At 45.1% G+C, this 56,876-nt stretch carries 47 protein-coding genes (1 of these 47 only partly in view); 29 read left to right on the top strand and 18 right to left on the bottom strand.

Translation table 11 applies throughout. The annotated features are described in order from the left end of the window. Window positions 1-161: 161 nt before the first annotated feature. The 7 genes from GXP65_RS09080 to GXP65_RS09050 form a co-directional block, all read right to left on the bottom strand. Window positions 162-554 carry a SulA-like leucine-rich domain-containing protein gene (locus GXP65_RS09080; protein ID WP_005533471.1) on the bottom strand — a complete coding sequence of 131 codons (393 nt, stop codon included), beginning with the start codon at window positions 552-554 and terminating at the stop codon, window positions 162-164. 491 nt (window positions 555-1,045) lie between these two features. Continuing rightward, window positions 1,046-1,333: a hypothetical protein gene (locus GXP65_RS09075; protein ID WP_005428049.1), complete on the bottom strand. Its 288-nt coding sequence runs from the start codon at window positions 1,331-1,333 to the stop codon at window positions 1,046-1,048. Between the two features lie 265 nt (window positions 1,334-1,598). Then, the gene (locus tag GXP65_RS09070; RefSeq protein ID WP_005428035.1) at window positions 1,599-1,784 is read right to left on the bottom strand and encodes a hypothetical protein; all 186 of its coding nucleotides are present in this window, start codon (window positions 1,782-1,784) and stop codon (window positions 1,599-1,601) included. Window positions 1,785-1,962: 178 nt separating this feature from the next. Next, window positions 1,963-2,943, bottom strand: a complete 981-nt coding sequence (locus tag GXP65_RS09065; RefSeq protein ID WP_162092624.1) for a J domain-containing protein — start codon at window positions 2,941-2,943, stop codon at window positions 1,963-1,965. A gap of 76 nt (window positions 2,944-3,019) precedes the next feature. Further along, window positions 3,020-3,688: an OmpA family protein gene (locus tag GXP65_RS09060; protein ID WP_005533475.1), complete on the bottom strand. Its 669-nt coding sequence runs from the start codon at window positions 3,686-3,688 to the stop codon at window positions 3,020-3,022. Window positions 3,689-3,844: 156 nt separating this feature from the next. Beyond that, window positions 3,845-4,540, bottom strand: a complete 696-nt coding sequence (locus GXP65_RS09055) for a DUF2786 domain-containing protein (protein ID WP_005428026.1) — start codon at window positions 4,538-4,540, stop codon at window positions 3,845-3,847. A 154-nt stretch (window positions 4,541-4,694) separates the two neighbouring features. Further along, a complete protein-coding gene (locus GXP65_RS09050) occupies window positions 4,695-5,378 on the bottom strand; it encodes a DUF3334 family protein (protein WP_005428030.1) in 684 nt (227 codons plus the stop codon). A 257-nt stretch (window positions 5,379-5,635) separates the two neighbouring features. On the opposite strand from GXP65_RS09050, the gene GXP65_RS09045 reads away from it, so the two are divergent. Together GXP65_RS09045 and GXP65_RS09040 are read left to right on the top strand one after the other, a co-directional pair. Then, window positions 5,636-8,671 (top strand): FAD-binding and (Fe-S)-binding domain-containing protein, encoded by a 3,036-nt coding sequence (locus tag GXP65_RS09045; RefSeq protein WP_162092623.1) that lies wholly within the window; start codon window positions 5,636-5,638, stop codon window positions 8,669-8,671. Window positions 8,672-8,763: 92 nt separating this feature from the next. Next, a complete protein-coding gene (locus GXP65_RS09040; protein ID WP_045368725.1) occupies window positions 8,764-9,225 on the top strand; it encodes an isoprenylcysteine carboxylmethyltransferase family protein in 462 nt (153 codons plus the stop codon). A gap of 161 nt (window positions 9,226-9,386) precedes the next feature. On the opposite strand, the gene GXP65_RS09035 is transcribed toward GXP65_RS09040, so the two are convergent. Next, a complete protein-coding gene (locus tag GXP65_RS09035; RefSeq protein WP_162092622.1) occupies window positions 9,387-10,112 on the bottom strand; it encodes a DUF3581 domain-containing protein in 726 nt (241 codons plus the stop codon). A gap of 923 nt (window positions 10,113-11,035) precedes the next feature. Between GXP65_RS09035 and GXP65_RS09030 the strand changes: the two genes are divergently transcribed. The 6 genes from GXP65_RS09030 to GXP65_RS09005 all read left to right on the top strand — a co-directional run bounded on the left by GXP65_RS09030 (window position 11,036) and on the right by GXP65_RS09005 (window position 20,053). Beyond that, the gene (locus GXP65_RS09030; RefSeq protein WP_162092621.1) at window positions 11,036-13,678 is read left to right on the top strand and encodes a hypothetical protein; all 2,643 of its coding nucleotides are present in this window, start codon (window positions 11,036-11,038) and stop codon (window positions 13,676-13,678) included. A 15-nt stretch (window positions 13,679-13,693) separates the two neighbouring features. Further along, window positions 13,694-14,443 (top strand): ADP-ribosyltransferase, encoded by a 750-nt coding sequence (locus GXP65_RS09025; protein ID WP_162092620.1) that lies wholly within the window; start codon window positions 13,694-13,696, stop codon window positions 14,441-14,443. Between the two features lie 14 nt (window positions 14,444-14,457). Beyond that, window positions 14,458-15,231 carry an ADP-ribosyltransferase gene (locus GXP65_RS09020; protein ID WP_162092619.1) on the top strand — a complete coding sequence of 258 codons (774 nt, stop codon included), beginning with the start codon at window positions 14,458-14,460 and terminating at the stop codon, window positions 15,229-15,231. Window positions 15,232-15,344: 113 nt separating this feature from the next. Continuing rightward, a complete protein-coding gene (locus GXP65_RS09015) occupies window positions 15,345-16,085 on the top strand; it encodes an ADP-ribosyltransferase (protein WP_162092618.1) in 741 nt (246 codons plus the stop codon). A gap of 58 nt (window positions 16,086-16,143) precedes the next feature. Continuing rightward, window positions 16,144-18,432, top strand: a complete 2,289-nt coding sequence (locus GXP65_RS09010; RefSeq protein WP_162092617.1) for a hypothetical protein — start codon at window positions 16,144-16,146, stop codon at window positions 18,430-18,432. Between the two features lie 4 nt (window positions 18,433-18,436). Next, window positions 18,437-20,053: a M91 family zinc metallopeptidase gene (locus GXP65_RS09005; protein WP_162092616.1), complete on the top strand. Its 1,617-nt coding sequence runs from the start codon at window positions 18,437-18,439 to the stop codon at window positions 20,051-20,053. A gap of 98 nt (window positions 20,054-20,151) precedes the next feature. On the opposite strand, the gene hutH is transcribed toward GXP65_RS09005, so the two are convergent. The 5 genes from hutH to hutC form a co-directional block, all read right to left on the bottom strand. Beyond that, window positions 20,152-21,687: a histidine ammonia-lyase gene (gene hutH, locus GXP65_RS09000; RefSeq protein WP_010448635.1), complete on the bottom strand. Its 1,536-nt coding sequence runs from the start codon at window positions 21,685-21,687 to the stop codon at window positions 20,152-20,154. 11 nt (window positions 21,688-21,698) lie between these two features. Further along, window positions 21,699-23,396: a urocanate hydratase gene (gene hutU / locus GXP65_RS08995; RefSeq protein WP_162092615.1), complete on the bottom strand. Its 1,698-nt coding sequence runs from the start codon at window positions 23,394-23,396 to the stop codon at window positions 21,699-21,701. 112 nt (window positions 23,397-23,508) lie between these two features. Beyond that, window positions 23,509-24,522, bottom strand: a complete 1,014-nt coding sequence (gene hutG, locus GXP65_RS08990; RefSeq protein ID WP_162092614.1) for a formimidoylglutamase — start codon at window positions 24,520-24,522, stop codon at window positions 23,509-23,511. A gap of 1 nt (window position 24,523) precedes the next feature. Then, window positions 24,524-25,774: an imidazolonepropionase gene (gene hutI / locus GXP65_RS08985; protein WP_162092613.1), complete on the bottom strand. Its 1,251-nt coding sequence runs from the start codon at window positions 25,772-25,774 to the stop codon at window positions 24,524-24,526. Window positions 25,775-25,894: 120 nt separating this feature from the next. After that, window positions 25,895-26,602, bottom strand: coding sequence for a histidine utilization repressor (gene hutC, locus GXP65_RS08980; protein WP_005428069.1), 708 nt, complete (start codon window positions 26,600-26,602; stop codon window positions 25,895-25,897). 193 nt (window positions 26,603-26,795) lie between these two features. Here hutC and GXP65_RS08975 point away from each other — a divergent pair, with 193 nt between their 5' ends. From GXP65_RS08975 to GXP65_RS08885, 19 genes are all read left to right on the top strand, one after another. Then, the gene (locus GXP65_RS08975; protein WP_038885000.1) at window positions 26,796-27,539 is read left to right on the top strand and encodes a sporulation protein; all 744 of its coding nucleotides are present in this window, start codon (window positions 26,796-26,798) and stop codon (window positions 27,537-27,539) included. A 299-nt stretch (window positions 27,540-27,838) separates the two neighbouring features. Then, window positions 27,839-29,767 carry a threonine--tRNA ligase gene (thrS, locus tag GXP65_RS08970; RefSeq protein ID WP_005428072.1) on the top strand — a complete coding sequence of 643 codons (1,929 nt, stop codon included), beginning with the start codon at window positions 27,839-27,841 and terminating at the stop codon, window positions 29,765-29,767. A 3-nt stretch (window positions 29,768-29,770) separates the two neighbouring features. Then, window positions 29,771-30,322 carry a translation initiation factor IF-3 gene (gene infC, locus GXP65_RS08965; protein WP_074050532.1) on the top strand — a complete coding sequence of 184 codons (552 nt, stop codon included), beginning with the start codon at window positions 29,771-29,773 and terminating at the stop codon, window positions 30,320-30,322. A 117-nt stretch (window positions 30,323-30,439) separates the two neighbouring features. After that, the gene (rpmI, locus tag GXP65_RS08960; RefSeq protein ID WP_005428085.1) at window positions 30,440-30,634 is read left to right on the top strand and encodes a 50S ribosomal protein L35; all 195 of its coding nucleotides are present in this window, start codon (window positions 30,440-30,442) and stop codon (window positions 30,632-30,634) included. 40 nt (window positions 30,635-30,674) lie between these two features. After that, window positions 30,675-31,028, top strand: a complete 354-nt coding sequence (gene rplT, locus GXP65_RS08955) for a 50S ribosomal protein L20 (protein WP_004727974.1) — start codon at window positions 30,675-30,677, stop codon at window positions 31,026-31,028. Window positions 31,029-31,249: 221 nt separating this feature from the next. Then, complete coding sequence (locus tag GXP65_RS08950; RefSeq protein ID WP_005428065.1) at window positions 31,250-31,795, top strand: GNAT family N-acetyltransferase; 546 nt, start codon at window positions 31,250-31,252, stop codon at window positions 31,793-31,795. Window positions 31,796-31,854: 59 nt separating this feature from the next. Continuing rightward, window positions 31,855-32,139 (top strand): MazG nucleotide pyrophosphohydrolase domain-containing protein, encoded by a 285-nt coding sequence (locus tag GXP65_RS08945; RefSeq protein ID WP_045368798.1) that lies wholly within the window; start codon window positions 31,855-31,857, stop codon window positions 32,137-32,139. A 16-nt stretch (window positions 32,140-32,155) separates the two neighbouring features. Beyond that, window positions 32,156-32,536: a RidA family protein gene (locus GXP65_RS08940; protein ID WP_050910971.1), complete on the top strand. Its 381-nt coding sequence runs from the start codon at window positions 32,156-32,158 to the stop codon at window positions 32,534-32,536. A 10-nt stretch (window positions 32,537-32,546) separates the two neighbouring features. After that, the gene (locus GXP65_RS08935) at window positions 32,547-32,936 is read left to right on the top strand and encodes a VOC family protein (RefSeq protein WP_050910970.1); all 390 of its coding nucleotides are present in this window, start codon (window positions 32,547-32,549) and stop codon (window positions 32,934-32,936) included. Between the two features lies 1 nt (window position 32,937). Further along, the gene (locus tag GXP65_RS08930) at window positions 32,938-33,252 is read left to right on the top strand and encodes a heavy metal-binding domain-containing protein (RefSeq protein WP_005443150.1); all 315 of its coding nucleotides are present in this window, start codon (window positions 32,938-32,940) and stop codon (window positions 33,250-33,252) included. Between the two features lie 553 nt (window positions 33,253-33,805). Further along, window positions 33,806-34,615, top strand: a complete 810-nt coding sequence (locus GXP65_RS08925) for a helix-turn-helix transcriptional regulator (protein ID WP_005428090.1) — start codon at window positions 33,806-33,808, stop codon at window positions 34,613-34,615. Between the two features lie 171 nt (window positions 34,616-34,786). Further along, complete coding sequence (locus GXP65_RS08920) at window positions 34,787-35,575, top strand: TetR/AcrR family transcriptional regulator (protein ID WP_050911026.1); 789 nt, start codon at window positions 34,787-34,789, stop codon at window positions 35,573-35,575. Window positions 35,576-35,774: 199 nt separating this feature from the next. Then, window positions 35,775-38,153: an MMPL family transporter gene (locus GXP65_RS08915; protein ID WP_162092612.1), complete on the top strand. Its 2,379-nt coding sequence runs from the start codon at window positions 35,775-35,777 to the stop codon at window positions 38,151-38,153. Between the two features lie 39 nt (window positions 38,154-38,192). After that, window positions 38,193-38,984 carry an outer membrane lipoprotein-sorting protein gene (locus GXP65_RS08910; protein WP_050920302.1) on the top strand — a complete coding sequence of 264 codons (792 nt, stop codon included), beginning with the start codon at window positions 38,193-38,195 and terminating at the stop codon, window positions 38,982-38,984. A 9-nt stretch (window positions 38,985-38,993) separates the two neighbouring features. Then, window positions 38,994-40,175 carry a hypothetical protein gene (locus GXP65_RS08905; RefSeq protein WP_162092611.1) on the top strand — a complete coding sequence of 394 codons (1,182 nt, stop codon included), beginning with the start codon at window positions 38,994-38,996 and terminating at the stop codon, window positions 40,173-40,175. 176 nt (window positions 40,176-40,351) lie between these two features. Further along, window positions 40,352-41,476: a GGDEF domain-containing protein gene (locus GXP65_RS08900; protein WP_162092610.1), complete on the top strand. Its 1,125-nt coding sequence runs from the start codon at window positions 40,352-40,354 to the stop codon at window positions 41,474-41,476. A 284-nt stretch (window positions 41,477-41,760) separates the two neighbouring features. Further along, window positions 41,761-42,744 carry a phenylalanine--tRNA ligase subunit alpha gene (pheS, locus tag GXP65_RS08895; RefSeq protein WP_005427963.1) on the top strand — a complete coding sequence of 328 codons (984 nt, stop codon included), beginning with the start codon at window positions 41,761-41,763 and terminating at the stop codon, window positions 42,742-42,744. A gap of 18 nt (window positions 42,745-42,762) precedes the next feature. After that, window positions 42,763-45,168: a phenylalanine--tRNA ligase subunit beta gene (gene pheT, locus GXP65_RS08890; protein ID WP_050911030.1), complete on the top strand. Its 2,406-nt coding sequence runs from the start codon at window positions 42,763-42,765 to the stop codon at window positions 45,166-45,168. 264 nt (window positions 45,169-45,432) lie between these two features. Continuing rightward, window positions 45,433-46,299 (top strand): isochorismatase family protein, encoded by an 867-nt coding sequence (locus tag GXP65_RS08885; protein WP_050911031.1) that lies wholly within the window; start codon window positions 45,433-45,435, stop codon window positions 46,297-46,299. An 81-nt stretch (window positions 46,300-46,380) separates the two neighbouring features. On the opposite strand, the gene GXP65_RS08880 is transcribed toward GXP65_RS08885, so the two are convergent. From GXP65_RS08880 to GXP65_RS08870, 3 genes are all read right to left on the bottom strand, one after another. Further along, complete coding sequence (locus GXP65_RS08880) at window positions 46,381-48,054, bottom strand: ABC transporter ATP-binding protein (RefSeq protein WP_162092609.1); 1,674 nt, start codon at window positions 48,052-48,054, stop codon at window positions 46,381-46,383. Continuing rightward, window positions 48,051-49,655, bottom strand: coding sequence for an ABC transporter ATP-binding protein (locus tag GXP65_RS08875; RefSeq protein WP_162092608.1), 1,605 nt, complete (start codon window positions 49,653-49,655; stop codon window positions 48,051-48,053). The genes GXP65_RS08880 and GXP65_RS08875 overlap by 4 nt, the downstream gene beginning before the upstream one ends. A 119-nt stretch (window positions 49,656-49,774) precedes the next feature. Next, window positions 49,775-50,935 carry a histidine decarboxylase gene (locus tag GXP65_RS08870; protein ID WP_050913423.1) on the bottom strand — a complete coding sequence of 387 codons (1,161 nt, stop codon included), beginning with the start codon at window positions 50,933-50,935 and terminating at the stop codon, window positions 49,775-49,777. Window positions 50,936-51,529: 594 nt separating this feature from the next. Between GXP65_RS08870 and GXP65_RS08865 the strand changes: the two genes are divergently transcribed. Both GXP65_RS08865 and angU read left to right on the top strand, forming a co-directional pair. Beyond that, window positions 51,530-54,406 carry a condensation domain-containing protein gene (locus tag GXP65_RS08865; protein ID WP_162092607.1) on the top strand — a complete coding sequence of 959 codons (2,877 nt, stop codon included), beginning with the start codon at window positions 51,530-51,532 and terminating at the stop codon, window positions 54,404-54,406. A gap of 116 nt (window positions 54,407-54,522) precedes the next feature. Beyond that, complete coding sequence (angU, locus tag GXP65_RS08860; protein ID WP_162092606.1) at window positions 54,523-55,848, top strand: anguibactin biosynthesis histamine N-monooxygenase AngU; 1,326 nt, start codon at window positions 54,523-54,525, stop codon at window positions 55,846-55,848. Window positions 55,849-55,947: 99 nt separating this feature from the next. Here angU and GXP65_RS08855 read toward each other — a convergent pair whose 3' ends face one another. Then, a complete protein-coding gene (locus GXP65_RS08855; protein WP_162092605.1) occupies window positions 55,948-56,712 on the bottom strand; it encodes an alpha/beta fold hydrolase in 765 nt (254 codons plus the stop codon). Between the two features lie 2 nt (window positions 56,713-56,714). Beyond that, window positions 56,715-56,876, bottom strand: partial view of an amino acid adenylation domain-containing protein gene (locus GXP65_RS08850; protein ID WP_162092604.1) — the 3' end only. It continues 2,967 nt past the right edge of the window; 162 of the gene's 3,129 nt are visible here — the last part of the coding sequence; its start codon lies off the right edge, out of view; it ends in the stop codon at window positions 56,715-56,717.

The following is a 56,876-nucleotide window of genomic DNA, read 5'->3' as shown; positions in this document are numbered from 1 at the left end:
AGGACGGGTAGAGCTTCAATAAAGGTGCTTTGGGAAGGATGGTTTAAACTACAAACCATCCTTGAAGGCTACGAGCTCGCAATGTCTCTTGAGCACTAGACTTGTGATCAAGAGACAGCCTTAAAAGGAGGCGAGATGCAGGATGGATAACGTCGATCTTGTTAGTGGTACTTGTTCACTCTGCCTTCGACGAAAAAGACTTCACACTGATAACGTTGAGCGATGTCGCGAAGCATTGATTGGTTCATTAATGCAATCTTGTTCGACGCGACGACGGCGCTGGCGTTACCAGACTGAATAGCTTTAATCACGATTTCCACTTCAGAAAGCTGTTGAGATGGCTTCATCTGAATGATGTTTTGACAGCGAATGTTGGAAGCAGCAAGTTGCTCAAAATCAGGACGAGGGCACTCAGCGGTAAACAGGACCCATTGTTGCTGTTGAGACAATACTGCCAACTTAGAAAGCAGTTGGTCAGACACATCCATAGGTTGTGTTGCTTGTGCCAATACGTTGTAACGAGAGTATGTATGAGATTGAGTTTGTAACTGCATCTTACTGTTCCTTTATACATGCTGTATGTGTATACAGTAGTTTGTTTTTGATGCCTGATCAACCGATTTTTATGAATTGAGTTGAAAAACGTTCTCTTAGTTATCATTTTATGTTTGTTAAGTTATTGAAATTAAATGGCTATTTTAATTTTTGACATGTTTGATAAAGGTGGGGAAATGTGAGATGGTCTGCATTTCGGTACAGTATATACAGGTGTTTACTACTGTATATACAGGTGTTTACTACTGTATATACAGTACTTCTGAGCTCTGTATACAGTGGTTTTTTCCAGGTTTATACAGTACTTTTTGAGACTCTCTACTGGGTTTTAAGAGTCCTTAAAGTTGTGAGGAAGATAAATATACAGCGGAAGTTTGAAGTGAAGCGGGCAGTAAGATGGCTGCTAACAGGGGACCTAATTCGATAAGTAGATAAAAAGCAGGCTGCGAATTCGCAGCCTGAAAATACAAGGATCGATGTTTAATAATGGTTAGAATTCGGTTTTTGCGCGTGCGACTTCTGTTTCAAACTGGCCAATGTTACCGGCTCTAACGAGCTGTACCATGGATTGAAACATGGCACGAATCTGTTCTATGTTGCCAGGGTTTGCTCGTGTACATAGACTGCCTAAATCAGAGCCTGCGATTCTCAGTAGACGCGCTCTATTAGGCCCTGACACTTTTCGCTTGATTGTGTTCTTCAAAACCATCAACTCACCGGTCGCAACGACTTCAGGCGGCTGGTTGGCAATGATTGCGGCTGCTTCATCTGTATACATGTGGTCACCAATGTTTTGTGTTTGAGCAAAAACTATACTCCAGAACCATCATTGGTTTGACCCGCTGACAGGGAATACCATCGTCTTCACTATGAAATAAGTGACATTGTTTTAGATAGGTTTGTTAATAGACATCGAAACACCGGAGAGTTAGGGAATATGAATACCCTCAAGACAATCTCGGCGAGATAAGTATTGAAGCGGGATCAAAAAAGCGCCTTGTAAAAAGGCGCCCTTGAAAATCAGTTCCGTTGATTTGCTCTTGTTAACTTGCTCTTTGCGCCATGCGTTCACGCATTTGCAATTCGCCTTGGTTGAATAGGCGAACATCGATTTTGGCGATGTCGTAGCAAGCTTTGCAAGAACTGTGGTACTTACCATCTACGTAATCATGACGAGTTACAAAGCTAGGTTTTTTACACCAGTCACAGGTGCCTTCTTCAGTGAACATTGATTTTCTCCCCACCTATATGAATTTTGAGTCGTTAGGTGTTATTTTTCGCCGAGTATTATGGCATACAAAAGATAGGCAGGTTAAATGTCTGTTAATTTGTTTGAGAGGGAGATCGATTGCGAGCCTTTGTTTTCGAGGGTGAAAAGCTCGCAAGCCTAAGGTGTGCGACGGTGTTTTACTCTTTTGTAACATTTTGTGAAATAGTTTTAAACGCTTGATTTAAAAGCTTCATCTCTTCTTCACTTCCCCTAGAATCAGGGTGATAGAGTTTTGACAATTGTCTGTAGCGCAACTTTACTGCCTTACTGTCTGGGATGGTTTGCGGAGTATAGCCAAACATGGCACAAGCGATGAGGAGCTTTTGGTTTTCAGGCTGCCCTTTGATCTTCTTAAACTCTTTAAATACTTTTTCCAATTGGCGTTTAAGCTGTTTGTTAGCAAACTGCAGTTCTTTAACTTGTGTCTCTAGTTGCTGAGCCTTAGAGGCTTCGTACGCAGCGCTCACTTTAGCTTTATGACTGTTTCTACGGAACCCAAAGGCACCTCCACCCAGCAGCAAAGCGACAGCCAGTGCACCGGAAGCGTACCAAATGTTGGACTCGTCCGCTTTCGCCTGTTGCTGTATCTCTACTTTTTCTTGTTTCTCTTCATCGGTGGCTTTTTTATCAAGCTCGACAATCTCAGAAACTTGTTTCGCTCTGAGTTGATTGAAGCGCTCTTCTAAAAACTGATTGTGGGCTTGCTCTGCTTGAGGGTTTTTAAGTGCAGACAATTGATACCAAGCTTCCACTAGATCCGAGTTTGAAACGTCAGCTTGATGATGCTGAACAAAATCCGCTAACAGAAAGCCGCGGTCAGTCGGATCATTTAATGCAACCGAGGTAAACCAATAGACTGCCTGAGTGTAGTCGATATTACCGCTTAAGCCGCGTGCGTAATCTTCTGCTAATTGCTTTTGAGCGGGCAAATACCCTTGGTGTGCCGATTGCTCTAACCAATAACGGGCATCTGTAGGTGACTCTGGATTGGGTTTCAGTGCCAGTTGCTGAGCAAGATCGAATTGGGCTTCGGGTTGTGTTGGATTTGGGGAAGCAAATACAGTGCTGCTAAAGCAGGTACTTAAAGCAAAGGTGAGGGCAATGGTTCTGAAAGACATTGGATATGTCAGGTCTAGCGCACTTCGCTAGACCTGCTCCGGTAATCATTATTATTACCGGTATGGTGCAACCAAATTACTTCAGTGGCAAGATCTGGATTTCAACACGACGGTTGCAAGCACGACCTTCAGAAGTTTGGTTTGAACAAATTGGGTTGCGCTCACCGTAGCCACGTGCAATTGCGCGACCTGGAGCAACTTTTTGTGACACTAGGTACTGACGTACTGATTCAGCACGGCGCTCAGATAACGTTTGGTTGTAAGAATCGCTGCCTGTGCTGTCTGTGTAACCATCGATCACAAGGCTTGTGTCTGGGTATTCAACTAGGATACGAGCCACGCCACGCAGTGTGTTGTGGATGCTTGAATCAAGTTGGTAAGAGCTTGAAGAGAAACCAATGCCGTTTTCCATGCGAAGAAGCAGTTGGTTTTCGCCAACGCGTTCAACTTGTACGCCAGAGTTTAGTAGGGCACGACGCAGTTCCGCTTCTTGTTGGTCGAAGTAGTAGCCAACACCAGCGCCTGTTGCACCGCCAGCAGCTGCACCAATCAAAGCACCTTTACGGCGTTCTTTTGCGTTATCACCCACAGCTAGGCCAATTGCCGCACCTGCGATCGCACCGATAAGCGCACCTTGCGTGGTTGAGTTAGTTTCGTATTCACCTGTGGTTGCGTTTTGGCGTTGTGTTGCTTGACAGCCAGTAAGAGCCAGCACTAGCGCAAGTGCAATAGACATCTTTTTCAAGGGAAAATCTCCGTATAAGCCGAGGCGCAAGTGCGCCTCATAATGGGATGTGAATTATGGAATAGAAAGTATTGATATTTGTTATGAGAACGTCAGGCAGAGAGAACTTTTGTAAGCTTTTTCTTATAGTTGGCGACGTTGTGACCAGTTCTATGGTTACTTAGAAGAGTCGCCCAACATTTTCCTAGCTTGTTCACCGCCAACACCACGGTTAACGGAGACTTTACGGCCTTTCTTCAAGCCTACTTCATAGTCTGCCGTGATGTTCTTCATCGCTTCTTTGAGCTGCTTCTTGAACGTCTCACGATCGATGTTTTTAAATTCTTTATCTATGTAGTTATTGATTTTGTTTGCTGACTCTTCGTCTGGCGAGATCACTGGCAGCTTCTCTAACGCGCCTTCCACCCAACCAGAAACGAATGAGTTTACGCGACGAGTGACTTCCATTGAAGAGGTGCCAGAACCAGCAAAGCTATTGCGGAATTGCCCGGTACTCTCGTTTAGTTCGCGATAGATAATATCGAAAGCGAAAGCCGCGAAAATTGCGCGGTCTGCTTCACCGATAAACTCGACACGTTTAAGCCCTTTGTGGTTCAGTAGAACCGCTTCAACACCGAACTTGGTGTTAATGCCACGAATCACACGCAGCAGTGTTGAGCTGATGTTAGTCGGCAGGAGGTGTGAAGATTGAGTCTTACCCATTTTGATAAACTCAATATCATCTTTGTCCAAGCCGTATTTCAGCATGAGACGGTGCGCCATCTTGATAGCGTTCGCTGCCTCATTTACGTTGGCGGAATTGCCCAGTTCTAAACACTTGGCGATTTTTTTCAGAGCTTTTTGTTTATCCATCGACAACCAGTACCGAGAACGGAAAATTTAAGAAGTCGGACATATTACCTTTTTTGAGGCAAAAACGGAATAACGATAGCAAGGGAAAAGCGTGCTGCAAAAAGAAAGCCCCTTGTAAAAAGGGGCTTTGCGATGATGAGGTTATCAACAAAAATTACAGACCAAGTTGGTCAAGCAGATCATCGGCATCACTCTTGTTGCTCGCCGATTCTGCTGCTTTTTTGTCTTCCATGCTTTTGCGCGTGGCTTCCAGAATATCGTCTGGGCTTTCATCTTCCGCCACTTCAAACTCTTCTAATTGGATAAACTCAGTTTTGTCCATGGCAAGCTCTAGATAGAAGATGTTGTTGTTTGCTGTTGAGAAAGTCACACGTCGCGCTTGTGGGCGGTCGAGGTTGGTATCGACTTGCAGAATCACTTGCTTGTTCAGTGACAGCATTTTTGGCTGATTCTGAGTGATGTTGGTTTGCAGCTCTTTGCGAATCTTGTTGGTGAAGTCACCAACAAGTTGGTTCATCAGCTCACCCAGTACATCGCCCACTTCATCTGAGGTGTGTGAGATCGCCAGTTCTTCTTCTGGCATGCCCATATTGCGCATGTAATTGGTGTAGATCTCAAGCGCCGCTTTCGCGGTAAAGTTAATCACAACTAGGCCAGTGAAACCGCCATCAAACAGCACAAAACAACCAAAATCCGGCTTGAGGCTGGTTTTGTTGATCTTTTGCACCATTGCAGAGTAATTAATTTGAGAAGAGGTTGCCGAAGTGAGAACGCCAGAAACCGACTGGCAAAGTTTTAGAAGGATATCTTCAGTGGTTACAACTTTATTTTTTTTCATCCTGAAAGCTCATATTGAAAGGCTATTTCCCTTTCAATGTAAGGCATCAAGCCTTCAAAAATAAAGTATAAGTTTAAATATTGTATTGAGATTCTGATTTGAACGCTTTTTTAAATGTTGTAAAGTGACATAATTCAAAGAAAACAACTTCATTCACGACTTTCCTCCGTAAACGGCTGTTGGAGCGAAAGGCAAGGATGATTAAAAATTAGATAACCCGCAGCTGATTGGATCAGCGCAGTAGGGGCAGGAAGCAAATGTTACCAAGATTACACTCGCAAACGGATGTAGATCCTCTTGTTCTTAGTTTTCTCAAAGAGCTGGAGCATTCCGGGTTCACTGGCGATATCGAAAGCCAGTATTCTAGCCGTCTCGCGGTAGCCACTGACAACAGTGTCTACCAACAACTCCCTCAGGCTGTTGTCCATCCCAAAACCACCCAAGATGTTTCCCTCATCGGTAAACTCAGCAATAGAGAAGAATACGAACGCATTACTTTTTCTCCTCGTGGTGGCGGTACAGGCACCAACGGACAGTCTTTAACGAAGGGTATTGTGGTCGACTTGTCTCGCCACATGAACAAAGTGTTAGAGGTGAATGAAGAAGAGGGCTGGGTTCGTGTTCAAACGGGTGTGGTCAAAGACCAATTGAATGATGCCGTTCGCCCTTATGGGTATTTCTTCTCTCCAGACTTATCGACCAGTAACCGCGCCACGATCGGCGGGATGATCAACACGGATGCATCCGGGCAAGGCTCGCTTAAATACGGTAAAACTTCCGATCACGTTCTCTCTCTTCAAGCGGTTTTTGCTGATGGTTCGATTTTGGAATCCGACCTTTCTCATGGCTTGCCGAATGAAGGGGAATTTGCCGATACGGCAATGCGTGTGACGGAGTCGGTATGTCGTGACAAGCGCAAGCAAATTAACGATAAGTTTCCTCCATTAAACCGATTCCTTACGGGCTATGACCTTAAAAATGCGTTTGATGAAGAGAAAGATAGTTTCGATATCACAAGAGTTTTATGTGGCGCGGAAGGCTCATTAGCGTTTATCACGGAAGCAAAGCTCAATCTAACCCGTATTCCCAAAGCACGTACTTTGGTTAACGTTAAATACAACAGTTTTGATTCTGCATTGCGTAACGCGCCATTCATGGTTGAGGCGAAGGCTTTGTCGGTTGAAACCGTAGACTCAAAAGTACTGAACCTCGCGAAACAAGACATCGTTTGGCACACCGTTAGTGACTTGATTACCGACGTACCAGATAAAGAGATGCTTGGCATTAATATGGTTGAGTACGCTGGTCAGGATGAAGAAGAAGTTGCTTCTCAAGTTGCGTTCCTAACGGCCAAACTTGATAGCATGCTAGAAACAGAAGAAGCGGGCATCATTGGCTACCAAGTATGCAGTGATGTGGCGAGCATCGGCCGTATCTACAACATGCGTAAAAAAGCCGTGGGTTTATTGGGCGCGGCGAAAGGGCGCGCTAAGCCTGTTGCGTTTGCCGAAGACACTTGTGTTCCACCAGAAAACTTGGCGGACTTTATCGTTGAGTTCCGCGAGTTGCTTGATGCAAAATCACTTAACTACGGCATGTTTGGCCACGTAGACGCAGGTGTGCTCCACGTTCGTCCTGCATTGGATCTGTGCGATCCTCATCAAGAAGCCTTGATGCATGAAATCTCGGATGAGGTGGTTAAGCTGGTGGCAAAATACGGCGGCTTAATGTGGGGTGAACACGGCAAAGGGTTCCGCTCTGAATACGGCCCAGAGTTTTTTGGTGAAGAACTCTTTACTGAATTGCGCCGAGTGAAAGCCGCTTTTGACCCACACAACAAAATGAACCCAGGTAAGATCTGTACGCCGCTGGATAGCGATGCAGAGCTTGTGAAAGTCACCGACACCAAACGCGGCCACTTCGATCGCCAGATTGATGTTCAGGTACGTGATAGCTTCAGACAAGCGATGGAGTGTAACGGTAACGGCTTGTGTTTTAACTACGACACCAGCTCACCCATGTGCCCTTCAATGAAAGTCACGGCAGACCGCCGTCATTCACCGAAAGGGCGTGCGGGCTTAGTTCGTGAGTGGCTACGCCAATTGACTGAGCAGGGAATTGATATTCTCGATCTAGAGAAGCAGACGTTGGAAAACAAAACGTCCATCAAAACCATGATCGACCGTGTACGCCATTTGATTAATCGTCGTCACGAGTATGATTTCTCCCATGAAGTGTATGAAGCGATGAATGGCTGTTTAGCGTGTAAAGCGTGTGCGAGCCAGTGCCCTATTAAAGTGGATGTGCCTAGCTTCCGCTCTCGCTTCCTCAATATTTACCACTCACGTTACCAACGTCCGGCAAAAGACTACTTGGTGTCAAACATTGAATCCATGCTGCCACTGATGGCCAAAGCGCCAAGTGTGGTAAATGGTGTGCTCAAACAATCTTGGGTGCAGAGTTTAACGGCTTCGACAGTAGGTTATGTTGATGCTCCGTTGTTGTCTGTACCGACTTTGAAAGAGCGAGTAGAGACGTTAACCACGACTTATGACTTGCAAGCACTCAGCGGTTTATCTTCTGAAGACAAACAAAAGCATGTGCTGATTGTTCAAGACCCGTTCACCAGTTATTACGACGCCGAGGTGGTGGAAGACTTCATCAAGCTGGTTCAGAAACTCGGCATGAATCCGGTTCTTCTACCGTTTAAGCCAAATGGTAAAGCTCAGCACATTAAAGGTTTCTTACGTCAGTTTAAGAACACCGCGCAAGATACCGCGAAGTTTTTGGAAATGGTTGCGGATTTAGGCATTCCAATGGTGGGCGTCGATCCTGCATTGGTGCTGTGTTACCGCGATGAGTACGCTGAGGTATTGGGTGGCAAGCGCGGCGAGTTCGATGTGCTTACCGCTCATGAGTGGTTGTATCCAAGGCTGAACGAGTTCGATGCTCTTGAATCGAAACAGCAAGCGCCTTGGTATTTGTTCGCCCATTGCACTGAGAAGACCAAAATGCCAAATGCCGAGAAAGAGTGGGGGGCTATTTTCGCTCACTTTGGTGCAGTGTTGAACACCGTGCCCGTTGGCTGTTGTGGCATGGCAGGAACCTTTGGTCATGAGGTAGACAAGCTATCGATGTCGCGTGACATTTATGACCTGAGCTGGAAACCAAACTTGGATAAGCTCGACAATGAACGCTGCTTGATTACGGGGTATTCCTGCCGAAGCCAAGTCAAACGCTTTGAAGGGGTAAAACCTAAACACCCAGTTCAAGCTTTGCTAACCTTGATATAGTATTTTATAAAAGCCCAGTTTGACTGGGCTTTTTATTATTTAAGAACCGTTATTGACGATGACAACGTTTTATTCTCATAAGGATATGAAGATTGAAAAAGCTTGAGCTGAAAGTCCCACCTGTCGCTTTGTTTCTGTTGATGGTACTCCTGATGTACTGGCTAAAAGACGCCATGCCAGAGATGAAAATTACCGTGCCGTTCGTTGAGTTTGTTACTGCTGGGCTGATTGTAATTGCTGGCTTTATCGGAATCGCTGGTGTTTACGAATTTCGTAAAGCCAAAACAACCGTGAACCCAGTGAAGCCTGAAACTGCTTCGCAGGTGGTGGATACTGGCGTGTTCGCTTACACACGTAACCCAATGTACGTCGCGCTATTGCTTGTCATCATTGCAATTGGACTATGGTGGCAGCACCTCAGTGTTATCTTATGTGGAGTATTGTTTGTTGCTTACATGAATCGCTTTCAAATTAAGCCAGAGGAGCGGGCATTAGAACGTCTGTTTGGTGAAGATTATTTGGATTATAAGAACCAAGTACGTCGCTGGATTTGATGACCGTAAAGCCAATCGCTTACAAAAAGAGAGCCATAGATAAAAAACGCAGATAAAAAGAAAGCCCAGTGAAGTCACTGGGCTTTCTTATGAATTTTTGAAATTGGTCGGCAGGGCCTTATCTAGCGAAGCTTACTCTGTTGAAGTTTGCTTCCTGAAGACTAGGCTGCCTTAGCGAACTTTGCTAGGAAGGCGTCCTTGCGTTCGTTAAAGCGTTGGACTAAATCGTCTACCGCTTCTTGGTCGTAAGGTTTAAGGCCACTCGCCACCATACGTTTGATGCCTTTACCTACTACTTCACCATCTTCTTTAAAGGCAAAGTTTAGCGTTACCACACCACGCTTACCTTCAACATCGAATGTTGCACCTGTGAAGTCGACTTCAGGGTGAGTCAGGTCTAGACGGTTGAATTCCACTTCCATGCTTTCGTAAATCACCAATGGACGTTGGCAGTTGATCATCATTTGCTTCTCTTCCATTAGAGGAACCATGATGTGCGGGAAGTTCATGCCAGAGAACTGAGCGTAGTTTGTGACTACATGTTCAATGAAGGCTGGATCGTGGTTGGTTTCACCCTCGCGAGACATGTGCAGGTATTCTTTGCCTGCTTCGCCTACAACAGCACTTTCTTTTTCACACTTATTTTCAATGTGAAGTGCCACACCATCGTTCACCATTCCGGAGAAATCGAAGCGCATTTTGTGGCTCACGCCTTCTTTGCTTAGCAAGACGGCAAAAAGCAGATCGCCTGGCACACAAAAGCGTTTGTTGTCTTCATCATGAATAGGGTTGTAATCACCAGCTACGCGCTTTGCAAAGTGACTTGCTTGCTCACGAGTAAACTGAAATTGGTGATTAGTGTCTGAAAAATAAGGTGTTAGAAACATAATTTTTACGTAGTAACCAAAACTGTCAGGGATTATAGGCGAAGATCTCCCTATCAATGGTCCATCCAGTGAAAAGTTCACTGCATCTTAACAATGAAACGATAAAGGTGGCGAATAAAGCCGCAGATCACCCGTTTATTGTTGGTTTGTAAATACCTAGGGAAATGGTCGGTCTGAAAGGTAAACCATAGTTCAAGTGTATCGATTAAGGCTATGTATAGTCGGTGCAATGGCTAATTTCTTTTTGTATTGTGAGATATCGACCATTTACCTTGCTAATTAATGAGTAATCGAATTATTAAGATGTTATAAAACAAGGTCTTAATGATGAATTTGTTGAATGGTTTGCTTCTCGTTTGACTCGGCGATTTGCTCAACCTTCGACCGCTTTACTCAAAAGCGTATTATTGATTCTTTTATTTTTAATTATCTCTGGTATCGACCGAAATGAAGATAATTGAAATGAAACAGTAATCTATATTGTTATTATTATCTTTATTGGGAACATTCCCAATCATGGTCCTTATGTCATTTAATGTCCTAATTATCATTATCTTAAGTGGCGAATCACTTACAACAAGTTGAGATAAGGTGCATTGCCGCAACTGGGCTGCTGGTTTAATGTTTTGCGAAATTTTATAAAAACAATAAAAAATAGCGCCCTTGCAACCTTGATAGCCTCTTTCTAACAGACTGTCTTGTACGCAGGAGGTAATAAAACACAACAACAAAAGTTTGGCTGTCTATGAAAGCAATGATCCCTCGGCATCATCCAAAGACTTAACCCTAAGTCTCTCTGCTCTCAGCGTTTGCCCACGAGAGCATCTTAATTAAAAACGTTCAATTTCCGGTTGCGAATAAGTAATCGGAGGCTTGCTGCTTCCTGCAAGAAGCGAATAACTTCTCAAACCAAGGATAATTATATGAAGTTACGAAAATTGGTATTGGCGTGTGCCATTGCTTCCCCCTGTGTTAGTGCCTTTGAAGTTTGTAATATTGGTGACGAATACAACGTATTAGATCGTGAGAGCTTCCACGATATACGTAAGTCAAATTACCGAAACTTCAGTGAAGACCTAACGCCAGAAGATTTATTTTTGTCTGCGCCCGAACACCACGCAGATGCTCGACCTTCGCTTGCTGAGGCAGACGAAGTTTTCCCAGAAACTGCATCTCTACTTGAGGTCGGTCCTGCCAATGTTGCCGTTCTAGAGTCCGAAGAAGCGGCGAGCCTGCTTGCGACAATCGGACACTCGACGGCAGGCTTTGCCAAGGGCGCGCTTGAAGCGTTAGGGCCAGTAGGCGATACCATTGCCGTGGGATTGTGGGCAAATGATGTGGCTCAAGCCTTTGAAGATGAGACAAAAACGTCATACGACCGTTTTGCTACGGTGATGAGCCTGATTGACTGGTTTGGTGTTCTCAGGCTACCTGAGCGAGAAATTGATCGTAAGATCCTAACGGCTCGTTGGAATCGAGTTGCCGCGGGCGATCATTATAGCTTTACCGTTCATGACGACATCGTCACTCAACAAGACAAAAAAGATAAGCAGCATTGGGCGGATCTTGCATCCGGTCAACAGCGCATGCTTGAAGCGCTGGCGAAGGGGTATGCCTCTGATGTAGCGCTTAAATATCAGCAACATTATCAAGAAGCGTTAAAAGCGCAAGCCGTGTTAGCAGAGACGTTGATTAACTCTGTCGAGACTGAAGTTCAGAAAGCCATTTTTAATAAGCTCGCGTTAGAAGGCGCTAATGCCAAACTGTTTGCCTCTGATCTTGCTTCAACTTGCCGCACAGAGATTGATGCGTTGCTGGCTTTGTACCCAGAGCAGGAAGAAAACAACAACCGCCCAATGTATGTGCCATCGAAGCGAGAAGCTAATCGAGCACTAGCGCGTTTGCAGCATTGCCAACAAGACCATCTGGACTTGGCAGTGGCGGTGCTCGATGAACTTAGAAATGGAGAAGTGGAAGGCTTAGATCGTCAATCACTGCATCAACTTTACCGACAAGTTCTCAATTCGAAGATCAAAATCGTCGAGACCGCAAACGCCCAGCTTGATGTGCTTAGAGCCAAGTTAATCGAAGAAATGTATGCAGAAGGCATGAATGCCATCGATCGTTTGTTTGATTCAGAAGCGGTTGCGAAAGCCCATCGCTATTTTAAAGACCAAGCGGATTATTTAGCGATAGATGAAATGTCTCGCAGTATTTTCGGGCGTCCAGCCACGGCTACTGAACGTCTTCAAAAGTACTTTGTTATTCAAGAAGGGTACGAGAAGTGTACTCGAATTGGGATACTTGGGGGGGACCCGAACTTCAGAGGGTGTACTGAGTACACGTGGATTCCTGCAGAGAAAGAGCATTATGACTCTGCAAAAGATGAAGTAATTTCGCAGATGGTGATGCCAAATCGCGATGCGATCAAGCGTGTCTTTACACAATCTATGGATGAACTGATCAACGAAGGTTGGAGCTCTCAACATGAAGAGGCTTGGCTTGAGCAGCAGATCCTAAGCTTTTCCGACAAGCAACGCATCATCAGAACTGCAGAAGCTGACAAAGCACGAGTGATGCGTTGGATGTTTGATTCCAGTGCGGCACTAGAAGCCGAGTGTGGCGGTGGTAATGCTTGTGCCGCTTGGTCTCCTAGCTACCTAGCAAAAGAAAACCTATCTCGTGAATCGTCATTGCACTACATTGCTGATTGGCATGAAAGGAACAAAGACTCAGGTTATTACGTGCATTCAAAGCGCTTGGCAAAACTGGAAGGTTTTATTAGCTCGGCACTAGAGAGTGAATGGCAAGCAACACATGTTAACGGCTTTTATAGTTACCTATACCCGGGAAGCTTTGATCTCGATAAACATGCACCTTTAATTGCGTCAGCACTAAAGGCGTCCAACTTGAATACCAGCAATCTTGCGGCAGCATTACCGTTAGCGAAAAGCGTGGTAAAAAATCGCATTTTAGAAGCGATGAGCGTGGCTGACAGCAATGGTGAGGAATGGCTTGCTGGACAGCTTGGCGACTTCCAGAGATACATTGGTATTATCCATGCGCAGAATATTTCGACAGGCCACTACGCATCAGGAGAAATGGGGACGACCGCACTCCTATCTGAGCCATTACCTGCTCATCTACTGCGCTACATGACGTTGGACGTTTATTACAATATCGACGATAGCGAATCTGCATATTACTACCCAGCGAATAATGGCGAAGACATGAGTTATGACGCGCGTCTACATGCATCTATCGATGACTTGTTTAACGCTAATTCTGAATTGGGTAGAAAGCTCGACCTGCTAGTTCAAGTTAATGACAACTTCACCAACCTACCGGGCAGAACTTGCATGATTTTGTACCCGCAACTGAGAGACGCCTTGTTTAAGATCTCCGGTGATGAGTCAATGTATTGGTTAACCCCATTTTCTGATTGGTTTGATAGTGTGACTCGCCAACAGCTAGAGCTGTTTAGTGCGATTCGATTCGGAGTCATCAAGCAGAATGAGCTAAATATCTCCTGTGATTTAAGCCCAAATAATCCTAGATATTGGTAAAGGGAGGAACAGACTATGTTGAGAATTATTTCACTCTGTTTTCTCTGTGTTAGCTTCGTCGCCCAGACTGCGCCTTTTGAGGCATTGAAAGCCCCTTTACGTAGCCAAGTACAAGTCGATGAATTAGCGTCGCAATTTTCTGATTGGGCGAAAGCTTCCAGTGGTTGGCGCTACAAATTGATGACGGCTAATGAAGCAGAGGCCTTGGAAGATTTTTCCGTTTCTGGCTATCAGCTTGCGAATGACTACTTGAGAGCTGCGGATACCTCCACTTGGGGGAGTGCGGGAAAAAGTGCAAGGAAGTTTATTAAGCAGGTTCGTGGTGCCATGAAAAAGCTGCCTCGTTACAAGGGGGTGACTTACCGCGGCGCATGGGCAAAACAGTCTCTTTTGAACAAACTCCAAGTGGGAGATGTGGTGGTTGAGCCTGCGTTTACATCAAGCAGTACCATTCCTGAAGTTGCGAAGCGTTTCGCTGTTGTAAGGCCGAACTCTCCGCAACCTCTACAGCGCGTGTTGTATGAAGTTCAAGTGAAGAGTAATGGTCGCGCGCTTGGCGGTTTGTCCGAATTTGGAGGAGAGGCAGAGGTATTGTTACCACCTAACACCTACTACAAAGTAACGAGCATCGAGTTAAATCGAGGTTCTGCAATGGTGGCGCTAGAGACGGTTTCATCACACGAAGCGGTAGAGGGTGTGACATACAACCTATATTCGGGTGAAGAGATAAGCCAATCTTACTGGCGTTCTCTAGTTTGCGGTTAAGCAGGGAGCGAAATATGTACAAGAGACTATTGGCTGCACTTTTAACGATTGTTGCTCAGAGCGCTGCTTTGGCAGAAGACTTTGCCGAGTTTAAAGGGCGAGACCTGTCGCCTATGCAGCAAGAGCAGATGGCTGATGACCTGATGGATTGGTCAATCGTTCATCACGCAAAAGCAGAAAGAAAGATGATCCCAGAGGAGTATTCAGCAATTAAACGTTATGGTCGCGTTGATCATGATGTTGTTAACGAGTACATGCGAGCGGGTGAACCAAAAGAATTTTTGATGCCAGGGTATGCGGAAGCTCTAAAAGTACGGGTTTCTCATATGCGTAGCGTAATGAATAAATTGCCCAACTTTAAAGGGACGGTCTATCGAGGCTCATCAATTAAGAACAGTCTTTTAGAAAAGCTGAATATTGGTGATATCTTGCATGAAAAGGCGTTCTTATCGACATCAACCATTCCAAGCGTAGCGAGAAACTTCTCTGCTGCGGGAGCTTATCAGAACGTTTCTGCTGCTCAATTCAAAATTGATTTGAAGTCATCAGGGCGAGCAATCAATGCTTATACATTCAAAGCATACGAAGCCGAAATCTTAGCGAAGCCTAACACTTATTTTCGTGTTGAAGCGATTGAGAGAATTTCAGCGAAAAAGAACTACATAAAATTGAGGGAGATAAAAAATCCTTCTAAATATCTAAAGGCTGAACCAGATATACATATTTACGATAGCTTTAGTGGAGATGAAGTGTCACTTCGAACCCGTTCAGCATTGTATTGTCTTTGATAGCCATTACCTCTCATGAAACCTTCATGAGAGGTATTATTTAGAAAACAAGTGGTCGACGCGCTCCCAGTTATATTTTGGGAGGCGATTTTTACGTCTATTGGTAAATAAAAATGAAATCTAGAAAATTATTATTTAGCTTATTAATTCAAGCTTTTTTGTGCTCTCACTCAATAGCAGGCTTGAAGTACAATGATAAATATTACAGTAGTTCAGACATAGAAGAGATCATGGAAATTATGTCTGAGCCTGGCATTGATGATTATGGAGAATTTAACAGACTAAGAGAAGAATTATACGAACAAGCTGATGTTCAGAAAGGTCTTCTTTCAGAAGAACAAGCCGCAGCACTGGCCGAGTATCAAGACTATGCTTTTGCATCGACTCGAGAAAGTTTTATCTCAGGCGTTTTTGATGATGAAACCCTGAATATCATTGATCATATAGATTCAGCTTTTGAGACCGGCGCTAAATATCAAGGTGTTACCTTTAGAGGTGAACGTGAACTGGGGGCTTATATGTCAGATATACAAGTTGGGGATATTGTAAGTCCTAGCGCTTATGTTTCAACGTCTATATCAAAAGATGCTGCCTATAACTTTCATTCTGGTCAGCTTGCCAGGTTTGAACTTCAACAGGGTAAAAGCGGTATTGTCATACCAAGTGTCATTGATGGTGAGTTGGAGGTTCTTATTAATAGAAACTCTTACTTTGAAGTGACAGCTATTAAAACGAGTTATATGGGTACTCACGTTGTTTACCGAGAAATTGATCCTAATTCAGTAGGTAATAAGAAAATAAAAGATATGCATAGCGGCGAAGAAATCACAGCCGCTGAAGTGTGCGCTTTTTAAAGTCATCTTTATAAACTGTCAATTTTACTCTTTTAACAATATAAAGAACATATAACTCATGAATTCAAAATTAATACCCAGTTTCGTTGCTTTGGCTGCATTCAGTCCAGCTACCTATTCATTGTGTTTTATTGATGGTGTGTCTGATACGCAAAGCTTAAATAGCTTCGATAGCCAGCGCTTAGAAGGGCAGCTCCACCAACAGTTTTTCTCAGAACCTCAGTTTGGCTCTACATTCGGTGAGTTGGAACACTCTTCACAGCAACAGTTATTTTCTGAGGCATGGCCTTCAACAGAAGAGGCGTTAAACAGCGTACCAGTAGCGTCTGAAAGTGCGTTAAGTGCTCCTGCGATATTGAATCGCCTAGGTCAAGCAGGAAGTTCAACACTCGAAGTTCTTGGCCCGGTTGGTGATGCTTTTGCTGTCGGTGTGTGGGCAGAGAACATGGCGTCTACCTTTTCCAAAGAGTCGTCGACGCGTTTAGATAAAACCGCCTCTGTTTTCTCGATTGTTCCATTGGTTGGTGATGAGCTAAACATGCTATCCAATGATATTAAATACTTTGCAGCAAAAGAGAAGATTGAGGAGTTTGAATCTCAAACTCACTATGTTTTTAATGATCATCACCCTGATTTCAATCGATTCCATCATAAAAAAGAAGATGCAATTAAGCTGATAAATCAATACGACGACCATGTTAAAGCTTCGATTGAAATGTACATCGATCAACTATTGCTTGCCGCGGATACGGAATATCGTCGTATTGCAGCGGGTTATGATCGTCAGCTTGTGAGGCAAATGACGAGGATGGATCTGGAATACATCAAGGTTTATGGTCATATCTCAGAACAATCAAATCTCAATCAACCTCTGTGTTCTGAAGTGGGGGACAATCCGACTCATTTGATGAACTGTGTCAAATCACAGGGACAGGCGCGAATTCAGTTGATTGCACAGCAGTTGTCATCGTCAGAATTAAATCAACTTCGTTTAAAACTACACGAAGCCAAGCGCTCGCTTGTACAGACCGCGATGGATAACTTGGAGGAGCATAAAGAAACACTGCGTAATGATGTCATTGCTCGTGCAAAGCACCATATTCCTCAAGTCTACCAATACACGAGACTTAATCGACATTTATTGGAAGAGAGGGCGCGAAAGAGTGGGTTGCGTGAATATGCGAAAGAAAATTGGAATGTGGATTATTTGTCAGAAGAGCAAATAAACACCGCGACATTTGAAGTGAGTCCTGCTAGAGAGTGTTGGGGAATACCTTCCGTTTATCCCGGCGGTATTCAAGCATCGCTCGATGCATGTAAAGACACTGGGCCGCTCTATGACACCTATCATATATCGAAAGATCAAGAGCTCGTGGATGTGATTAGAAAATCGCTGGACTTCGATGTGGAATCCTATGTGGAAACGAAGGTGAACGATGGCTGGGAGTCAGGGCTATTGCGCACCAAACTGGGTGAGGCAGCTTATGCATATGTATTTGGTCAACTCTCGAATCGAATGTTTGAAACCTTAGTAACACAGTTATCCACCATCCAAGTACTGTCTTATCAGACGACCTTAACTGAGTATCTAAATAGTCAGGGACTGGATGCCAACGACCCTGAACAGAGAAAAGACTGGTATCAGCTGAGCCGTTGGTACGAATTGCTTTTGACTGAAAGGCCATCGGGAGGTGCTCTAAGTATAATCACACAATATGAAGCGTTCAGAGCGTTGATCAAGCCTGTTTTCGAAGAAACGATCACCATGGCTTACATTCGCGATATTTATTACTCGATTCCTTATCCAAGTGTCTATTCAGCGAAAAACCTTCAATTTTATTCTCCGATTATGGCGAAGACTTTTGACAAAGTCGTGGTGGGTCCAGACGAGAATGCAGTGTTGAGAAGTTTAAACTCTGCGGTGACAGACATCATGCAAAAAGTAAGTGAAGCTAACACGGCCAATGAGTTGCATTATTTACTTGGAGATTTGGCTTTGTACGCACAAATTGCCCAACACCAACAATCTGAAACGCATGTGCTGACGACAGCTGGTAATGCTCCTCAGCTGTTTAACAGCTCATTATCCGTAGTGAATAGACAATACCTAAATGAAGCACATTTGTATGCTCTTTCTCAGCAGGTAATGGCGTCAGAGCAGCATGCTTTGTGGCAGATGTTATCTGATGTCGGTAGCCAATTATCTCAAGGTGAGTTGGATTTGGCGATCACACTACTGGGTGATGTGATTCGGAATAACGATATGACGATGCTTCCCCAAATTCATGAAGTTCTTATTCAAGAGTTAGAAGAACTGATCGAACTACAGATTAAGATTGAGGGCTAGTGGGATGAAAATATTAGCAAAAATGGTTTCTATTGTTTTTACATTCTCAACATTGGTTGGAAGTGCTCTTGCTGGTGGCGGCGCAGAAATGGGTGAGTTTTATGCTGCCCCTGATGGTGTGAAGGTAATTTACGGCTACAACTCTTCGCAGTACGGGAATCTTTATCGAGTATCGACTAACTTGTATGTTCAAACAAAAGATGACGCTTATCTTGCGGATATTAAACTCCTTATTCAAAGGCTGAAAATGTCACCGACCGGTCGAGAAGTGTTGCGTCAAATCGCAGCTTATACGCCAGTCAATGCTCCCGACGATGCGGTAGAGCCTCTTATCGAGCATCTTCAAGGTGTTGATACGACCAAGGTGAATGTGGTTACCGTAATTCGAGAACCGGAGGGTGCTGGTCGCTTGTTCGAGACAGTGCCTTCCACCTTCGCTGACAGACAAAAATCAGAGCTGATTTACCTACGACAGTTTAATGGGAAAGGTGTGTCAAACACGGTGTTCTTCTCTACCAAAGAAGTGGTCAATATTCCGGGAACGGATAAGCCTTTTGATCAAGCGGTCGCTCTGGGGCATGAGCTAATTCATGCTCGCGATTACGCTTCAGGCGCGATGCCTCGGGGAAGTGTGATACTTCAACATCGTCACCCTGAAACTGGACAAGTCACGGAGTATTCGATCGAAAATGCTGAGTATCAAACGACGGGAATTTCCCATTACAACAATGCAGAAAATGGCAGAGATGCAGAGACTGTGATAAATGAAATTCGTAATGACGTTATTATGAGGCGCGAAGAGATGTACTTCCGTTGGAAATCTAGCGGGCAGAATAAACCGAAAGCTTATCTGAAAAATGAAAAGGTAGTGAGCGAGTTTCATTTGGCTGATGACCTTGGCGCATACAAGAGAAATACTTACTGGCCTGCGGGGCACTACCAATATCATCCTTACACGGTTGAGGTAAGGCCCGCTGCTGCTGGATCTCTGTCACTTAAGTGGGATACGTTGGAAGGAAAGCAAGCTCATACCGAAGTGCGTCGAGCGCTGAAACAGTCTTTGAGTGAAGGCAAAGATACGGCGATTGTGCTTGTCGATGCGACGGAGCAACGTTTGTCGCAAAGTCTGCAAAACTCTCCAGCCTTAACGAGGCGTGGCCTAGGTAACCAAAGCGCGATCTTAAACTATGCGGCTAAAAATAATATCAAAGTGGTCAATGCTTATAGCTCTGAAAATGAAACGCCCCTATCGAGTTTGAAGAAGAGAAAACGCAGCCGATTGTACCGCGCAATTTCTGGGCAGTCCGAAAGGTCAAATGGATACAAAGATGTCCAGTTTAGTGCGGATAATCAATCATTGCTTTCACAAGAACTTGAAGGTCAAGATACCGTGCTGGTGATGGCGTATTCTGATGGCCAAATGACAACAAACATTGTGGATAGCTTATCAGACGATTTCAATAGACAAGTGCTGGTGTCACGACATTCAAACCTAGATTACCAGCCTTCAAATTTGAGCTCAGAAGAGAGCACTGCTTGGTTGAATCTGCGAGAAAAACAGAATGTGAAAATGCTCGGTTCTGGCAGTCGTAGCCGTTTCAACATTTGCAGTATCCAGTAATCCGCTTGTGACCGTGTCATAAGGGATTAACTGGGAAGCTAAAAAATTAAAGCCGATTGAGTGTGCAGCTCAATCGGCTTTTCTTTACCAGAAGTTTATTAATGCACGCTAGGGAGCAAGCTCTCTGGCATTAATGCGTTGTGAAGAGCAAGCTTGAGTAGTGCGTTGGCTTGCTCAATATCTGGTGCGAAGTAACGGTCTTTGTCGTAAAACGACACTTTTTCACGCAGCATTTGTTTTGCAATCTCGATACGTTCAGAAGATTTGTTTGGCGCGCGGAAATCCAAGCCTTGCGCGGCTGACAAGTACTCAACCGCCAAGATACCACGCGTATTTTCTCCCATCTCTTTCAGTCGACGAGCAGCGAAGGTCGCCATTGATACGTGGTCTTCTTGGTTTGCGGATGTTGGCAAGCTATCGACAGAAGCAGGGTGAGCGAGCGTTTTGTTTTCACTAGCTAGTGCTGCTGACGTTACCTGCGCAATCATAAAGCCCGAGTTGACGCCGCCATTGTCGACCAAGAATGGAGGAAGTTTAGACAGAGCACTATCAATAAGGAGTGCCATGCGACGCTCTGACAAGCTACCAATCTCTGCAATCGCAAGTGCAAGATTATCCGCCGCCATAGCAACGGGCTCAGCGTGGAAGTTACCGCCAGAGATGATGTCGTCGTCTTCCGCAAACACAAGCGGGTTATCGGACACCGAGTTAGCCTCTACCTGCAGAGTGTCTGCCGCATTGCGAATTTGTTGTAAACAAGCACCCATAACTTGAGGCTGACAGCGTAGTGAATAAGGGTCTTGAACCTTTTCACAGTTGGTATGGGATTCACCAATCTCACTGGTTGCTTCTAACATATGTCGATACGCTAACGCCGCATCCATTTGGCTGCGATGACCACGAACACGGTGGATACGTGGGTCGAACGGACGACGGCTGCCCAGCGCTGCTTCTACCGACATCGCGCCACAAACGGTCGCAGATGAGAACAAATCTTCGGCAATGAACAAACCTTCGAGTGCAAACGCCGTTGACGCTTGAGTACCGTTAAGCAGTGCAAGGCCTTCTTTAGGTGCCAGTGTGATTGGTTCTAGACCAGCAATTTGCAGAGCTTCTAAGCCAGAAATGACTTTGCCATTGTGACGCGCTTGGCCTTCCCCAAGAAGTACCGTACTCATGTGAGCCAGCGGCGCTAAGTCTCCCGATGCGCCTACTGAGCCTTTTTGTGGTACGCATGGATACACCTGCGCATTCACAAGGTCAATCAGCATGTTGATGACTTTCAAGCGCAAGCCAGAGAAGCCACGCGCAAGACTGTTTATTTTCAGCACCATCATCAAACGAACGGTCTCGTCGGACATGAATTTACCGATGCCAGCAGCGTGTGAAAGCACAATACTGCGTTGCAGCGTTTCAAGATCTTCCGGCGCAATGCGTGTGTTTGCGAGTAGACCGAAACCCGTATTGATGCCATAAACAGTGCGATCTTCTGCAATCACTCGGTCGACAACTTGAGTACTTTCCTCAATGGCCGGAATGGCTTCTGGGTCGAGAGTAAGGTTGACAGGTGAGCGGCTCACCTGACGCAGTTCGTTTAAGCTAATATGGCCCGGCTTTAGCGTTAAATTGAGCATGTCTTTCATCCTTACTTCAGCTTTTTCAGTTCTTCATTGAGCATTGGCAAATCCAGTTTTTGCTCGGCTGCACATTGTTTTGCGATGTCATATCCCGCATCAGCATGACGCATAACTCCCGTCGCTGGGTCATTGTGAAGTACGCGAGCAATACGCTCAGACGCATCATCACTGCCGTCACAGCAAATCACCATACCTGAGTGTTGAGAGAAGCCAATGCCAACGCCGCCACCATGGTGAAGTGATACCCAAGTTGCACCACCTGCGGTATTCAATAGGGCATTAAGTAGTGGCCAATCCGATACCGCATCAGATCCATCCATCATGCCTTCGGTTTCACGGTTCGGACTAGCTACCGAGCCAGAGTCTAAGTGGTCACGGCCAATAACAACCGGCGCTTTCAGTTCACCGTTTTTCACCATTTCATTAAAGGCTTGGCCAAGGCGCTCACGGTCTTTCAGACCCACCCAACAGATACGTGCAGGCAGACCTTGGAACTGAATGCGTTCACGTGCCATATCTAGCCAATTGTGTAGGTGAGGGTTATCAGGGATCAGCTCTTTAACTTTTTGGTCGGTTTTGTAGATGTCCTCTGGATCGCCAGACAACGCTGCCCAACGGAATGGCCCAATACCTTCACAGAATAAAGGACGAATGTAAGCCGGTACGAAACCTGGGAAATCAAACGCATTTTCGACGCCTTCTTCTAACGCCATTTGACGGATGTTGTTACCGTAATCCAGTGTTGCAGCGCCGCGGTTTTGCAGTTCTAGCATGGCTTGAACTTGCACAGCCATTGATTGTTTCGCCGCTTTAACTACACCAGCTTCGTCTTGTAAGCGCATTTCTGCTGCATGAGACATACTCCAACCTTGAGGCAAGTAGCCGTTCAAAGGGTCGTGTGCGGAGGTTTGGTCTGTTACTACATCTGGTGTGATGTTACGTTCCACAAGCTCAGGGAAGATGTCTGCAGCGTTACCTAATAGACCGACTGAAATAGGCGTGTCGGATTCTTTGATCATCGCTAGCGCTTCATCTAGCGATGTGGCTTTCTTGTCGACGTAGCCTGTGCGTAGGCGATAATCGATACGTGACTCGTCACACTCAACAGCAATCATTGAGAAACCTGCCATTGTGCCAGCTAGAGGTTGAGCGCCGCCCATACCGCCAAGGCCGCCTGTCAGGATCCATCGACCCTTGGCGTCGCCGTTAAAGTGCTTTTTAGCTACTGACACAAAGGTTTCGTAAGTGCCTTGAACAATGCCTTGTGAGCCGATGTAAATCCAGCTACCAGCCGTCATCTGTCCGTACATCATCAAGCCTTCTTTATCGAGCTCATTGAAGTGCTCCCAGTTGGCCCAATGTGGTACTAGGTTTGAGTTCGCAATTAGAACGCGTGGCGCATTTTTATGAGTCGGGAAAACGCCCACTGGTTTGCCTGATTGGACGAGAAGAGTTTGGTCATCGTCGAGTCTTTCTAACACTTCAACAATCTTATCGAAGCATTCCCAATTTCGTGCTGCTCGACCAATACCACCGTATACAACGAGCGAGTGAGGGTGCTCGGCTACATCTGGATCAAGGTTGTTCATCAGCATACGAAGCGGGGCTTCCGTCAGCCAAGATTTGGCGCGCAGTTGTGTACCGTGTGGAGCACGAATTGTTCTGCTTGTATCAAGTCGTGGATCTTGTCCCTGGCGCTGTGTCATTTTAAGACTCCTTTAGTTTCACGTGTGTACCAAGTCTGTGCTTGGCTATTTCTACTCGAGTAAAGTGCTGTTTGAGCTGTGTCTTTTTCGAGTTGATTGTTATTGGGTTAGGTTATTTTGGCTTATGGTCTTTCTCTGCCATAGCATTGGCGATGTCCCAACATAGGCGGGCTGCCAATCGAGCGGTTTGGCTATCGACGTCATAAGTGGGGTTATACTCGGCAATGTCGGCCAGCATGAGCTTGTTTTTGTAATGTAGGATTCGGTCGAGAAACGGCGAAATGATGTCGTAGCTGACCCCTCTTGCTGCTGGAGCGCTTACACCCGGAGCTGTCGCCGCAGGGAACACGTCCAAATCAATCGTTAGATAGAGGTAGTCGCAGTCATCGATAAAGTGCTGTAGTTGCGTTAAATGGTAGCTGTGGTTCATGTAGCAAAGCTGTTTATCTTCCACATACCAAACATTGAGTTCGTCCGCTTTCTGGAAAAGCGCTTTGGTATTGCTGCTGCGACTGACGCCAATGCAAGCGTAATGAAACTTCCAATCATTACGTTGGCAGAAGTGATGAATCTGATTAAATGGCGTGCCTGAGCTCGGTTTTACCTCTGCCAGCGAACTTTCAAAAGCGCGCAGGTCGAAATGTGCATCGAAGTTGATAATGCCAATCTTCGGCTGCTTGTCTGGGTGATGGGTTTTGAAGTACTCGGCCAACCCGGAAAATGATGCCCATGCGATCTCATGCCCGCCGCCTAGTACTACGACAGGCGAATGGGGTAGCGCTTGAGCAACTTTAGCTGCGCATTGCGATTGGCTGCTCTCTAGTAGGTCGTCTTCGCAAACGACGGTGCCGAGATCGTAAAGTGGTGCATCTTGGTGCCAAGCGAGATTGGCTAGGGCACGACGGATTAAATCCGGTGACTTTTTCGCACCAATACGGCCTTTATTTCTGGCAACACCCGCATCGGTCGCAAAACCAAGGATTGAGACGCCTTCGCTTCTGCTCGGTAACTCTTCAACAGAAATATTTTTAATCACGTGGTGAACGCGCTTACCCAGTTCTCCATCTTCTGTATCGTGGCGACCTTGCCAGTGAAATGGAGCGGTATTTGGATCTGATTGAGCCATGTTACAGTCCTCCGTGAGAGACATATTCACCATTTACTATACGACCTACTAAACGTTTTGCGCCGACTTGGTAACTAAGGTCTGCTGGGTGTTCGATATCCCAAATTGAGAAATCCGCGTCATAACCGATTTCAATCACGCCACGAGACTCCCCATAACCCAGTGCTCTTGCTGCGTTTTGAGTAATGCCACGCAGTGCTTCTTGAGGGGTTAGGCGGAACAGAGTGCAAGCCATGTTCATCATCAGGATTAAATCTGCGAACGGTGACGTGCCAGGGTTGATATCTGTCGCTATCGCCATTGGCACCTTGTGCGTTCTAAGTAATTCGATAGGTGGTAATTGGGTTTCACGTAAAAAGTAAAACGCACCAGGGAGCAAGGTTGCCACAGTCGGGGAATTGGCAAGCGCCCGCACACCAATTTCATCGAGATATTCAATATGATCGGCAGAAAGGCCATTGTATTTTGCTGTTAGCGTAGTGCCGCCTAAATCAGAAAGCTGTTCAGTATGGCCTTTGACATGCAAAGCGTGTTTTTTTGCTGTCTCAAAGACACGCTCGGTTTGAGCTAAGTTAAAACCTATCGATTCACAAAACACATCGACGCTGGTGGCGAGCTTTTCCTCTGCCACGAGGGGAATGATGTCGTCACAAATATGCTGGATATAATCGTCAGCGCGGTCTTTAAATTCTGGTGGAAGTGCATGAGCGGCGAGTAGGGTTGTGGTGATTTTTACTTTGCGCTCTTGTTCTAAGGCTTTCGCTGCGCGCAGCATCTTGATTTCATCTCGCAGTGTCAGTCCGTAACCAGACTTAACTTCGACTGAGGTAACACCGCTTGCAAGCAATCCATCTAAACGTGGTAGAGCGAGTTCAATAAGTTGCTCTTCGCTTGCTTTGCGGGTTGCACGAACGGTAGAAAGAATACCGCCGCCTTGTTTGGCGATCTCTTCATAAGGCACACCGTTAAGGCGCATTTCAAACTCGTTGGCACGATTCCCGGCGTACACAAGATGAGTGTGGCAATCAATCAAACCTGGTAGCAACAGCTTGCTTTGAAGATCAATGGTTTGTTCGTAGTGGTCTGGATTCAGGATGGATTCGGTTTCTGCGCTGTCTTCGCCTCTTGCTGCGGTACTGAGTGCAACAATTTTTCCTGACCGAATGCCGACGCGAGCAAGGGGAGAGGGTAGGTAGCCTTGCTCTCCTTCTTGCATAGTGACGAGGCGTGCATTTTCAATCAGCAAATCCATTCTGATACTTCCCTTTGATTTGTACTTTTAAATGTATATACAAATAAATAGGAGAAAAAAGCATCAATGGCAAGGCGAATGTTGCTGAAATGTGATCAAAACGAAGAAGTAACGTCTAGTTTATAGCAGGATCTTAGAGCTTAATTTGTACTTATTGCCCGGATGGTAAAGTAGCGCAGTACTCACCAGTTTATCTTGACTCCACGTTCGGCGGTTGAGCAGTAAACAAGGCTCGTTAGCTTGCATTTTCAAGTCTTGTTTAACACGTCCCTCTGGCACTATCGCCTCAACAGTGTGCTCTATTGCACTGAGAGGACAGTTATCAGAAAGGTACTGGTTTGGTGTCATGCAAGTAAAGTCTTGTCGTAGGTAACTAGGTGCGTACTGGCTGTTGACCCAACGCAGCTCAAGCTGGATTGGATTACCGTCTTCAAAGTGGATGATCTCGCTGTAAAACACTGTGGTACCTAGCATCACGCCAAGTTTTGTCGCAATACTGTCATCGGCTTTGATAGCGATTTGCTGTAGCACTTCACTGTGATGAGCGCGGCCCCGATTCGTTATTTCATCGGCAATGTTGCGTATGTCTAATAGGGGGGATTCAGACTTCTCAGCCGGATCACAAACAAAGGTACCTAGGCGAGGGCGGCGTTGCAGTTTGCCTTCATTGACTAAGTCTCGAATCGCTTTGTTGACGGTCATTCGGCTGACACCAAACTGTTCCGTCAATTCGATTTCAGTTGCGATACGATGTCCAACCATCCACTCACCCGAATCAATTTTATCGAGGATAAACTGTTTGATTTGCATATAGAGGGGCGCAGACATAATGACTTCCTTTTAATTGACTATACAAATAGTGCGTAATCTATGCACAAATTGCAAACAGATAGAGTCATTTTGTGCGCTGATAAAAGGAATTACTCCGCATTCTTATCGTCTATTACTTGCAGGATTTTGATCAGTTGTGTAAACAGAGACTTGTCAAAATAACGAAAACAGACAGTCACAAAGGAATCGTATGTTTAAGAAACTAAAAGCGTCACTTGGTATCGGCTCAGCAAAAGTGGATACGATTTTAGATGAAATGAGCGTATATCAAGGCGCAACTTTACGTGGTCACGTTCACATCAAAGGTGGTGATGTCGAACAACAAATTGATGCTATCACCATCAAACTGAACACGGAAATGAAAGTCGAAGCAGACGACAGCGTTAGCTACCAAACTTTCACTATTGATCAATTGAAGGCGGTTGAACCGTTTGTCATTCAGCCGAATGAAGAAAAGCAGGTGCCATTCGAGCTTAAGCTGCATGACGAAACGCCTATTACCGCGGTTAGTGCGCTAAAAAATCAGTGCCATGTGTGGGTAGAAACGACATTGGATATCGGTTTTGCGATTGACCCTCGCGACCGAGATTACATTGAAGTGAAGCCTTTACCAGTAGCCTCTCGCGTGATTCAAGCGATTGAACAAGCGGGCTTTACCATGGTGAAAGCAGATGTAGAGAAAGGCTTCTTACGTGGCAATACCTTCTCTTCTCGCTCTGGCATTTACCAAGAGCTAGAGTTTCGTAATAACGGTTTTGTTTCTACTAAAGAGATTGAGCTTTCCTTTATCTTGGACGGTGGAACGATCCATTGCTTAGCGGAGATCGACCGCTCATTTAGCATGTCTGGCGACCAATACCGTTCGTTCTCGCTACCGATCGGAGCGTCTGATTCACAAGTTGCAGCGGCAGTTGCGCCAACCTTGAATCTGTAACGAACTTTAAGATTAGTCCTGATGCTCAAGTGATACATGTAGCGTCAGGGCTTAGTTTTTTCCTCTACAATACTCCTTCGTTATTTATCGTCGCCACGCTTTTATTCTTTTCTAAAAAAGAACGTTATGTGACATTTTAAAATCGCTCTTTGCATTCTAAATGTGAGCTATGTACAATCCTTGTTCCGATGAAGGTCCGGTATTCGTGTTACTGAGCGACCGTCATCGACTCTCGAAATATCTTCTAATTTGAATAACATGTGTTGCTTGGTGTGCAACACCACTGTAAAGGACATAGCATGCCTATTATTACTCTTCCTGACGGCAGTCAGCGTCAATTTGACAACCCAGTTTCTACTATGGAAGTTGCGCAATCGATCGGTCCTGGTCTTGCAAAAGCAACTATCGCTGGTCGTGTAAACGGTAACCGCGTTGATGCGTGTGATCTAATTGAAGAAGACGCAAGCCTTGAGATCATCACAGTAAAAGATGAAGTAGACGGTCTAGAAATCGTTCGCCACTCTTGTGCTCACCTTCTTGGTCACGCTCTTAAGCAGCTTTACCCTCAAGCTAAAATGGCGATCGGTCCAACCATCGACAATGGCTTCTACTACGACATCGACCTAGACGAGTCTCTAACGCAAGACGATCTTGAAAAGATTGAAAAGCGCATGAAAGAGCTAGCGAAAACCAAGTACGAAGTTGTTAAGAAAAAAGTAAGCTGGCAGGAAGCACGTGATACGTTTGAATCACGTGGCGAACCATACAAAGTGGAAATCCTAGACGAAAACGTATCTCGTGATGATCGTCCAGGTCTTTACCACCATGAAGAATACATCGACATGTGTCGCGGTCCTCACGTTCCTAACATGGGCTTCTGCCAACACTTCACTCTATTGAATGTTGCAGGTGCTTACTGGCGTGGTAACAGCGACAACAAAATGCTTCAACGTATCTACGGTACAGCTTTCCACGATAAGAAAGCACTAAAGGCGCACCTAACTCGCTTAGAAGAAGCGGCGAAGCGTGACCACCGTAAGCTTGGTAAGCAACTAGACCTATTCCACATGCAACAAGAAGCACCGGGTATGGTGTTCTGGCATCACAATGGTTGGTCTATCTTCCGTGACCTTGAAGTATTCGTACGCTCTAAGCTAGATGAGTACGGCTACCAAGAAGTAAAAGGTCCACTAATTATGGATCGCGTTCTTTGGGAACGTTCTGGTCACTGGGACAAATACGCAGATGCGATGTTCACAACTTCTTCTGAGAACCGTGAATACGCACTGAAGCCAATGAATTGTCCAGGTCACGTACAGATCTTCAACCAAGGTCTAAAATCGTACCGTGACCTACCGTTACGTATGGCAGAGTTCGGCTCATGTCACCGTAACGAACCATCTGGTGCATTACACGGCATTATGCGTGTACGTGGCTTTACTCAGGATGACGCTCACATTTTCTGTACTGAGAGCCAAATTCAAGAAGAAGTAACAAATTGTATCAAGATGGTGTACGATACATACCAAACATTTGGTTTCGACAACATCGTAGTGAAACTGTCTACTCGTCCAGAAAAACGTGTAGGTTCAGACGAAATCTGGGATCAATCTGAAGAAGCATTGAAACAGTCTCTAGAATCAATGGAAATTCCATACGAGATTCAAGAGGGTGAGGGTGCATTCTACGGTCCTAAGATTGAATTCACGCTATACGACTGTCTAGACCGTGCGTGGCAGTGTGGTACTGTTCAGCTAGACTTCAACCTACCAGGTCGCCTAGGTGCAACTTATGTAGGTGAAAACAATGAACGTCTTGTACCGGTAATGATTCACCGTGCAATTCTAGGTTCACTAGAGCGTTTCATTGGTATCCTTATCGAAGAATATGCTGGTTTCTTCCCAACTTGGTTGGCACCAGAACAGGCAATTCTTATGAACATTACTGATAAACAGTCAGATTATGTTCAGGAAGTAGTACAAAAACTACAAAAAAGTGGAATTAGAGCTAAAGCGGACTTGAGAAATGAGAAGATTGGCTTTAAAATCCGCGAACACACTTTGAAGCGTGTACCGTATATGCTTGTTGTTGGTGACCAAGAGATGGAAGCTGGCGAAATCGCAGTACGTACTCGTAAAGGTAAAGATCTCGGTAAATTTAAAGTGGATGACTTTATCGCATACATCCAAGACGAGATCTCTAGCCGTAAGCTCAATCTGGAGGAATAAGCTATTAAAGGCGGAAGACGCGGCCAACAGCCGGTAAAACAAAACCCACACCGTATGAACGGTGAAATTCGTGGCGTTCGTGAAGTTCGACTAACTGGCGCTGACGGTGAATCAGTTGGTGTTGTATCTATTCAAGAAGCGATCGCAGCTGCTGAAGAAGCAGGCATGGATCTTGTGGAAATCAGTCCTAACGCTGAGCCGCCAGTCTGTCGTGTTATGGACTACGGCAAATTCCTCTTTGAAAAGAGCAAATCTGCTAAAGAGCAGAAGAAAAAGCAAAAGCAGGTTCAGATTAAGGAAGTAAAATTCCGTCCTGGAACTGATATTGGAGACTATCAGGTAAAACTACGCAACCTGACGCGTTTCCTTGAAGAAGGCAACAAAGTGAAGGTAACAATTCGCTTCCGTGGCCGAGAAATGGCACACCAAGACATCGGTGTTGACGTTCTTCATCGCTTGAAAGAAGACACTGTAGACTTTGCTGTAGTGGAATCTTTCCCAAGTAAGATCGAAGGTCGTCAGATGATCATGGTTCTTGCCCCTAAAAAGAAGTAATTAACGGCTCATCAAGTAATTAAGACCTGGCCGTTTCCCTTTTAAAGGTAAACGGCTGGGTTTTGTTCGCCCTAATTACGTTGTTTATTAAACCTACTCAATGCGGAGTTATTCATCATGCCTAAGATGAAAACCAACAAAGGTGCTGCTAAGCGTTTCAAGAAAACTGCTGGTGGTATTAAGTACAAGCACGCTACAAAACGTCACATCCTGACTAAGCGTACTACTAAGAACAAGCGTCAGCTACGTCCAAATGCACTTCTTCCACGTTGTGAAGTTGCAGCAGTTGTTCGTATGTTGCCATACGCTTAATTCTTTATAGTTATCAATCGTTTAGTTTAGGAGAAGCATAATGCCTCGCGTAAAACGTGGTGTACAAGCTCGTGCACGTCATAAGAAAGTTCTAAAACAAGCTAAAGGTTACTACGGTGCACGTTCACGTGTTTACCGCGTAGCTTTCCAAGCAGTTACTAAAGCTGGTCAATACGCTTACCGTGACCGTCGCGCTAAGAAACGTCAATTCCGTCAACTATGGATTGCACGTATCAACGCAGCATCTCGTCAAAATGGTCTATCTTACAGCCGTTTCATCAACGGTCTTAAGAAAGCATCTATCGAGATCGACCGTAAGATCCTAGCGGACATCGCAGTATTCGACAAAGCAGCATTTGCTGTTCTAGTTGAAAAAGCGAAAGCTGCTCTTTAATTAGCAGTTTAGGATTAAGAGAAGGAGAGCATTAGCTCTCCTTTTTTATTGCCTCGTGTTTTTCCTGCTTTAAAATTTCCCGTTTCCCGTTTCCCGTTTCCCGTTTCCCGTTTCCCGTTTCCCGTTTCCCGCGTATATCCCAACTCTGACTAAATCAGTTGCTCTAATGGCAGCATTTGTTATTTTGCTTCTACTCGTCACGTCATGGATAAGGAGCATCTGTGTTACCGAGCTATTGGGAATCAAAGCGTTTAATCTTTTCTACTTTTGATGCAGCACAGGCTGAGTTAGCCAAATCTCTATTCGATTCTAATCATCAAAAAGTGGCTTATGACCACACTTTTCGTGATTGGCCAATTGCAGAATATCAAGCGCTGATTTCAAAGAGCGCTTTACCAAAACATCCCGATGACCTCGAAGCTTTTTACCTCAGAAAAATATCTACAAAGGAGGGGGAGGCGATAGGTTATATCCAACTCGAACTGAATTTTCCGTACAAAGGGTGTTTATGGATCCCTATGCTGTGTCTTATTCCTGACTACCAAAGTAGAGGCTTAGGAAAGGAAGCCGTCGATAGTGTATTGGACGTTGCTCTTGAATATGCTCCTTTCGATAAAGCCATGCTAAATGTGTACGTTGAGAATACCGACGCTTTTCGCTTTTGGTTTAAGCAAGGCTTCAATCAGATAGAGCAGTTTGATGATACTGAGCATGAGTTAGGGCGCGACTATCACTGCATTGTCTTAAGCAAAGCACTATCACGTTAAATCATTCTGTTATCTATTGATGGTAGGGTTTACTAGAGCTGCAAACAAAAGGATTAGAAATGGACATTCGACAACTACAAGCACATATAAAAGAGTTTGATCACGACCCGGAACAGAAGCACCATTACTTTCTCAAACTGATTGAAGAAGTGGGTGAGTTGTCTGAATCGATTAGGAAAGGTGCTACAGGTCAGCCGACAGAGGACACAATTAAAGGAACAATCGCGGAAGAACTCTACGACGTACTCTATTATGTTTGTGCTTTAGCCAATGTTTATGAGATAGATTTAGAAAAAACGCACGAAGTGAAAGAGATACTGAACAAACGAAAATACAACCGCTAGGGAAGGGGGAGACAACATGGTTCAACGAATCAGTTACGAATTTTTGCCGCAAATTTCTGGTCCTTATGTTCATGCGACAAGACATTGTGAGACCTTGTATGTGTCAGGGCTGACAGCCATGGGGTCACCAAGTCAAAGTGAAAGCCTAATTGAGCAAGCGAAAACGATTCTGTCTTACTTGTCGCAGATACTCACTGAAGAACAAAGAGAGAAACGCGATCTCGTCAAGCTGACGATATTTGTAACCGACATGAACCAATTGCCAGAGATCCGGTCGGTATTATTCGACTTCTATGAAGGGTATTTACCTGCTTGTTCTTTAGTCGAGGTGAGCCGTTTGATTCACCCAGACTTATCTATTGAGATTGAGGCAGTCATCTCATCTGAAGCATTGTAGAGAGGCTCTAATGAAAATAAACCGCTTGGATCACCTTGTACTGACCGTTAAAGACATTCAAACCACACTGGATTTCTATACACAAGTTCTCGGTATGGAAAGTGTTACGTTCGGGGAAGGACGTGTTGCTTTGGTATATGGGCGACAGAAAATCAACCTTCATCAGCTTGGCAATGAATTTGAACCTAAAGCGAGTAAGGTAGCTTCTGGGAGTGCCGACTTGTGTTTTGTATGTGATACGCCAATTGCAACCGTGCTTTCCCATTTGGACGCCTATTCTATCGAGGTTATTGATGGTCCCGTTCAACGGACAGGTGCAATTGGTAACATCCTATCGGTTTACATTAGAGACCCAGATGGTAACTTAATTGAGTTATCTAACTATCTTACTGAGGTATAACATGATTTATTCAACAACCGAGACGATTCCTGGACGAGAGATTGCGGAGATAAAAGGTGTTGTGACGGGAAATGTGGTTCAGTCAAAGCACATTGGGCGTGATTTCATGGCTGGCTTAAAAAGCATTGTTGGTGGTGAGATTCGTGGCTACACCGAAATGATGACTGAAGCCCGAAATATTGCTATTCAACGAATGGTAGAGGATGCCGCGAACCTAGGAGCAGATGCCGTAGTCGGTATTCGTTTTACCACCAGTTCGATCGTCGATGGTTCTTCAGAGATTCTTGCATTTGGCACTGCAGTAAAGCTTGTTTAAAAACGACGGGCCTGCACGATGTGCTGCAAACTTATGATTAATAGAGAACGGCTAGGTAAGTTCTAACGCGACTATCCATGTTAAGTGAGACGCAGAATCTCGACCGTGATGTTCTGCGTTTGCATTTCTACCGCCTGCTTAATACCCCTCTCCTAAGTACTCAACTTATTGATCCTGATCGTAGTGTTCGCAAAAAATAACAGATTAGAGTTAGTATACCTAGGTTGAATAAGTATTCATTTTTGTTTGCATGTTTTATAGGGTAAATATTCTAATTATTTGTAATGCTTTAAGTCGGAAATACTCTGAAAAATCACTCGAGTTAGCAGTTAATGCGACGAACAGCATGCTGATTAACATGTTTATAATCTATTCTAATAACAACTCATAATGAAACTGAATGCATTTTAAATGCCATTATTAACATCATAAATGTGAATTAAAGTATATTAATTCAAAGTTTTCTTATAAAAATATGAACTTATGCCTTGCGAAGTGATTCTAAATTGTTACAAATACTATACAGCTGTAACATTGCCATAAGGAATTGTAGATGAGAGAACTCACTCCCGAGTACTTGTTAGCCGCATTACGACAAGCGATAAAAACCAAAGGGCTAACATATCGAGAGTTATCTGAGAAAATGGGCATGCCGTTGTCCACTTTTAAACGTCATTTAACTAGTACCAACCTTGCTCTTGATAAGCTACTTGAATATTGCCGTGCAGTTGACTGCACCCTCGATGAATTGCAGAAATTGGCAAATCAACTTCAAGCTGAGGATCAAGATTACTTTAGCCACACGCAAGACGAAGTCTTTTTCCAATTTCCTCATCTTTACGATTTTTATCGAGAATTACGGATGCTGCGTGGGAAAGACGGCTACACCATCCTAATGAAAAAGTATGATCTCTCGAAACAAAGTATGTCGGACTATTTAGGCGCGCTAGAGCTACTTGATCTGGTTTATGTTGATGAAGAAAATAACATCACGCTGCATGGTCCGCTTTACTACAGCTATGCTGAAAACTCGAAGCTTAACGACAAATACACTGAGATCATTAAGGATCAAACTACAACGCATGAAAAGTGCGTGCGTGTCGCTTTATCTCGCATGAAAATCACCGAGGAACAATTACTTATATTAGAGGAGCAGGTAGCCAAGACCGTGCTGGATTTTCATTCGAAGAACGTTGTCGCCGAGAACTTTGATGTATCAGACTTCACCAATGTTCTATTGATTGCAGGGCCGCATCACCCCGTCACTTTTTCCGATGGCATCGTTCAAACTGGAACAAGTTTTATTGATGATATCCGCTATGCGATTGCATCAGCAGGGGATAAACCGAGCCTCTCGATATAATCTCTAGTTATTTTTAGTGATTTATAGATTTGCGGTTGAAATGATTTATAAGTGAGCTATTATGACGAAGTGTCAATTATGACGATTCGTCAGAAAGTGTAATTTCGTTTCTGCATACCATATTCGTGTTACAATTCATTTGGGTTACACAGTAATACGGAACAGGGAAATATGTTTAACTTTGGCTGCAAGAAAAATGACAAGCGAGAAGGTTGTCGTGTCGCTTCTGGTTTAACCAAGAAACAACAAGCGATTGCTGATCGTGAGGTGGAATTAGTCCAACTTGCCAAGTCATTGGTTCAAGAGCAGGGGTTTGCGAATCTAACAATGGATAAGCTCACCGCCGCAAGTTCTTACTCTAAAGGGACTATCTACAACCATTTTTGTAGCAAAGAAGACGTTATCCTTGCCCTTTGTATCCACTCACTGAAAAGTGAGGCGATGTTTTTCGAACGTACAGCCAACTTTGATGGCAATACGCGTGAGAAAATCATAGCAATGCATGTGGGCTACCGTATTTATGCTCGTATGGAGCCTGTTTTGTCAACGTGTGCCATTGTTGCCAAAACACCTTGGGTAATAGAGAAGGCTTCGCCAGCTCGCCTGAATGAATTAAACAAGCTTGAAGAAGAAGTGATATCCGGTGCGGATGCATTAGTGAATCATGCCGTAGAGATCGGGGACTTAAAGTTCTCACCTGCAGTGGGTTCTGATGCTATCGTATTTGCAAACTGGTCGATCGCTTTTGGATCTAACGCGCTTGCTCAAAATGCGTCAAATAGCCGATGCATACAGCGCTTACAAGACCCTTTTTCAGTGCTTCATAATGCGAATATGCTACTGGACGGTTTAGGATGGTTGCCGCTCTCAACGGAGTGGGATTACCGTAAAACCTGGCGTCGAGTTGAGCAGGAATTATTCAGTGAAGAACTTGCTTATCTCGATTCAGTCAATCGCTAAGCAAGGTACAAGCCAATCATCTTAACGGGTTGGTTTTTTAATCACACTACATGACGGATCGTCAATAACGATGTTTTTTCACCAAGCCTTTCAGCCAGGCTGGTGTAAAGCGCGTTAGAAACGGATCTGGAATTAGAGAACAGCGCAAGCTGCTTTTTTAGCTCCATTTTATGACGAAACGTCACAAAAGGAGAGTGTGATGAAACACCACCAAGTTCAACAAGGCTCCTCCAGTCAATGGGGGAAGGTTCCAACCAAGTACAGTATTTGGGTAGTGCTGGCGACAGTATTGCTCGTGATATTCGCGACAATAGGAGGAAAAAATCTCTATTTTCGTGGTGACTATAATATCTTTTTTGACGGCACTAATAAGCAGTTGTTGGCTTTTGATGAGATTCAAACCACCTTTGCTAAAACAGACAACCTTGCCATCGTCGTTGCACCAGACAACAACGACGTCTTCACTCCAGCAACTCTTCAACTTATACAAAACCTCACTAATGATTCGTGGCAGGTGCCTTATTCAAGCCGCGTGGACTCGATTGCTAACTACCAACATACTGAAGCCTTTGAAGATGATCTTCTCGTCGAAGACTTGTTGTATGAAGACTATGAGCTAACCCCAGACCGTATTGCAAAGGTAAAGCAAATTTCGCTGACTGAACCCGTGCTGAAAGGCGCTTTGATTTCAGAGAAAGGTGACGTCACGGTTGTTAATATTACCGTGCAACTACCAGAAGTAGACAAGACTGCTGAAGTGCAAGAGGTGATGTCTCATATCAACGCAATGTTGGAGCGTTACCAACAGAACTACCCAAATGTTGAGTTCCATAAAGCGGGCATTATTGCTATGAACTACGCGTTTATGACGGCTGCGCAGGAGGATAGCTCGACATTGGTGCCAACCATGTTGTTAGTGATTTTGGTGTTCTTAACCATAATGTTGCGTTCATTCTTGAGTGTTGTCGCCACGCTGATTGTTATCATTGGCTCAGTTATGGCAACAATGGGGCTTTCGGGATGGGCTGGCATGTTCTTGAGCACCGCAACGGTCAACGTGCCAACATTGGTTATGACGCTTGCCGTTGCGGATTGTGTGCATGTTATCACCACGATGCGTCAATCGATGCAAAATGGCTTTAGTAAATCGCACTCTATCGAACGAAGTGTTTCACTTAACTTCATGCCGATCCTAATCACTTCAGTGACTACGGCGATCGGCTTCTTGATGATGAATATGTCCGATTCTCCAGTATTGAGAGACTTCGGCAACTTGTCAGCGTTAGGTGTAATGATCGCATGTTTCCTTTCTGTCACGCTTCTTCCTGCCTTACTGAAGTTGCTTCCTATCAATGTTAAGCAAACGCCTTCGAACGGCAAGTCTGACTTTATGGGCAAACTGGGCGACTTTGTTGTTACACATCGCAAAGCGTTACTGCCTGCATCTGTTTTGGTTATTGCAGTCAGCGCTAGTTTGATTCCTTTGAATCGCGTTAATGATGAATCGGTAAAGTACTTCGATAACCGCAGTGATTTTCGTCAAGCTGCCGACTTTATGGAAGCGCGCATCAGTGGCATGACTAACATCAGTATCGCGATTAAAACTAACGAGTCACAAGGGATTGCAGATCCGGCATTTCTCAATGCTATTGGTGGGTTTACGGATTGGCTGCGAGTTCAACCTGAAACTGACCATGTTGCGACGCTAGCGGATGTGTATAAACGTCTCAACAAGAACATGCATGGCGACGACGAAAGCTACTACGCATTACCACAAAATCGCGAACTGGCTGCGCAATATCTGTTGCTTTATGAGATGTCTTTGCCATATGGGCTCGACCTAAATAACCAAATCAATGTTGATAAATCGTCAATTAAAATGGTACTCACCGTCGATAACTTAGGCAGTGTTGAATTGGTTGATCTTGAGAATCGTATCTACGCGTGGTTCGCTGACAATGCCCCTCAATATGAAGTAGTCGCTTCGAGCCCTTCTTTGATGTTCGCCCACATTGGCGAGACCAACATGGCAAGTATGCTCTCTACTTTACCTATCACATTAGTGCTCATTTCCGCGTTGCTTATCTTTGCGCTTCGCTCTCTTAAACTGGGTTTGATCAGCTTGGTGCCAAACATCGCACCCGCCGTGATTGGTTTTGGTCTCTGGGCGCTTATCTCAGGTGAAATCAACCTCGGGCTTTCTGTTGTCGTCACATTGACGCTCGGAATCGTGGTCGACGATGCTGTTCATTTCCTCTCTAAATATCAACGAGCTCGAAAAGAGGGACAAACAGCAGAGCAGGCGGTTCGCTATGCCTTCCATACTGTGGGGCGCGCGCTATGGATTACGACTGTTGTTTTGGTGGCGGGTTTCTCAGTGTTGGCGATGTCGAGCTTCCGTTTGAACGCTGACATGGGCCAGCTCAGCGCGATAGTCATCTTTATCGCTTTAGTCGTGGACTTTTTATTCTTACCGACTTTATTGATGCTGTTTGATAAGGCCACTTACCCACAAATCACCGGAACGAAATCATCCCGCTCACAAGCTAAGAATAACGTTGCGGCGACACCGTTGTAATCGGACACGAACTTCAGGAATTAAGACAAGGAATACATGATGAAACTACTTAAAACACCATTAAACGTCGCCGCACTAACGGTTTCACTTTTGCTTTCGCCTTTTGCGTTGGCAGATGAGGCAAAAGGATTAGAGATTGCACAGGAGCGCAAAGCTCGTGATGAAGGTTGGGGGGATTCGGTTGCAACCATGCAAATGATCCTTCGCAATGCACAAGGGGAGAGCAGTACGCGTTTGATGCGCTTGAAGTCACTTGAGGTTGCCGATGATGGTGACAAAGGGTTGACCATTTTTGATGAGCCACGTGATGTAAAAGGCACTGCATTTCTGAACCATTCTCATACAGTTGGCGCAGATGATCAATGGCTCTACCTACCGGCTCTTAAGCGTGTAAAACGTATTGCGTCACGCAACAAATCAGGTCCGTTTATGGGCAGTGAGTTTGCTTATGAAGACCTGAGCTCATTCGAGATCGAAAAATACCGTTTCAATTACCTAAAAGATGAAGCGCTGAATGACCAAGAGGCGTTTGTATTAGAGCAAATCCCGACAGATAAAAACTCTGGTTACACCAAGCAGGTGGTTTGGTTGGACAAGGCGCACTATCGTCCTCTGAAAGTAGAGTTTTATGACCGCAAAGGCGCGTTGCTAAAATCACTCCTGTTCTCTGACTACAAGCAATACCTAAATCAATACTGGCGTGCGCACACCATGGCGATGACCAATCACCAAACAGGTAAAAGCACAGAACTGACAACCAGTGAACTCACGTTCCAGACCGGGTTAAAAGACAACGATTTCAACAAAAACACCCTAAAGCGCGTTAAGTAGGGTGGTTGAATGAAAAGAGTAATCGCAGCAAACCGAACCTTGGCTAGCATTGCTGCAGTGCTGTGCTCTTCGCCATTGTTTGGCGTTGAACTAGCGGGGCAGACTAACATTGAGCATCGGCAATTTTTCTCTGATGGTGCTCAAGGACAGGGCAAAGGACAAACATCACTCGTGTTGCAGCCTGAGCTTTACTGGGATCTGCAAGGCGGTGATGCGAGTTTCACGTTCACACCTTTTTATCGCTGGGACAGCATGGATGATGAGCGCACTCATGGTGATATTCGAGAAGCCTTGTATTTAACCTATTGGGATGATTACGAACTTCGTGTTGGCATCAGTAAGGTGTTTTGGGGCGTCACAGAGTCTGCGCACTTGGTTGATGTTGTAAACCAAATTGATGCAATAGAAGCGGTTGATGGAGAAGATAAGCTTGGCCAACCTATGGTGCACTTTACCTCTATCAAAGATTGGGGGACGGTGGATGCCATGATATTGCCTTATTTTCGTGAGCGGACATTTGCGGGTAAAGATGGACGTTTGAGGATTGATCCTGTTGTCTCTGATGATGCGTTGTATGAATCTAGCCGAGAAGAAAAGCATGTGGATGTGGCTTTTCGGTACGCGCAAATGTTCGGCGATTGGGATGTGGGCTTAAGCTATGTTTATGGAACAAACCGTGACCCGTACTTTCGGTTTGAGCAAGGGGAGTTAAAGCCTTATTACGCTCTAATGAACCATGTTGGGCTAGATGTTCAAGGCATTGTGGGCGATTGGTTATGGAAGCTAGAGAGTGTCTACCGCGATAGCTTCGACAATCATGTCGGAGTCGTCACCGGTTTTGAATACACGATAGTGGGCGCTTTTGAGACAGCATGGGACGTTGGCATCATCGGCGAGTATTTGTATGACAGCCGCGGTAACAACGCCCAAAATATTGGGCAAAACGATGTGTTTGCAGGTATTCGTTTAGCATTAAATGATGAGGATGGTACTGAAGTTCTAACGGGTATCACGCAAGATCTCGACAACTCCGATGTGTACAACGCAAAACTTGAGGCTTCCAGCCGCATTTCAAATCATTTCAAGTGGCAAATAGACGCTTGGCTGTTTAAAAATGAGACCCCAACAGATTTGCTTTACTTTGCGCGGGACGATGACTTTATTGAGTTCTCTATCCAGTATTATTTTTAAATTGGTAGATAAACTAATCGAAAAGTTGGAGGTAAGTAGATCTACGTCATTATTTTGACTGGCTTCTAAAGCGTTAAAAAAATTTTGTCGTTACTATTCCTTATATTAATTGTGGTATTGATAGTTGTGTATAAGCAACTATCAATACTGACTGGTTTTACTCAGGAGTAGTAGCGTTGAATTCATTTCGTTGGGACACATATTTCGAAACTGGAATCGAACAAGTTGATGAGCAACACCAGTATTTAGTCGGCTTCATCAATAAGTACGGCGAACTTTTGGCACAAAACAGCATCTCCCTGACCGATATTCAAGTCGCATTGTTTGATCTTTCTCGTTACGCCGAGTTCCACTTCAAAGAAGAAGAGAACTTGATGCACGAAGTGGGGATCTATCCTGAGCATCTACAGAAACATATCCAAGTCCATCGCGCGTTCATGAGCGATATCATCAGCATGCAAAGCTTCATCAATGAAGAAAATAAGCGTGCGGCCGAACAGTTGCTGGATTTCCTTATTCATTGGCTGGCGTACCACATTCTTGGCATTGACCAGAACATGTCTAAACAAGTGGCGGCGATTCAATCCGGCATGTCTCCAAAAGCAGCGTATGAAGAGCAAGAAAAACAAGCCAACGCTTCAACAGAGCCTCTGCTTGAAGCTTTAAATGCATTGTTTTCACAAGTCTCAGAGCGAAATCGAGAGCTACTCAAGCTGAACCTAGTTCTAGAGGAAAAGGTGGACGAAAGGACGAAGCAGTTATCGAATGCAAATAAACAGCTAGAAGCCTTGTCCTTAACCGACTCATTAACTCAGTTACCGAACCGTAGAAGCGCGATAAAAACGCTTAAGAAACTGTGGAAGGATGAGGACGCTAAAGACCTGCCTTTGGTTTGTATCATGATTGATGCGGATTACTTTAAACAAGTGAATGATACCTGCGGCCATGAAGCAGGGGATTTAGTTCTAACCGAACTCGCGCAAGCATTGAAGCACTACTTCCGCAGTGATGACATTGTGTGTCGTTTAGGCGGCGACGAGTTTTTCGTAATTTGCCCAGATACCGGATTAGAGGGTGGTTTGCATGTGGCAGAGGCGGTGAGAAAACAGGTCTCCCATATGCTTGTTCCTACTTCATTCGAACCTTGGCGAGGGAGCATCAGTGTTGGTGTCGCAGAACGTCGAGACAATATGGAAACCTACACGGATTTAATTCGAGTTGCCGATGAGGGCGTTTACTTGGCAAAACAAAACGGTAAAAACCGAGTTCAAACCGTACAAAAACTGACGCCTTTAAACTAGGTTACTTCTTATATTTAATCGCCAAAGAAAACGGTCTTCTCTTCTCGCTTGATAAGAACAAAACCAGTGACTTTCTTTGGCTTCTTATGCAAAAACAACCTCGATAAAATGGGCGTTATTCCTAGACAACGCTGCTTTTTTTACGTTTTTGTGTTCTTTTTATTCAATAACCTCTTCTTTTCATAATTCAATTTGGCTTTGGTGGCGCGTTTGGCTACTATGTACAGCTATCAAAAAACCAATCACTCCCTTATGGATACTACCAATAGGTAGATGAGGAAACGATGCAACATCTAGAAGAGATCATTGCTAACGCGAGCGCGGCAATTGAAGCTGCAGAATCGCTAGTCGTACTTGATGAAGTGCGTGTTCAGTATCTAGGTAAAAAAGGTGAGCTAACTGCTCAACTTCAAAGCCTAGGTAAACTACCACCAGAAGAGCGCCGTGAAGCTGGTCAAGAGATCAACAAAGCGAAAGGCGTAGTTCAGCAAGCTATCGTAGCTCGTAAAGATGCGCTACAACGTGCAGAGCTAGAAGCGAAGCTAGCAGCTGAAACAATCGACGTGACTCTACCAGGTCGTCGTATCGAGAACGGTGGTCTACACCCTGTTACTCGTACTGTTGAGCGTATTGAACAGTTCTTTGGTGAGCTAGGCTTTAATACTGAGTCTGGTCCTGAGATTGAAGATGCATTCCACAACTTTGATGCACTAAACATCGCAGAAGATCACCCAGCGCGTACTGACCACGACACGTTCTTCTTTAACCCAGATCTAATGCTACGTACTCACACGTCTGGCGTTCAGATCCGTACGATGGAAAATGGTAAACCACCATTCCGTTTCATCGCACCAGGCCGTGTATACCGTAACGACTACGACCAAACGCACACGCCAATGTTCCACCAAGTGGAAGGCATGCTAGTAGACGAAAACGTAAACTTCGCACAGCTAAAAGGCATCCTGCACGATTTCCTATGTAACTTCTTTGAAGAAGAAGTTGAAGTTCGTTTCCGTCCTTCTTACTTCCCATTCACTGAGCCTTCAGCAGAAGTTGACGTGAAAGGTAAGAACGGCAAATGGCTTGAAGTTCTAGGTTGTGGCATGGTTCACCCTAACGTACTGCGCAGTGTAGGCATCGACCCTGAGAAGTACTCTGGTTTCGCATTTGGTATGGGCGTTGAGCGTCTAACTATGCTTCGTTACGGCGTAAACGATCTTCGTGCGTTCTTCGAGAACGACCTTCGTTTCCTAAAACAGTTCAAGTAATCCAGGGGATACATCACTATGAAATTTAGCGAATCTTGGCTTCGTGAGTGGGTAAACCCAGCGGTATCGACTGACGAACTTACACACCAAATCACAATGGCGGGTCTAGAAGTAGACGACGTACTACCTGTTGCTGGTTCTTTCACTGGCGTTAAAGTAGGTAAAGTGGTTGAGTGTGGTCAACACCCAGACGCTGACAAACTACGTGTAACTAAAGTAGATGTTGGCGCTGAAGAACTTCTAGACATCGTTTGTGGCGCATCTAACTGTCGCCTAGGTATCAAAGTTGCTGTAGCGACTGTTGGTGCTGTTCTACCAGGCGATTTCAAAATCAAAAAAGCAAAACTACGTGGTCAACCATCACACGGCATGCTGTGTTCATTCTCTGAGCTAGGTATCGACGTTGAATCTGATGGCATCATGGAGCTAGCAGAAGACGCAGCAATCGGTACTGATTTCCGCGAATTCCTAGGTCTTGACGACGTAACAGTAGACGTAGACCTAACGGCAAACCGCGCGGACTGTTTCAGCATCCGTGGTATGGCGCGTGAAGTTGGCGTTCTAAACCGTGCTGACGTAACTGAGCCTGCGGTAAATGCAGTAGCTCCGGCTATCGACGATCAAGTATCAATCGAAGTGAAAGCACCTGCAGCATGTCCACGTTACCTTGGCCGCGTGGTTAAGAACGTAAACGTTCAAGCTGAAACACCACTATGGATGCAAGAGAAACTGCGCCGTTGTGGCATCCGCTCTATCGACCCAGTTGTAGACATCACTAACTTTGTTCTTCTAGAGCAAGGCCAGCCAATGCATGCATTCGATCTTGCTAAGATTGAAGGCGGCATCGTGGTTCGTATGGCAGAGCAGGGCGAGAAGCTTACTCTTCTAGACGGTAACGAAGCTGAGCTAAACGCTGATACTCTAGTAGTAGCAGACCACAACAAAGCACTTGCTATCGCAGGTATTTTTGGTGGTGAAGAGTCTGGTGTAACCACTGAGACTAAAGACGTGCTACTTGAGTGTGCGTTCTTTGCACCAGACCACATCCGTGGTCGCGCGCGTAGCTACGGTCTACACACGGATTCTTCAATGCGTTTTGAGCGTGGTGTCGATTTCGCACTACAAACAAGCGCAATGGAGCGTGCAACAGAACTTCTTGTTGAGATCTGTGGCGGTGAAGTAGCACCTGTTGTTGCTGTAGAGTCAGAAGCTGACCTACCAAAAGCAAACACAGTATCACTACGTCGCACTAAGCTAGACAGCCTACTAGGTCACCACATTGCTGATAGCGATGTTGTGGAGATCCTAGAGCGTCTTGGCCTAACAGTTGAAACAACTGACTCAGGTTGGACAGCAACTGCACCAACATGGCGTTTTGATATCGCAATCGAGCAAGACCTAATTGAAGAAGTAGGTCGTATCTACGGTTACGATAACATCCCTAACCAAAACCCAGCGGCAGCACTTAAGATGCACGACCACGTTGAAGCGAACATTCCGCTAAAACGCGTTCGTAACCTACTTGTTGACCGTGGTTACCAAGAAGCAATCACTTACAGCTTCGTTGAGCCAGAGCAGCAAAAGCTTGTTGTTCCAGGTGTTGAGCCGCTAATCCTGCCATTCCCAATCTCTGCGGATATGTCAGCAATGCGTCTAGGCCTAATCCAAGGTCTACTAAACACTGTGGTTCACAACCAGAAACGTCAACAGCCACGCGTTCGTCTATTCGAATACGGCCTACGTTTCATCCCATGTGAGTCTGCTGAAAACGGTATGCGCCAAGAGCCTATGCTTGCAGGTGTTATCGCAGGTACTCGCAGTGAAGAGCACTGGGACATCGAAACCAACACAGTTGATTTCTTTGACCTGAAAGGTGACCTAGAAGCGGTTCTTGAGCTAACAGCTAACGAAGCAGCTTACTCTTTCGCAGCGCTTTCTGCTGAAGACAAAGCAGCGAACCCAGCGCTTCATCCAGGTCAATCTGCAGCTATCATCGTTGATGGTAAGCAGGTAGGTGTGATTGGTACCGTTCACCCAGAGCTTGAGCGTAAGTTTGGTCTAAACGGCCGTACTATCGTATTCGAAGTGGAATGGTCTGCAATCAACACTAAAGTGATTCCTGAAGCAGTACAGCTTTCTAAGTTCCCATCAAACCGTCGTGACATCGCGGTAGTTGTTGACGAAGCAGTTGCTTCTGGCGACATCGTTGCAGCATGTCTAGAGCAAGGTGGCGAGTTCCTTAAAGACGCGAAACTGTTCGACGTTTACGTTGGTAAAGGCGTTGAAGAAGGTAAGAAGAGTCTAGCTATCGCGCTAACACTACAATCTGTAGAGCGTACGCTTGAAGATGCAGACATCGCGGGTGCGGTTGACGCTATCGTTGCTCACGTTTCTGAGAAGTTTGGTGCGTCTCTACGTGACTAATCTCGCGTAACGTATCTTCTTAAGAAATAAAAACCCTGCCAGTTTGGCAGGGTTTTTTTGTATCTGCCGATCTGAGTGAAGTTGTGAGCGAAGAACCAATTCAATTATTGATCTGCGTTTTGGGGAGTGAATTCCATATAAGCAATTGATTTTATATTCATTGTTGGCTTAGAATTGCTGAGAATGATATTGATTATCAATATTGTTGTTTTGGGCTCGCTTGCCCCATATTTTGTAGTAATCGTTCCAGATAAGGATAACTAAATGGCTATTCCTAAGATCGCCTCATATAAAATCCCTCAGTCAGAGACATTTCCAGAAAACACAGTAGATTGGAAAATAGATCCTAAGAAGGCTGTTGTTTTAGTTCATGATTTGCAGACTTATTTCCTCAACTTCTTTGATAAAACGAAGTCACCAGTACCAGAGCTTTTGGAGAATGTTAGCAAGGTTCTAGACAATGCAAGAGCGGCTAATATCCCTGTTATCTACACTGCTCAGCCTGCAAATCAGGAACCGAATGAGAGGGCACTTCTGACCGACTTCTGGGGTGCAGGTCTAACTCAAGATACGGATATTGCTCCGGAAGTATCACCTCAAGCTGGCGATATTCAATATACCAAGTGGCGTTATAGTGCATTTAAGAAAACGCCATTACTTCAGTGGATGCAAGAAGAGCAAAGAGATCAGCTCATCATTGTTGGTGTGTACGGGCATATTGGCATTCTATCGACAGCGTTGGATGCGTTTATGCTAGATATCAAACCTTTCGTAATTGGTGATGCGATTGCGGATTTCTCCGAAGAAGATCATCTTCATACTCTCAAATATGTCGCTGGAAGAAGCGGGTGCGTGAAATCCGTGAATGAATTTATCAAAACGATGAAGCCATCAGATTCATCAAGCGCTTTGAGCTTAGAGTCTATGAGGAAGGATGTCGCGGATATACTTGACGTTGATTTGGATGAGGTGGACGTTGATGAAAATCTTATCTTCCTTGGTCTGGATTCAATTCGAGTAATGACACTGCACAGCCGCTGGAAGGCACTAGGTTTTAATGTCGAGCTTGCTGAAATGGTGGCTCTGCATACCATCAAAGACTGGTGGGAAGCGACGCAAGTTACCGCTTAAAAGTCGCTTATTTCTATGGTCCTGTATAAAAAGCGCCCCTGTATAAAACAGGGGCGCTTTGATTTTGTTGGATTACTGAGGTCAAACGCTCATCGCTAGCGCATCAGATTCATGATCCAACTTCATTTTTTTACGATCAGTTTCAGTCGTATGTTTCTGCACATTTACCTTTTGGTTATCTATAGTGAGCTCGACTGTTGGACGCCAAATTTTTAGGTCTCGGTGTGTCACAATAATCGCTGTTGAGTTCAAATGATGGATATGTTCAGCAATTCTAGCCTCAGTGGCTTCATCCAATGCCGACGTTGCTTCGTCGAGCACGAGGATAAGGGCTTTTTTGATCAGAGCTCGTGCAATCGCCACTCGCTGCCTTTCACCACCAGATAGCCCAGAGCCTTTTTGTCCAACTGATTGATGGATACCTTTGTCCGAAGAGTCAATAAGCTCATTGAGTTCTGCGTATCTTGCAAACTGCTCAACCTCTGCGTCATTTGCTTTTGGATTACCTAAACGAATATTGTCTGCCAGCGTTCCGGTATAAATAATCGGATCTTGTGCAACGTAAGCAATATGCTGGATGAAAGATTCGTATGGGATGTCCTTAAGGTCGACACCACCAAGGGATATAGAACCTTTATTCGGGTCATCAAACCTTAGAAAAAGACCGAGTAATGTGCTTTTGCCACTGCCACTGATGCCATTAATGACCACCGTTTCGCCTTGATTGATTTCCAAACTGACATTTTCAAATAAGCCTTGATGGCTAACATGATCGAGCTCGAACTTATGGTTGCTTGGAACGGCCGCATTGTCACCAGTCGCTTCCGTAAGGGTAGGGGCATTGGTTAGTTGGCCGTAGTTATTTATTGAGGCTTTGACATCATTAATAGCAAAGCCTGCCAGCGCTAGCTCACCAAGCGGTGCTGCCGCCCGGGTAATCAAAATTAATAGCGCTAAGATTAGCAAGGGTTGATCTATTTGCATCCAAACCAGATAGGTGGCAAGGCCAGCGAGTGGCAAAATGGTGGCCAATGTGGAGATGAAAGTTGCAACTGATGCGCTTTGATTTATCCCTGTGTACACCTTCTCTTGGGCACGCCAGCTTTGATCAATACGTTCTATTGCGCGTTTTGGTCCTGCTGTCGAGCGGAGTAAATCAAAATGGTCGATAAGTTCCAGTGTTGACTTTGTCGCTTGCACATCTGCACTGTTTCGGTCTTTATCTGAGCGACTAAGGTGGCGTTGTGCCATAAATTGAGCTGATAAAGCAACGGCTAGCAGAGCACCACTCAACAGTGCAATTTGGATGCCTCCTACGACACCAATGCCAAAAACCAAGAAAACCGGCAGTAGTGGAGCATGTAAGAATGTCTGTAACTGATGGGCAGGGATTGCCATAAACCCAGGGATACCTCGCTCAGCCAGTTGGTTGAGCTGCGTGCGATGTTGCTCGTTAAACCATGCAAGTTTAGCCTTGCTGAGAGCGCGTCCCACTGCAGTGTAAAGGTCGCCAGCTAATCTAGCTCCAGAAAGAAATCCAGAACGTGTGACCAGCACGGTGACAAGCACGGCAAGGGCAGCGGCTATGATCACGTTAAGTGGTGCTGCTCGTTCTACTATGGATATCGCAAGAAAGGTATAAGCGACGGCCTCGAATAGAGCCACAAAAGTCCAACCCAGTGCGACTCGATACAAGCGAGATTTAGCGTTTAATGGGATGGTTGAGCTGGAAGAAACGGCATTTTTAGGTGTCATACTTCGTCATCCTGTCGTTGGCCACTTAATGTGAGGGTGAAATCAGCCAATTGTACGAGCTTTGAATCATGTGTCACCATGACCAGCGTCTTATTGTGTTGTTTAGTGAGCGCGGTTAGGCTTCTGATGATGTCGATTGCGGTATCGTCATCGAGAGCGCTGGTGGGCTCGTCGAGCAGAACTACATTGGCATTACTCAGAAAAACGCCCGCTAATGCGATACGTTGCTGCTGGCCGCCAGATAGCAAGCTGGCGTCAGTATCAAGATCAAGTTCTAGCCGAGCGAGTGAGAGTGCGAGACGTAACTCATCATCATTGGCGTCTGGTGCGCTCAACAGCAAGTTTTCCCTAATGGTAGTTTTAAGCACTCCGGTGTCCTGAGGGACATAACGTATTGCCAAATAGCGCGCAACTTCGGAAAGCTCGAATAGTTCCTCACGCCCTAGCGATACACTGCCATGCGCGGGTGTTTCTTGCCCTGCCAAAATACGCAGTAAGGTACTTTTTCCTGCTCCACTTGGTCCCATAATTGCGGTAAAGGAGCCTGATACAAAATCGTGGGTAAGATTATCGATGACCGTTTTTTTGTCGTTGACGACGACTAGGTTTGAAGCTTGTAATTTTTGAGGCTGAGATTTGCAATTGAGCTTGCCGCTGGCAATAGGGGCTTGTTGCAGGAAGTCACTGATGTTTTTAGCGGCATGTTTGCCTGCTGTAACGTAGTCCAGTCCGTGTCCAAGCTTTAGTACTGGCGTGACGACAGCCAATCCAAAAAAGAACACGGATGCCATAGCGGCAGGGCTTAACTGGTAGGCAATGGTGTACGCAATCGCGAAAGTGGCGACAGCTTGCAACAAAGCGATTGCAATGGCGGCGGGAAGGGCAACACTTCCTACCCACTTTACAATGCCCTGAGTAAAGCGTCTGGTAGCGTCATAATAATTGGTGAGTGCGCCCGTTTGAGTACCGTAGATACGGTTAACTCTGATCCCCCTCGTATAGTCATTCACTGCGGTTACAATATCCCCCATTATAGTCATTCGCTCAGCGCCATGTTTGGCGGCAAATCGGGGCAAAAACACTAAGTAATACAGTGACGCAATCAAACCGGGTACGAGAGTAAACAACGCGATTGGCCCGCAGAGACTCAACATAATGGCTATGGACGAGGCTGGTACGATAATGAATGTCACTAACTCTGCTGGCAAATGAGCCACCATATGATGCAGTGTATTGATGTCCTCTGATACCAAGCGACGCAACTGATTATCGCCGTATCTAGATATGGTTTTGCTCGGTAAGCGAACCAAGTGTTGCGCTACCTGACGGCGTAGACGATTGGAAAACAGGGATTCGGCATCGTGCACTAACCAAGATCCAAAAGAGGAGATAATGGCACTGATTACCCAAAGCCCTATCGCGGTGTAAACCCACTGAGTTGAAAGATCATCGATGAGTTGGATTAAGCACAATAAAGCACCTAGCTTTGCCACCGCGGCAGATACCTCACAGAGAACGCCAAGAGAAAGCTTAGTCACTGAAGGCCGCAAAGCGGGTAGTAAGGTTGGTGTGATGTAGTGCTGAATGATCTTATTTATCATTTTCTTACCTCATTTAAGCCATGAGGTATCAATGAAGAAATCAAGGTTAGGTGAGTAGTCGTTTTCATATTAAGCCTATTGAACTGATGTTCTTAACTGACATTGTTAAACGTGATGATTTAGTTTTGTCCGATGACATGCCCAAGCCCATATTCGGGCGATAAGTCGAAAATGACATCATCGATTAATGCGTCTAATTGCGCAGTGCTGTTGAGGTGCGGCATGGTGATAATATGTGCAACATCCCCAGAGGTGGCCAAAGAATGCTTGCGCCAAATCGGCTCAGACGGACACGGGAAAACGACGGTATTCGAATTCTTATTTCTCCATGCTTCAATGCCCGCTTTTTGTAGGCGTTGAACGGTATAGTCCGCCATATCCAAACAAAGCTTCACTTTAGATTGCCAATCTGACAATGAATGGCTCTTGATTGCAGTCCACATGAATAGTGCGCTATGGCCATTTCTGGAACCACTGATGGTTTGATCACGTGACGAGATGTAGTCCACTTCCACGGAAATTTGGTCAACCATATGCTGTTTGGCTAGCACGATCCCGCATGGAATCGGTGACCCGATCATTTTGTGTCCAGATACCGTGATGGAGTCGATGCCATCTTGAAACGAGTAGGGTGGTGGCTGATCCACAAATGGTAGGATCATCCCACTTAATGCGGCATCGGCATGAATGTAATAATCCTTCCTGTCGAGCCCTAGAGCAGCGAGATCATTCTGTATTCTTCCAATGTCATCGATAGCACCTCGCATAGTTGAACCAATGTTGGCAAAGATAATGGGATTGCCTTGTTGGTCTCGCTCAATTTGAGTTACGAGCTGTTGATAATCTATTTCACCATTTGATAGAGCAGGGATCTTGCGCGATGGGATGTTGAGTAATCTAGCGATTTTATCGACCGAGTAGTGGGTTTCTTCAGAGTAATAGAGATAGGCCGTTGGAAAGAGCTCACGGGCTAAATAACAGGAAAACAGGTTGCCCTCGGTACCACCGTTAGAAATATAGCCCCAACTTTCCTGATGGGGGATGTTGAACAACTGGGAGAAGTAACGCATGACGTCTTTCTCAAAGTCGAAGGAGTTGAGCTTGTAATTGCTTTCTTCTCTCCAATCTCCACAGTTATTGATGGAAAACTTCATAAATTTTTCTAATTCGGAATAATCAAAATCAGCAGATTCAGGATACCCGACGTTAAAATATTGGTTTTCGCTGCAGTAAAGCCAGAACTCGTTAAGTCTGCTTAGATCCTCATCGGATAGTTTCATTGTGTCGCCTGTTGAGTCTTATTTTCATGATTTAAAGTACAAGTGGCTGATGTACGAATAAACCTTAATCATTATTATTTATATGGTTTCTAAAGAAGAAATTATTGTATTTATAGCGTTGGTTATTTTTATTAAAAAATGAACAGCTAGCTTGCTAATGATTAAATTACTATTAGCGTAAAGGTTGCTTTATGGTGGTTTTATTTTATCGACTGTCGTGCTCTTATTATTAATGTCAAAATTAACAGTATAAAATAACAAATCGCTCTCTATTTATAGAAGTGAGTACGGTTATTTTTATACAGCATGCTTATTGCATTAAGAGTTAGAGATTAAGAGCACCAAACTATTTACGAAATATTGGGGTAACCAGAGTAAACCTCCTTATCAATCTTTCATGTTATTTATATGTCAATCTATTTTTATTCTACTGGTGGCATAGATCACGCAGCAGAAACATTCAACGCACTAGATTCCTGTCTTAACAAGGCTTAAGGCTTATCTATATAATAATATTAACATTTTTGTTGTAAATGATTATTGTTTGCAAAATAATGGCGCCTTACCGATTGATTGTCAACAAAGTGAAAGCAGATGAGTGATTTAACACCAATGCAGGCTGCATGTTGGTTTGGAAGAAATGCGAACGCTAAACTTGGTGGCGTTGCGTCCCACCTTTATACCGAATTCGATGGCAAGAATATTAACCTTGAAAAACTTCACGCTGCTTTAATAAAATTATATAAACGGCATGAAATGTTGCGATTGAAGGTTGATAGATCAGGCACCTGTTCTATTATCGATGAGCCCAATGGAAACATTTTAGAGGTAGATGACTTCAGTCAATTATCGGCTGATAAATTAACTGATTCCTTGAATGAAAAAAGAAGCCAATGGGCACATCAAAAGCTTGATTTAACACAAGGACAAGCCGCAAAGTTCTCTGTGAGTTTATTACCTGATGATGGGTTTCGCTTTCATATTGATACCGATATGATTGCTATCGATCCAGACAGCTGTCGGATTTTAATCGAGGACTTAGCGACGTTTTATGAAGGCGGTGTATTTGATACGGACGATAAGCCATCCTTTTTTGCGTGGCATGATCTCGCAAAAGAAGAGCCAGAACTCAAGCTACAGCGAAAAGTCGACCGAGCGTGGTGGAAAGCTCATTTAGAAAGTATTGCGCCAGCACCTTCCTTGCCATTCCCTGAAGGCAACCCAAGTCAAATTACAAGTGAGCACTATTCCGCTTGGCTTGATTCTGAGCAGCGATCCACTCTGTTCTCTCTCGCAAAGCAATACAAAATCACGCCCGCTAATCTGATGCTAGGTTTGTTCGCAACAACCTTAGGCACGGCGACAGGCGATGAAGCTTTTAGGGTTAACGTTCCAGTATTTTGGCGGCCACCAATAACGCAGGGTACAGAAAGGGTTGTCGGCGATTTTGTCAACTTTGTTGTGCTCAGCGTGGATATGACGCAGACCGACACGCTGATCGATTTTTGCCACTCTGTCGCCGAAAAAATGGGGCCGTTACTTGGTCATAGCTTCTATGACGGTGTGAATGTGATGCGAGACCTTTCGTTGCATCATGGCAGTGCCCAGTTAGCGCCGGTTGTTTTTACATCTGCTCTTGATTTACCGAGTGGTGATCTTTTCTCCCGCCGCGTCCATAAACATTTTGGCAAGATGAATTGGACTATCTCTCAAGGCTCTCAGGTTGCACTGGATTCACAAGTGGTGAGCATTGATGGTGGCGTCATGATTAATTGGGATGTCCGACAAGAAGCCCTACCAAAGGAATGGACATCTGCGATGTTTGATCACTTTGTGGCTCTCACCAAAAGCGTCATTTCTAACCCTAAATTATTGACCGCCTCGATGGGCAGTTTGCACTCAAAGCTCGTATGCCAGTCTGACTTAACTGCGGAGCTGAGCTCGATGCAGCGCGCATATTTATTAGGTCGAACGACGCAGATGCCATTAGGCGGAGTTGCGATGCAGGAGCTCCTTGAATATCGAGGTACGCTTTCTCCAGTTGTTATCCGTCGCAGGCTATCAGAAATGGTCATCCGATACCCAAGCTTGAGGAAATATATTGATAGTAAATCACTCGAGCTCAAAGTTAGCCTATGCCCACAAGTGAACCTGACTTTGCATGATTTATCTTGCACAGAAAAAGACAGGGTAGAAAGTGAGTTAGCGCGCTTCCGGCATGATTACAGCCACGCCATGTTTGATTTAGAACGACCGCTATGGGATATCACAATGTTTGCGCTTCCGGATGATATCACTCACGTGTTCGCGCGCTTTGATGCGTTAATCCTCGATGCTCGGTCTATTGCTGCGCTGTTGGTTGAGTTGTTTGATGGTGAAGCGCCTTACTTACCGCATATTGAACCCGAGTCATCGACAGAAGACCCGAAAATTACTCGCCATAGAGACGAAAACTATTGGCTGGAAAAACTAAAGTCCGTCGATAAACCGATGCAATTCCCTTGGCATAAATCACTCGAATCGATCCCTTGTTCTCGTTATCAAAGGCAGAGTCTTGAGATTGATAAAGAGACGGTGAAAAAGCTCGTTCGGGTTGGAGGTAAGCAGGGCCTTTACAAGAATACCATGATGATGTCAGCAGCTCTTGAGGCGATATCTTCGCATGTGAGTGATGGAAAGTTGTGTGTTGCGGTTCCGGTGTTGCCAATGGTGAGCGCGACATACTCAAGTGAATCAAGCTTTATTTCTGTTCAATGGCAAGCAGCACAAAACGATTATCTTCAGCGAGCCAAAAGCTTGCAAGCAGACACGTTAGAAGGGCTCGAACATCTCGCCTTTTCTGGGGTTGATTTGGCTCGTACTTTATTTGAGCGATGTGGACCAGGGCCGACTCTGCCGATTGTGATAACAAACGGTTTATCGTGGCCAACGCTCAGTAAGAATGCACCGATGCAACTTCAGCGTGGGCTGACACAAACTCCTCAAGTTGCAATGGATGTACGTTTTGTTGCGATGGCTGGTGGCTCGATCATGTTCAGCGTTGACTATGCCAGCGAAGCCGTGGCGGACGAACAGGTGAAAATGATATTGGATCATATCGATATGACTTTCTGCCATATGGTTGAGACTTCTCTGTTTGAAACCGCCCCTGAGCAAACTCTCAAGCCTTTGGAGTCCAGAGTGATAGAGCTTTTCGATAGACCGCTCAGCGATATGGCTGCTGAAGACTCAACCGAACAGATTATCTTTGATGTCTATTGTCAGGTGCTTGGTAAACCAGTGACTGATGAAACCAAAGAGAGCCTGCCTTTTTCCCAGTTGGGTTTGAGGCCTAACCATCTAAAACAAATCAGTACTGAATTAAATAAAGTGCTACGGGTGGAGCTGCCACCGATGCAGCTCATTCGCTGTAAAGATGCTGCGGAGGTAAAAGCGCTCGCTTTAACTCAGGGTTTCGAGGTCGTGACCTAATGCATCATTGATTTAGTGGCATGTTTTCTTCTGGGATGGTGGTGTTGACCTTGCCATTCCAGAGGTTTGCGCCTCCCACAATTCATAACGTTTTCATCTCATATCAAGGAGAAAAAGTGAATATAACAATAAAAGATATTGTCGGTATTGGAATAGGGCCATTTAACCTAGGGCTGGCTGCTTTAACTGCTCATCAACCTAAACTCGACACCGAGTTTATTGAGCGCCGGGATGGATTTAATTGGCACAGTGGTATGTTATTACCGGGTGCAACTTTACAGGTTCCTTTTTTGGCCGACTTGGTCACTATGGCCGATCCTACTCATCCGTTGAGCTATTTAAACTATCTCAAACAACATGATCGCTTGTACCAATTTTACTATTACGAAACGTTCCTTGTTCCGCGCAGCGAATATAACCATTACTGTCAATGGTCGGCTGAACAACTAGAAAACTGTACCTACAGTGAAAATGTTGTTGGTGTTGAATACTCTCAAGACAATGAGTGCTTTAAGGTTCAAAGTGAATTGACTGACGGTGGAATTAAAGAACGTTACAGTCGAAATCTAGCGATCGGTGTTGGTACTGCGCCTTGGCTACCGGAGTGGGCAAGCCATGCTGCTCACCCGTTGATTCAGCACTCTGCTAAATTTGCACACATGCGCGAGGAGTTGGCTAAATGTAACAGCGTCACCGTGGTAGGTTCGGGCCAAAGTGCAGCGGAGTGTGTTCTCAACTTATATCGAGATTTGACTGATGAGCAGATCAAAGGCGGCGCGAGGGTTAATTGGGTAACTCGCTCTGCTGGCTTCCATCCGATGGAAGCATCTAAGCTGGGCCAAGAGTGCTTTACTCCGGCATACATGGACTATTTTCACACGCTTTCACGTGAGAAACGTCGAAACATCGTAGAAGGACAAGGGCAACTATATAAAGGGATAAGTGGGTATACCATCGCGGATGTCTTTGACTTACTTTATGAGCGTTCGATAGGAGGGCGAGAGCCGGGACTGAATTTGTATTCTAACTGTCAGGTGAATGATATTGAGATTATCGACGGCTCTGATGTATTTGCGGTGTCGTGCTATCAATCACAGCAGGAAAAAGCATTCACACTTCATACTAATGCTGTCATTTGTGCCACAGGTTACACGCATCAATGGCCAGCATGGTTGGAGGCACTGAAAGGATCGGTGTTAGCCGTGGATGAGCATGGCGATTTGATTGTTGAATCGGACTTTTCTGCTCAACGTTGTGATCAGGGGGTTGGACACGTCTTTGTCCAAAATCCAGAAGTCTTCCAACATGGCGTCGGCGGCCCCGACCTGGGGATTGGTGCTCATCGAAACGCTTCAATCATCAATACGGTGTTAGGTGAAGAAGTGTATCGTTTACCTGAGAAGTCGGCTTTCCAAACTTACGGCACTCCAGAGGCACATTGATTAATTGACAGAAGAGGGCATGCAACCATTTAGATTGCATGCCCTTACCTTTTGTTATTTTGGTGTCGATGAGTCACGCCGCATTTAAGCGTAACTTGTTCAGATTTGAGGACATTTCAGTTCGTTCGAGAAAGCCCTTAGACAGTCGATCATCTTTTGAGCATTCTCAGTGATATAGAAATGAGACCCTTCGACAACAAGATGATCGCGCACTTCATTACACCAGAGTTTCCAATCATCTACTTCAGCAAAGTACGCTTCAGAATCACGATCTCCTGATATTAAAAGTGTTGGGACGGATAGTTTAGCCTGATCATCCGGTGCTGACGGGAACAGATACCTCTCCGTCGCAGTGAAATCCGCTCGTAAAGCGGGAAGAAAGATCGACCACCATTGTGGGTTATCGAGTAGGCTGCGATCACACCCTCCCATATCAACCAGATTCTCAAGGAAGGCTTGATCGTCACAGTCGCCTATCAATCTCCGCCCCCGAATATGAGGCGCTTGGCATCCAGATATCACCAAACCCTGCGGCGATTGGCCTAATTTAATAAGTTGCTTCGACGCTTCATACGCCACTTGCGCACCCATACTGTGGCCAATGATGACGGTCTTTTCGATTGGTAGGCTACTCGCTACTAGGGCTTGAACCAGTTCCTCGGCCAGTGATTCGATGGTCTCAATGCCGGGCTCGTCAATTCGCGCTTCTCTACCTGCATACACCATCACTGAAATGGATTCATTCGAGAGGTTGAGCTTACGCCAGCTCGTGAAGGTTCGGCTGCCACCTCCTGCGAAAGGGCACACTACATAATGTGTATCGCAATGTGCCTCAGAAGTTGCGATAGTCACTAGAGGACTCATGATCACGCTCCTTGAGGTGTTGTGATTTTACACCTTTCCATTATGAGAGCGAACGCTTCGAGCGTAGGGTAACGATACAATACCGACAACTTGATCGGGTATCCCGCTTTGTGACAGCGTTGAATCAATTCAACTGCGCGATAAGCATCACCTCCAGATTGGAA

It is taken from the genome of Vibrio sp. LB10LO1, assembly GCF_010092875.1.
Taxonomy (GTDB): Bacteria; Pseudomonadota; Gammaproteobacteria; order Enterobacterales; family Vibrionaceae; genus Vibrio; species Vibrio campbellii.
This window is presented reverse-complemented; position numbering and strand designations above follow the sequence as displayed.

Excerpts from the sequence above, each read along its gene's own strand:
- GXP65_RS09080 (WP_005533471.1), bottom strand. The coding sequence starts at position 554 with ATGCAGTTACAAACTCAATCTCATACATACTCTCGTTACAACGTATTG.
- GXP65_RS09075 (WP_005428049.1), bottom strand. The coding sequence starts at position 1,333 with ATGTATACAGATGAAGCAGCCGCAATCATTGCCAACCAGCCGCCTGAA.
- GXP65_RS09070 (WP_005428035.1), bottom strand. The coding sequence starts at position 1,784 with ATGTTCACTGAAGAAGGCACCTGTGACTGGTGTAAAAAACCTAGCTTT.
- GXP65_RS09065 (WP_162092624.1), bottom strand. The coding sequence starts at position 2,943 with ATGTCTTTCAGAACCATTGCCCTCACCTTTGCTTTAAGTACCTGCTTT.
- GXP65_RS09055 (WP_005428026.1), bottom strand. The coding sequence starts at position 4,540 with ATGGATAAACAAAAAGCTCTGAAAAAAATCGCCAAGTGTTTAGAACTG.
- GXP65_RS09050 (WP_005428030.1), bottom strand. The coding sequence starts at position 5,378 with ATGAAAAAAAATAAAGTTGTAACCACTGAAGATATCCTTCTAAAACTT.
- GXP65_RS09045 (WP_162092623.1), top strand. The coding sequence starts at position 5,636 with ATGTTACCAAGATTACACTCGCAAACGGATGTAGATCCTCTTGTTCTT.
- GXP65_RS09035 (WP_162092622.1), bottom strand. The coding sequence starts at position 10,112 with ATGTTTCTAACACCTTATTTTTCAGACACTAATCACCAATTTCAGTTT.
- GXP65_RS09030 (WP_162092621.1), top strand. The coding sequence starts at position 11,036 with ATGAAGTTACGAAAATTGGTATTGGCGTGTGCCATTGCTTCCCCCTGT.
- GXP65_RS09025 (WP_162092620.1), top strand. The coding sequence starts at position 13,694 with ATGTTGAGAATTATTTCACTCTGTTTTCTCTGTGTTAGCTTCGTCGCC.
- GXP65_RS09020 (WP_162092619.1), top strand. The coding sequence starts at position 14,458 with ATGTACAAGAGACTATTGGCTGCACTTTTAACGATTGTTGCTCAGAGC.
- GXP65_RS09015 (WP_162092618.1), top strand. The coding sequence starts at position 15,345 with ATGAAATCTAGAAAATTATTATTTAGCTTATTAATTCAAGCTTTTTTG.
- GXP65_RS09010 (WP_162092617.1), top strand. The coding sequence starts at position 16,144 with ATGAATTCAAAATTAATACCCAGTTTCGTTGCTTTGGCTGCATTCAGT.
- GXP65_RS09005 (WP_162092616.1), top strand. The coding sequence starts at position 18,437 with ATGAAAATATTAGCAAAAATGGTTTCTATTGTTTTTACATTCTCAACA.
- hutH (WP_010448635.1), bottom strand. The coding sequence starts at position 21,687 with ATGCTCAATTTAACGCTAAAGCCGGGCCATATTAGCTTAAACGAACTG.
- hutU (WP_162092615.1), bottom strand. The coding sequence starts at position 23,396 with ATGACACAGCGCCAGGGACAAGATCCACGACTTGATACAAGCAGAACA.
- hutG (WP_162092614.1), bottom strand. The coding sequence starts at position 24,522 with ATGGCTCAATCAGATCCAAATACCGCTCCATTTCACTGGCAAGGTCGC.
- hutI (WP_162092613.1), bottom strand. The coding sequence starts at position 25,774 with ATGGATTTGCTGATTGAAAATGCACGCCTCGTCACTATGCAAGAAGGA.
- hutC (WP_005428069.1), bottom strand. The coding sequence starts at position 26,602 with ATGTCTGCGCCCCTCTATATGCAAATCAAACAGTTTATCCTCGATAAA.
- GXP65_RS08975 (WP_038885000.1), top strand. The coding sequence starts at position 26,796 with ATGTTTAAGAAACTAAAAGCGTCACTTGGTATCGGCTCAGCAAAAGTG.
- thrS (WP_005428072.1), top strand. The coding sequence starts at position 27,839 with ATGCCTATTATTACTCTTCCTGACGGCAGTCAGCGTCAATTTGACAAC.
- rpmI (WP_005428085.1), top strand. The coding sequence starts at position 30,440 with ATGCCTAAGATGAAAACCAACAAAGGTGCTGCTAAGCGTTTCAAGAAA.
- rplT (WP_004727974.1), top strand. The coding sequence starts at position 30,675 with ATGCCTCGCGTAAAACGTGGTGTACAAGCTCGTGCACGTCATAAGAAA.
- GXP65_RS08945 (WP_045368798.1), top strand. The coding sequence starts at position 31,855 with ATGGACATTCGACAACTACAAGCACATATAAAAGAGTTTGATCACGAC.
- GXP65_RS08940 (WP_050910971.1), top strand. The coding sequence starts at position 32,156 with ATGGTTCAACGAATCAGTTACGAATTTTTGCCGCAAATTTCTGGTCCT.
- GXP65_RS08935 (WP_050910970.1), top strand. The coding sequence starts at position 32,547 with ATGAAAATAAACCGCTTGGATCACCTTGTACTGACCGTTAAAGACATT.
- GXP65_RS08930 (WP_005443150.1), top strand. The coding sequence starts at position 32,938 with ATGATTTATTCAACAACCGAGACGATTCCTGGACGAGAGATTGCGGAG.
- GXP65_RS08925 (WP_005428090.1), top strand. The coding sequence starts at position 33,806 with ATGAGAGAACTCACTCCCGAGTACTTGTTAGCCGCATTACGACAAGCG.
- GXP65_RS08920 (WP_050911026.1), top strand. The coding sequence starts at position 34,787 with ATGTTTAACTTTGGCTGCAAGAAAAATGACAAGCGAGAAGGTTGTCGT.
- GXP65_RS08915 (WP_162092612.1), top strand. The coding sequence starts at position 35,775 with ATGAAACACCACCAAGTTCAACAAGGCTCCTCCAGTCAATGGGGGAAG.
- GXP65_RS08910 (WP_050920302.1), top strand. The coding sequence starts at position 38,193 with ATGAAACTACTTAAAACACCATTAAACGTCGCCGCACTAACGGTTTCA.
- GXP65_RS08905 (WP_162092611.1), top strand. The coding sequence starts at position 38,994 with ATGAAAAGAGTAATCGCAGCAAACCGAACCTTGGCTAGCATTGCTGCA.
- pheS (WP_005427963.1), top strand. The coding sequence starts at position 41,761 with ATGCAACATCTAGAAGAGATCATTGCTAACGCGAGCGCGGCAATTGAA.
- pheT (WP_050911030.1), top strand. The coding sequence starts at position 42,763 with ATGAAATTTAGCGAATCTTGGCTTCGTGAGTGGGTAAACCCAGCGGTA.
- GXP65_RS08885 (WP_050911031.1), top strand. The coding sequence starts at position 45,433 with ATGGCTATTCCTAAGATCGCCTCATATAAAATCCCTCAGTCAGAGACA.
- GXP65_RS08880 (WP_162092609.1), bottom strand. The coding sequence starts at position 48,054 with ATGACACCTAAAAATGCCGTTTCTTCCAGCTCAACCATCCCATTAAAC.
- GXP65_RS08875 (WP_162092608.1), bottom strand. The coding sequence starts at position 49,655 with ATGATAAATAAGATCATTCAGCACTACATCACACCAACCTTACTACCC.
- GXP65_RS08870 (WP_050913423.1), bottom strand. The coding sequence starts at position 50,935 with ATGAAACTATCCGATGAGGATCTAAGCAGACTTAACGAGTTCTGGCTT.
- GXP65_RS08865 (WP_162092607.1), top strand. The coding sequence starts at position 51,530 with ATGAGTGATTTAACACCAATGCAGGCTGCATGTTGGTTTGGAAGAAAT.
- GXP65_RS08855 (WP_162092605.1), bottom strand. The coding sequence starts at position 56,712 with ATGAGTCCTCTAGTGACTATCGCAACTTCTGAGGCACATTGCGATACA.